The sequence below is a fragment of the Amycolatopsis acidicola genome, from assembly GCF_007713735.2.
Lineage (GTDB): Bacteria > Actinomycetota > Actinomycetes > Mycobacteriales > Pseudonocardiaceae > Amycolatopsis_E > Amycolatopsis_E acidicola.
On record NZ_VMNW02000077.1, the window covers coordinates 1 to 45,793 of the forward strand.

At 70.1% G+C, this 45,793-nt stretch carries 47 protein-coding genes; 27 read left to right on the forward strand and 20 right to left on the reverse strand.

Translation table 11 applies throughout. From position 1 onward, the window contains the following. Positions 1-400 precede the first annotated feature (400 nt). Positions 401-580 carry a DUF7455 domain-containing protein gene (locus FPZ12_RS34650; protein WP_144757814.1) on the reverse strand — a complete coding sequence of 60 codons (180 nt, stop codon included), beginning with the start codon at positions 578-580 and terminating at the stop codon, positions 401-403. A 419-nt stretch (positions 581-999) separates the two neighbouring features. Between FPZ12_RS34650 and FPZ12_RS34655 the strand changes: the two genes are divergently transcribed. Next, complete coding sequence (locus tag FPZ12_RS34655) at positions 1,000-2,346, forward strand: type I glutamate--ammonia ligase (RefSeq protein WP_144757813.1); 1,347 nt, start codon at positions 1,000-1,002, stop codon at positions 2,344-2,346. Beyond that, positions 2,347-3,102 (forward strand): DUF6885 family protein, encoded by a 756-nt coding sequence (locus FPZ12_RS34660; protein ID WP_144757812.1) that lies wholly within the window; start codon positions 2,347-2,349, stop codon positions 3,100-3,102. Here the strand turns inward: FPZ12_RS34660 and FPZ12_RS34665 are convergent. From FPZ12_RS34665 to ppgK, 3 genes are all read right to left on the reverse strand, one after another. After that, positions 3,068-4,531 carry an amino acid permease gene (locus FPZ12_RS34665; RefSeq protein ID WP_208026122.1) on the reverse strand — a complete coding sequence of 488 codons (1,464 nt, stop codon included), beginning with the start codon at positions 4,529-4,531 and terminating at the stop codon, positions 3,068-3,070. The two genes, FPZ12_RS34660 and FPZ12_RS34665, sit on opposite strands and share 35 nt — an antisense overlap. A gap of 100 nt (positions 4,532-4,631) precedes the next feature. Next, on the reverse strand, positions 4,632-6,080 hold the full coding sequence (locus FPZ12_RS34670) for an RNA polymerase sigma factor (RefSeq protein WP_424923670.1): 1,449 nt from the start codon (positions 6,078-6,080) through the stop codon (positions 4,632-4,634). 161 nt (positions 6,081-6,241) lie between these two features. Beyond that, complete coding sequence (ppgK, locus tag FPZ12_RS34675; RefSeq protein ID WP_144757810.1) at positions 6,242-7,003, reverse strand: polyphosphate--glucose phosphotransferase; 762 nt, start codon at positions 7,001-7,003, stop codon at positions 6,242-6,244. A 138-nt stretch (positions 7,004-7,141) separates the two neighbouring features. Between ppgK and FPZ12_RS34680 the strand changes: the two genes are divergently transcribed. Further along, positions 7,142-7,984, forward strand: coding sequence for an inositol monophosphatase family protein (locus FPZ12_RS34680; RefSeq protein WP_144757809.1), 843 nt, complete (start codon positions 7,142-7,144; stop codon positions 7,982-7,984). Between the two features lie 7 nt (positions 7,985-7,991). On the opposite strand, the gene cei is transcribed toward FPZ12_RS34680, so the two are convergent. After that, positions 7,992-8,669, reverse strand: a complete 678-nt coding sequence (cei, locus tag FPZ12_RS34685) for an envelope integrity protein Cei (protein ID WP_144757808.1) — start codon at positions 8,667-8,669, stop codon at positions 7,992-7,994. 390 nt (positions 8,670-9,059) lie between these two features. Here cei and FPZ12_RS34690 point away from each other — a divergent pair, with 390 nt between their 5' ends. Continuing rightward, the gene (locus FPZ12_RS34690) at positions 9,060-9,368 is read left to right on the forward strand and encodes a DUF4193 domain-containing protein (protein ID WP_113692766.1); all 309 of its coding nucleotides are present in this window, start codon (positions 9,060-9,062) and stop codon (positions 9,366-9,368) included. A gap of 21 nt (positions 9,369-9,389) precedes the next feature. Here FPZ12_RS34690 and FPZ12_RS34695 read toward each other — a convergent pair whose 3' ends face one another. Further along, positions 9,390-9,872 carry a DUF3093 domain-containing protein gene (locus FPZ12_RS34695; RefSeq protein WP_243770192.1) on the reverse strand — a complete coding sequence of 161 codons (483 nt, stop codon included), beginning with the start codon at positions 9,870-9,872 and terminating at the stop codon, positions 9,390-9,392. A gap of 24 nt (positions 9,873-9,896) precedes the next feature. Here FPZ12_RS34695 and dut point away from each other — a divergent pair, with 24 nt between their 5' ends. The 3 genes from dut to FPZ12_RS34710 are packed head-to-tail and all read left to right on the forward strand — an operon-like array spanning position 9,897 to position 11,669. After that, complete coding sequence (gene dut, locus FPZ12_RS34700; RefSeq protein WP_144757807.1) at positions 9,897-10,382, forward strand: dUTP diphosphatase; 486 nt, start codon at positions 9,897-9,899, stop codon at positions 10,380-10,382. Then, entirely contained in the window at positions 10,382-11,047 is a 666-nt protein-coding gene (locus tag FPZ12_RS34705; RefSeq protein ID WP_144757806.1) for a DUF3710 domain-containing protein, read from the forward strand. Before dut ends, FPZ12_RS34705 begins: the two co-directional genes overlap by 1 nt. A 4-nt stretch (positions 11,048-11,051) precedes the next feature. Continuing rightward, entirely contained in the window at positions 11,052-11,669 is a 618-nt protein-coding gene (locus FPZ12_RS34710; protein ID WP_144757805.1) for a LysE family translocator, read from the forward strand. Here the strand turns inward: FPZ12_RS34710 and FPZ12_RS45815 are convergent. Continuing rightward, positions 11,656-12,360 (reverse strand): alpha/beta fold hydrolase, encoded by a 705-nt coding sequence (locus tag FPZ12_RS45815; RefSeq protein WP_166463005.1) that lies wholly within the window; start codon positions 12,358-12,360, stop codon positions 11,656-11,658. The two genes, FPZ12_RS34710 and FPZ12_RS45815, sit on opposite strands and share 14 nt — an antisense overlap. Positions 12,361-12,476: 116 nt before the next feature. On the opposite strand from FPZ12_RS45815, the gene FPZ12_RS34715 reads away from it, so the two are divergent. After that, positions 12,477-12,857, forward strand: a complete 381-nt coding sequence (locus FPZ12_RS34715; protein WP_144757804.1) for an OB-fold nucleic acid binding domain-containing protein — start codon at positions 12,477-12,479, stop codon at positions 12,855-12,857. Between the two features lie 15 nt (positions 12,858-12,872). Then, positions 12,873-13,592 carry a DUF3159 domain-containing protein gene (locus FPZ12_RS34720; RefSeq protein ID WP_144757803.1) on the forward strand — a complete coding sequence of 240 codons (720 nt, stop codon included), beginning with the start codon at positions 12,873-12,875 and terminating at the stop codon, positions 13,590-13,592. A gap of 4 nt (positions 13,593-13,596) precedes the next feature. Here FPZ12_RS34720 and FPZ12_RS34725 read toward each other — a convergent pair whose 3' ends face one another. Beyond that, positions 13,597-14,055, reverse strand: coding sequence for a cupin domain-containing protein (locus tag FPZ12_RS34725; protein WP_144757802.1), 459 nt, complete (start codon positions 14,053-14,055; stop codon positions 13,597-13,599). 62 nt (positions 14,056-14,117) lie between these two features. Between FPZ12_RS34725 and FPZ12_RS34730 the strand changes: the two genes are divergently transcribed. Then, the gene (locus FPZ12_RS34730; RefSeq protein WP_243770193.1) at positions 14,118-14,675 is read left to right on the forward strand and encodes a TetR/AcrR family transcriptional regulator; all 558 of its coding nucleotides are present in this window, start codon (positions 14,118-14,120) and stop codon (positions 14,673-14,675) included. Here the strand turns inward: FPZ12_RS34730 and FPZ12_RS34735 are convergent. Both FPZ12_RS34735 and FPZ12_RS34740 read right to left on the reverse strand, forming a co-directional pair. After that, positions 14,669-15,325 carry a potassium channel family protein gene (locus tag FPZ12_RS34735; protein ID WP_144757801.1) on the reverse strand — a complete coding sequence of 219 codons (657 nt, stop codon included), beginning with the start codon at positions 15,323-15,325 and terminating at the stop codon, positions 14,669-14,671. The two genes, FPZ12_RS34730 and FPZ12_RS34735, sit on opposite strands and share 7 nt — an antisense overlap. After that, positions 15,325-15,990, reverse strand: coding sequence for a potassium channel family protein (locus tag FPZ12_RS34740; protein WP_144757800.1), 666 nt, complete (start codon positions 15,988-15,990; stop codon positions 15,325-15,327). Before FPZ12_RS34740 ends, FPZ12_RS34735 begins: the two co-directional genes overlap by 1 nt. A gap of 159 nt (positions 15,991-16,149) precedes the next feature. Here FPZ12_RS34740 and FPZ12_RS34745 point away from each other — a divergent pair, with 159 nt between their 5' ends. The 4 genes from FPZ12_RS34745 to FPZ12_RS34760 are packed head-to-tail and all read left to right on the forward strand — an operon-like array spanning position 16,150 to position 21,112. Then, on the forward strand, positions 16,150-18,165 hold the full coding sequence (locus tag FPZ12_RS34745; protein ID WP_144757799.1) for an APC family permease: 2,016 nt from the start codon (positions 16,150-16,152) through the stop codon (positions 18,163-18,165). Beyond that, positions 18,162-19,406, forward strand: a complete 1,245-nt coding sequence (locus FPZ12_RS34750) for a class I SAM-dependent RNA methyltransferase (RefSeq protein ID WP_144757798.1) — start codon at positions 18,162-18,164, stop codon at positions 19,404-19,406. Before FPZ12_RS34745 ends, FPZ12_RS34750 begins: the two co-directional genes overlap by 4 nt. Beyond that, entirely contained in the window at positions 19,390-19,953 is a 564-nt protein-coding gene (locus FPZ12_RS34755) for a TIGR03086 family metal-binding protein (protein WP_144757797.1), read from the forward strand. Before FPZ12_RS34750 ends, FPZ12_RS34755 begins: the two co-directional genes overlap by 17 nt. A 4-nt stretch (positions 19,954-19,957) precedes the next feature. Then, the gene (locus tag FPZ12_RS34760; protein WP_144757796.1) at positions 19,958-21,112 is read left to right on the forward strand and encodes a DUF2786 domain-containing protein; all 1,155 of its coding nucleotides are present in this window, start codon (positions 19,958-19,960) and stop codon (positions 21,110-21,112) included. A gap of 647 nt (positions 21,113-21,759) precedes the next feature. Here FPZ12_RS34760 and FPZ12_RS34765 read toward each other — a convergent pair. Further along, positions 21,760-23,229: an aldehyde dehydrogenase family protein gene (locus FPZ12_RS34765; RefSeq protein ID WP_144757041.1), complete on the reverse strand. Its 1,470-nt coding sequence runs from the start codon at positions 23,227-23,229 to the stop codon at positions 21,760-21,762. Between the two features lie 272 nt (positions 23,230-23,501). Here FPZ12_RS34765 and dxs point away from each other — a divergent pair, with 272 nt between their 5' ends. Genes dxs through FPZ12_RS34780 form a run of 3 tightly spaced genes read left to right on the forward strand, consistent with a single transcriptional unit; the run spans position 23,502 to position 27,683 of the window. Continuing rightward, entirely contained in the window at positions 23,502-25,412 is a 1,911-nt protein-coding gene (gene dxs, locus FPZ12_RS34770; protein WP_144757043.1) for a 1-deoxy-D-xylulose-5-phosphate synthase, read from the forward strand. Positions 25,413-25,419: 7 nt separating this feature from the next. Further along, positions 25,420-26,583, forward strand: coding sequence for an ATP-binding protein (locus tag FPZ12_RS34775; protein WP_144757045.1), 1,164 nt, complete (start codon positions 25,420-25,422; stop codon positions 26,581-26,583). After that, positions 26,580-27,683, forward strand: a complete 1,104-nt coding sequence (locus tag FPZ12_RS34780; protein WP_144757047.1) for a tetratricopeptide repeat protein — start codon at positions 26,580-26,582, stop codon at positions 27,681-27,683. The genes FPZ12_RS34775 and FPZ12_RS34780 overlap by 4 nt, the downstream gene beginning before the upstream one ends. 46 nt (positions 27,684-27,729) lie before the next feature. Here the strand turns inward: FPZ12_RS34780 and FPZ12_RS34785 are convergent, their stop codons facing one another. The 6 genes from FPZ12_RS34785 to FPZ12_RS34810 are packed head-to-tail and all read right to left on the reverse strand — an operon-like array spanning position 27,730 to position 31,343. After that, positions 27,730-28,005 carry a helix-turn-helix domain-containing protein gene (locus FPZ12_RS34785; RefSeq protein WP_144757049.1) on the reverse strand — a complete coding sequence of 92 codons (276 nt, stop codon included), beginning with the start codon at positions 28,003-28,005 and terminating at the stop codon, positions 27,730-27,732. Positions 28,006-28,024: 19 nt separating this feature from the next. Continuing rightward, entirely contained in the window at positions 28,025-29,281 is a 1,257-nt protein-coding gene (locus FPZ12_RS34790; RefSeq protein ID WP_144757051.1) for an NAD(P)/FAD-dependent oxidoreductase, read from the reverse strand. Continuing rightward, positions 29,274-29,513 (reverse strand): ferredoxin, encoded by a 240-nt coding sequence (locus FPZ12_RS34795; RefSeq protein WP_144757053.1) that lies wholly within the window; start codon positions 29,511-29,513, stop codon positions 29,274-29,276. Before FPZ12_RS34795 ends, FPZ12_RS34790 begins: the two co-directional genes overlap by 8 nt. Further along, the gene (locus tag FPZ12_RS34800; protein ID WP_144757055.1) at positions 29,510-30,106 is read right to left on the reverse strand and encodes a ferric reductase-like transmembrane domain-containing protein; all 597 of its coding nucleotides are present in this window, start codon (positions 30,104-30,106) and stop codon (positions 29,510-29,512) included. Before FPZ12_RS34800 ends, FPZ12_RS34795 begins: the two co-directional genes overlap by 4 nt. Before the next feature lie 30 nt (positions 30,107-30,136). After that, the gene (locus FPZ12_RS34805) at positions 30,137-30,901 is read right to left on the reverse strand and encodes a DUF4142 domain-containing protein (protein ID WP_243770194.1); all 765 of its coding nucleotides are present in this window, start codon (positions 30,899-30,901) and stop codon (positions 30,137-30,139) included. Continuing rightward, positions 30,885-31,343, reverse strand: coding sequence for a hypothetical protein (locus FPZ12_RS34810; RefSeq protein WP_144757057.1), 459 nt, complete (start codon positions 31,341-31,343; stop codon positions 30,885-30,887). Before FPZ12_RS34810 ends, FPZ12_RS34805 begins: the two co-directional genes overlap by 17 nt. A gap of 317 nt (positions 31,344-31,660) precedes the next feature. On the opposite strand from FPZ12_RS34810, the gene FPZ12_RS34815 reads away from it, so the two are divergent. The 10 genes from FPZ12_RS34815 to FPZ12_RS34860 all read left to right on the forward strand — a co-directional run bounded on the left by FPZ12_RS34815 (position 31,661) and on the right by FPZ12_RS34860 (position 41,483). Beyond that, positions 31,661-32,209, forward strand: coding sequence for a sigma-70 family RNA polymerase sigma factor (locus tag FPZ12_RS34815; RefSeq protein WP_144757059.1), 549 nt, complete (start codon positions 31,661-31,663; stop codon positions 32,207-32,209). A gap of 6 nt (positions 32,210-32,215) precedes the next feature. Further along, positions 32,216-32,914, forward strand: a complete 699-nt coding sequence (locus tag FPZ12_RS34820; RefSeq protein WP_144757061.1) for an anti-sigma factor family protein — start codon at positions 32,216-32,218, stop codon at positions 32,912-32,914. 180 nt (positions 32,915-33,094) lie between these two features. Continuing rightward, on the forward strand, positions 33,095-34,729 hold the full coding sequence (locus FPZ12_RS46710) for a DUF1996 domain-containing protein (RefSeq protein WP_243770195.1): 1,635 nt from the start codon (positions 33,095-33,097) through the stop codon (positions 34,727-34,729). 187 nt (positions 34,730-34,916) lie between these two features. Continuing rightward, positions 34,917-35,831 carry an SCO0930 family lipoprotein gene (locus FPZ12_RS34830; protein ID WP_144757063.1) on the forward strand — a complete coding sequence of 305 codons (915 nt, stop codon included), beginning with the start codon at positions 34,917-34,919 and terminating at the stop codon, positions 35,829-35,831. Positions 35,832-35,854: 23 nt separating this feature from the next. Further along, a complete protein-coding gene (locus tag FPZ12_RS34835) occupies positions 35,855-36,409 on the forward strand; it encodes a sigma-70 family RNA polymerase sigma factor (RefSeq protein ID WP_144757065.1) in 555 nt (184 codons plus the stop codon). After that, a complete protein-coding gene (locus FPZ12_RS34840) occupies positions 36,406-37,089 on the forward strand; it encodes an anti-sigma factor (RefSeq protein WP_144757067.1) in 684 nt (227 codons plus the stop codon). Before FPZ12_RS34835 ends, FPZ12_RS34840 begins: the two co-directional genes overlap by 4 nt. 46 nt (positions 37,090-37,135) lie before the next feature. Beyond that, entirely contained in the window at positions 37,136-37,813 is a 678-nt protein-coding gene (locus tag FPZ12_RS34845; RefSeq protein ID WP_166463006.1) for a response regulator transcription factor, read from the forward strand. After that, entirely contained in the window at positions 37,810-38,943 is a 1,134-nt protein-coding gene (locus FPZ12_RS34850; protein ID WP_243770196.1) for a sensor histidine kinase, read from the forward strand. The genes FPZ12_RS34845 and FPZ12_RS34850 overlap by 4 nt, the downstream gene beginning before the upstream one ends. Positions 38,944-39,042: 99 nt before the next feature. Further along, positions 39,043-40,671, forward strand: a complete 1,629-nt coding sequence (locus FPZ12_RS34855) for a peroxidase family protein (protein ID WP_144757069.1) — start codon at positions 39,043-39,045, stop codon at positions 40,669-40,671. Between the two features lie 26 nt (positions 40,672-40,697). Next, on the forward strand, positions 40,698-41,483 hold the full coding sequence (locus FPZ12_RS34860; protein WP_144757071.1) for an aldo/keto reductase: 786 nt from the start codon (positions 40,698-40,700) through the stop codon (positions 41,481-41,483). Positions 41,484-41,572: 89 nt separating this feature from the next. Here FPZ12_RS34860 and FPZ12_RS34865 read toward each other — a convergent pair whose 3' ends face one another. From FPZ12_RS34865 to FPZ12_RS34875, 3 genes are read right to left on the reverse strand one after another with little or no spacing between them, the layout of a single operon-like run. Continuing rightward, complete coding sequence (locus FPZ12_RS34865; protein ID WP_144757073.1) at positions 41,573-41,896, reverse strand: hypothetical protein; 324 nt, start codon at positions 41,894-41,896, stop codon at positions 41,573-41,575. A 45-nt stretch (positions 41,897-41,941) separates the two neighbouring features. Further along, complete coding sequence (locus FPZ12_RS34870; RefSeq protein ID WP_144757074.1) at positions 41,942-44,050, reverse strand: 3-hydroxyacyl-CoA dehydrogenase NAD-binding domain-containing protein; 2,109 nt, start codon at positions 44,048-44,050, stop codon at positions 41,942-41,944. Next, the gene (locus FPZ12_RS34875) at positions 44,047-45,240 is read right to left on the reverse strand and encodes a thiolase family protein (RefSeq protein WP_144757084.1); all 1,194 of its coding nucleotides are present in this window, start codon (positions 45,238-45,240) and stop codon (positions 44,047-44,049) included. The genes FPZ12_RS34870 and FPZ12_RS34875 overlap by 4 nt, the downstream gene beginning before the upstream one ends. Positions 45,241-45,793 lie beyond the last annotated feature (553 nt).

Genomic DNA, 45,793 nt, shown 5'->3' on the forward strand with positions numbered 1-45,793 from the left:
CCCCGCCCCCAGAAAACACAACGAAGCAAAAGAGGAGGCGAGCGCCCTCCGCGAGCACTCGTCCTTCTTGCGAAGTCAGCCCCGCCCCCCGGGTGACCGGCTCGCACCTGCCGACCACGGCGGGGTTCCGGGGGCGTGCCCCCGGGGTGTTTTCTGGGGGCATGCCCCCAGAAAGCACAACGAAGCAAAAAGGAAGGCGAGCTCCCTCCGCGAGCACTCGTCCTTCTTACGAAGTCAGCCCCGCCTCGCGGTGAGCGAGTCGCTCACGGTGACCACGGCGGGGTTCCGGGGGCGTGCCCCCGGGGCGGGGTCTGGGGGCCCCGCCCCCAGAAAACACAACGAAGCAAAAAGAGAGGCGAGCGCCCTCCGCGAGCACTCGCCTCCCATTTTGCGAAGTCCGTTAGCGCTGGATCTCCGCCGCCATCTCCTTGAGCTTCGGTTCGTACTCGCGGGCGTGGTGGTTGCAGAAGAGCAGCTCGCCGCCGGAGGAGAGAAGTGCTCGTACCTGTGCTGCGGCTCCACACCGGTCGCAACGGTCGGCTGCGGTCAGTTCGGGGCGGGTGAGCGTCGGCGATGTCATGGGAGTTCTCCCTCCGTCCCGGCACCGGTTGCCCAGTGCCATCGATCCAGCACGATCACTTCGGAACTGACGCCGGGACGGGGATCGTCGCCGGCTCCGCTGTGTTCGTAGCTTCCACTCTTGCAGACGCTGAGCATGTCGCAAGTGTTCCCGCCGCGGTGGGACTTGTGTCACGCCGAATTACCCCGGATGCCGTAGAACCGATCCCGCCATTCAAGACAGCGAAACCTCGCCGCAACAGCCACGACCTGCTGTTCCCGTGGTCAGGGCCGTTTTCCGGGGCCTGGAGATGATCACCGAGGGTGATGCGGGGCCGTGTTCCGCCCGCCCGGTGTTCGTTCAGGGCGAAACCCCGGAGGGGGCCGAAAGTCCCTCCGCGAGGCCCGTCGGGGCACTCTCGCCGTGAGACACTTCACGTCATGACGAAGGCGGCATCGGCGGCGGCCAAGGATCTGGCGGTCGCCGGCGTGAGCGGGGTGGAGCTCGCCTGGGCCGACAACAACGGCATCCCGCGGGCGCGGATCGTGCCGATCAAGGGGCTCGCCACGGCGGCGAGTCAGGGCGTCGGCGTCACTTCGTTGTTCGCGGTCTTCGACAGCCACGACCAGATCACGTACCGCCACGCCGGCCTGTCCACGCCTTCCGGCGACGTCCGGCTGGTCCCCGTGATCGAGCGCCTCCGCCGGCTCGCGGGCCAGCGAGCGCTCGCGTGGGCGCCCGTGCGGCAGGTCGCCGCCGATGGCTCTCCGTGGCCCTATTGCCAGCGCAGCGTGCTCGAGCGCCAGGTGGCCGAAGCGGCGCAGCAGGGCTACGAGCTGCGCGCCGGGTACGAGCTGGAATTCGCTGTGGCGCCCGCGGGCAGCCCGGACGTCGTGTCGGCGCCTGGACACCCTGGCCCCGCGTACAGCCCGCACGCGCTCATCGAGCTGGACGGCTTCGTCGCGGCGCTGCTGCACGACTTCGAGGCGAACGGGCTGGCGCTCAACCAGTTGCACGCCGAGTACGGCCCGGCGCAGGTCGAGCTGTCCCTGCGAGCCACGGACCCGGTGTCGGCTGCCGACGACCAGTTGCTCGCCCGCCAGACGATCCACGCCGCCGCGCACGCGCACGGGCTGCGGGTCAGCTTCGCGCCGGTCGTCAGCGCCGAGGCCGTCGGCAACGGCTGGCACCTGCACACGTCGTTGTGGCACAAGGGCCGCAACGTCCTCGCCGGCCTGCCGGAGTCGAGCGGCGCCGGGTACGTCGCCGGGCTGCTGCGCGATCTACCCGCGCTCACGGCGATCACCGCGCCGAGCGTGCCGTCCACGATGCGGCTGCGGCCCGGCTACTTCGCCAGCGCGTATACGTTCTGGGGCGTGGAGAACCGTGAGGCGCCGTTGCGTTACGTGCCGGACAGCGAGCTGCTGGGGCCCGAGCACGCCAACGTCGAGCTGAAGCCGTCCGACGCGTCAGCGAACCCGTACCTCGCGCTCGCCGCCGTGCTGGCATCCGGGGTCGCGGGGATGGCGGACGGGCTGACGCTGCCCGACCCGATCGCCGAAGACCCCGGCACTTGGACGGAGGAACGCCGCGCCGAGGCCGGGGTGCGGCGGCTGCCGGCCACGCCGGCGGAGCAGGACGCGGCACTGGTCGCGTCGCCGCGGATTTCCGCTGTACTGGGCGAAGAACTACTCGGCGCGTTCCGCGCGGCCCGCGAGTCCGACGCGGAATGGGCGGCCGAACGCAGCGCCGGGGAAGTCATCGCCGCGCACCTGTGGCGGTACTGAGTGCTGTCCGGAGTGCGCTGGTTCCCCGGGGCGGGGGAGCTGATCACGGCCGCGCGGGCCGAAATGCCGCAGAAGAACGATCTCTGCGGCGCGTTCGTCACGCTGGTCGCCTTGCGCGCCAACGGAATCCCGGTGCTGGACCAGGACGAGGCCGCGCTCGCGGCCGGTGTCCGGCTCTCGCCGGTCGACACCCCGAGCTGGCCGCCGGGGGAGAAGGGCCGGGAGGACTACCGGATCTCCTTGCCGCGAGCGGAAAGCGCGGCGGACGCGGGGGCTTCGGCGGCGGGAATCGCCGACGCGGTAAGGGAGTTGTCGCACGGGCGGCTGGCTGCAGTGCCCGCGTCGGGGCAGTGGACGCCGGAAAACCTGAGCGTCTTGCTCGACGGGGTCGGCGAGCTGGCGCCGGCCGCCGTGGTGGCCAATGTGGACACTGCCGAGTTCGGCGCGCACGACACGCCCGAGCGCGCGCTGCTGGACTACGTCGAAGGCGGTCTGCCGCCGATGTGGAACTCCCGCTGGCGGACCGGCCATTTCGTCGTGCTGGCCGGAACGCTCACCGGCCCCGGCGGCACCATCGTGTCCATAGTGGACAGCTATCCCTCGCTCGGTGACCACGGGGTGCACTTCCAGCTGCTCGGCAGGCTCGCCGACGCGCTGGACACCGGCCGCGGCCTGCTGCTCGTCGTCGACGCCGGTGACGAGCAGCAGGCCGGGGAACTGGTCAGGAACTCGGGTCTGCGGCCGGTTCCTTGGTGACGGCCAGCCGCGAATGCCTGCGGCCGTAGGCGAAGTAGATGACCAGCCCGAGCGCGAGCCAGACCGCGAACCGGATCCAGGTGAGCACGTCCAGGTTCAGCATCAGGTAGAAGCACGCGAGCGCCGCGATGATCGGGACCACCGGCGAGAACGGCACCGTGAACGGTCGCTTGAGCTCCGGCCGCTTCTTCCGCAGCACCGGGACGGCCACCGCCACGATGATCATCGCGGACAGCGCGCCGATGCTGACCATGTCCGACAGCTCGCTGATCGGGACGAACGCCGCCAGCAGCGCGATCACCACCGCGCCCCCGATCGTCATCAGGTGCGGGGTGCCCCAGCGCGGGTGCGCGGTGCCCAAAGCCTTGGGCAGCAAGCCATCCCGGCCCATCGCGAACCCGATCCGGCCGATCGTCACCAGCTCCACCATCATCACCGACGTCAGCCCGGTGACCGCGCCGATGGAGATCAGCGCGCCGACCCAGTGCATGCCGACCGAGTCGAACGCCGACGCCAGCGGGGCGCCGGTGTCGATGTCGGTGAACGGGATCATCCCGGTGAGCACGATGGAAACCGCGACGTAGAGCACCGCGCAGATGCCGAGCGCGCCGAGAATCCCGACCCGCAGGTCCTTGCGCGGGTTGCGGGTCTCCTCACCGAGGTTGGCCAGCGCCTCGAACCCGGTGTAGGCGAAGAACACGATCGCCGCCGCGCTCACCACGCCCGCGAAACCGTACACCGACTGTTCGAGCCCGAGTCCCGCTTGCACCACGGGTTGCTTGAGCACGCTGCCTTCGCCACCCGAGGACTGCGCGGGTGGGATGAACGGGGTCAGGTTGGCGCCCTTGATGAAGAACACGCCGACCGCGACGATCAGCACGCACACCGCGACCTTCACGACCACCAGCACGTTGGTCAGCCAGGCCGATTCCTTGATCCCGGTCACCGCCACCACGGTCAGCACCGCGATGATCACCACGGCGCCGACGTTGACCGTCGCGTCCTCGCCGAACCACTGCGACGGCAGGCCGAACAGGTTCGCCAGATATCCCGACCAGCCACGGGAAACCACGGCCGCGCCGAGCGCGAACTCGAGCAGCAGGTCCCAGCCGATGATCCACGCGAACACCTCGCCGAGCGTCGCGAAGGCGTACGTGTAAGCGCTTCCAGCCGTCGGCACGCTCGACGCGAGTTCGGCGTAGCACAAGGCCGCGAGCGCGGCGACGACCGCGCCGATCACGAAGGACAGGGTGACCGCGGGACCGGCGTGGGTTTTCGCTTCGACCCCGGCGAGCGTGAAGATCCCGGTGCCGATGATGATGCCGACGCCGAATCCGATCAGGTCGCGGCCCCGCAGCCTGCGTTTGAGGGTGCCGTTTTCCCCTCTGGCCAGGATGTCGTCCACGTCGATCGTGCGCGTGATTCCCATCCGACGAGGTTAGAAGATCACGAGGCGCCGCGCAGGGTAATGCAAAAGCAAGAGGGCCGCCACGCGATTCGCGTAGCGGCCCTCCGGCGTGAAAGCGCTGTCAGTCGAGGTAGTCCCGCAGGACCTGCGACCGCGACGGGTGCCGCAGCTTCGACATCGTCTTCGACTCGATCTGCCGGATCCGCTCGCGGGTGACCCCGTAGACCTGGCCGATCTCGTCCAGCGTGCGCGGCTGGCCGTCGGTGAGGCCGAACCGCAGCCGCACCACGCCCGCCTCGCGCTCGGACAGCGTCTGCAGCACCGACTGGAGCTGGTCCTGCAGCAGCGTGAACGACACCGCGTCCACCGCGACGACGGCTTCCGAGTCCTCGATGAAGTCACCGAGCTGCGAGTCGCCCTCGTCACCGATGGTCTGGTCCAGCGAAATGGGCTCGCGGGCGTACTGCTGGATCTCCAGTACCTTCTCCGGCGAGATGTCCATCTCCTTGGCCAGCTCCTCCGGGGTGGGCTCGCGCCCGAGGTCCTGGAGCAGCTCGCGCTGGATGCGGCCGAGCTTGTTGATGACCTCGACCATGTGCACCGGGATCCGGATGGTGCGGGCCTGGTCGGCCATCGCGCGGGTGATCGCCTGGCGGATCCACCACGTCGCGTACGTGGAGAACTTGTAGCCCTTGGTGTAGTCGAACTTCTCGACCGCGCGGATCAGGCCGAGGTTGCCCTCCTGGATCAGGTCCAGGAACGCCATGCCGCGGCCGGTGTAGCGCTTGGCGAGCGAGACGACCAGCCGGAGGTTGGCCTCCAGCAGGTGGTTCTTGGCGCGCTCGCCGTCACGCACGATCCACTTGAGATCGCGGCGCATCTGGGTGGCGAGCTTCTCGCCCTCCTCCTCGGCGACGCGGACGCGCTCGGCGGCGTAGAGCCCGGCCTCGATCCGCTTGGCGAGCTCCACCTCCTCCTCGGCGTTCAGCAGCGCGACCTTGCCGATCTGCTTGAGGTAGGCGCGGACCGAGTCGGCCGAAGCGGTGAGCTCGGCGTCCTTGCGGGCCTGGCGCAGTGCCTCCGACTCCTCCTCGTCCCAGACGAAGTCCGGGTCGTTCGAGGACTTGGCGGCCGTGCTCGAGGCGGTGGCGGACTTGCCGCGCTCGGCCCGCGGGGCGGGCTGCTCCTCCTCGTCGGAGTCGTCGTTCTCCTCGGTCACCGACGCGTCGACGACGTCGACCTCGACCTCTTCCTCCAGGTCGGCGAGGTCGGCGTCGAGATCGACGTCCTCCAGCTCCTCGCCGCCGGGGCCGTCGGGCTCGCCCGACTCGTCGCCCTTGCCCTTGCGGGCGCCCTTCTTCGCCGGGCCCTTCTTGGCCGCGGCCGGCTTGCGGGCCGGCTTCTTGGCGGTGTCCGCGTCCGTCCGCGTGGCGGCGGCCTCCTCAGCGCCCGCGTCGGGTTCCGCGCTCGCGTCGGCCGACGAAGCCTGGGCGGCGCTCGATGTCTTCGTGCCGCTTCGGGTAGCGGTTTTTGCGGCTGCCACGTACGCCCTTTCGCAGCGGTCGATCAGGGCTAGCCGAGTCGGTGGGTCCCGGCTGCCTCAAATTCGGGGAACGTCCCGCGGCCTGCGGTTTTCGTCTCCGCGACCGTGGGCCGTGTTCCATTGTAACGACGATACGCCGGTGCGTTGCGGGCGATCATGTCCCTACCCGGCCCGCGGCCCGCGGATGCTCAGTGCTCGATGCCCTCGACCGCGGCCGCCGCCGCCCCGACGATCCCCGCGTTGTTCTGCAACGATGCGACGATGATCTTGGTCCGGATGTCCAGGTGCGGAACCCACTTCTCGGACTTCTTGCTGACCCCGCCGCCGACGATGAACAGATCCGGCCAGATCAGGTTCTCGAGCACAGTCAGGTAACGGTTGACCCGCTTGGCCCACTGGTGGTAGCTCAGCTCCTCGTTGTCCTTGACCGAGGCCGCCGCCTTCTTCTCCGCGTCGTGCCCGTCCACCTCGAGGTGGCCGAACTCGGTGTTGGGCACGAGCTTCCCGTCCTGGAAAACTGCGCTGCCGATCCCCGTGCCGAACGTGAGGAGCGTGGTGACGCCGTGGCGGGCCTCGGGGTCACCGAAGCGGATCTCGGCCATGCCCGCCGCGTCGGCGTCGTTCAGCATCGCGACGTCGGCGACGTCGCGGCCGATGCGCTCGGCGAACAGCGCGTCCGCGTCCGTGCCGATCCAGGCCGGGTCGATGTTCGCGGCCGTGTGCGCGACACCCTTCTTGACGACCGCGGGCAGCGTGATCCCGACCGGGCCGTCCCAGCCGAAGTGCCGGACCACCTTGGCCACCACGTCGGCGACGGCTTCGGGGGTGGACGGGCGGGGCGTGTCGATCCGCAGGCGGTCGCCAATGAGCGCGCCCTTTTCCAGGTCGACAAGGGCGCCCTTGATACCGCTGCCGCCGATGTCGATACCGAAACCACGGGTCGCCGTCATTGGCGTGATCCCTTCCTACTCGATTCAGAAGCCTGACCCGGTCACTTTACTGATTCGGCCGGAGGCAGGCGGAGACGGTCGGGCGCCGACCGTCTCACCGGAACCCGTTCCGTCGTGACCGTGGCCGGATCAGTAACGATGGCACAGCGCCCGGTGTGGTCACATGGTTGTGTGGGAGCCTTCGAGTCCGAACTCAAGAACGTTGCCGTCCAGGTGGCCGGGGAGGCCGCGAGTCTCGTGCGCCAGGCCCGTGAGGCCATGTTGACAGGCCGGCCCGTGCGGGTCGACACCAAGTCCACCGACACGGATGTGGTCACCGCGGTGGACCGCGCCTCCGAACGGCTGGTGCGCGAAAGGCTCGCCGAGCTGCGGCCCGGTGAGCACGTGCTCGGCGAGGAGGAGGGTGGCAGCGCGGGCGACGGGGTCACCTGGGTGGTCGACCCGATCGACGGGACGGTCAATTTCCTTTACGGCTCACCGGTTTTCTCGGTTTCGCTGGCCGCGCAGGTGGACGGCGTCTCGCTCGCGGGCGTGGTCGTGGAGCCGGTCGACGGCCGGGTGTGGACGGCCGTGCGCGGCGAAGGCGCGTGGCTCGACGGGCGCCGGCTCGGCACCTCCTCGCCGGAGCGGCTGGAGCTGACCCTGGTCGCCACGGGCTTCGCGTACGCCGCCGAGCGGCGCGAGCGGCAGGCCCGCGCCGTCGCCGATCTGCTCGGGCGCGTGCGCGACATCCGGCGTCCCGGCTCGGCGTCGCTGGACCTGTGCGCGGTGGCCGCCGGCTGGACGGACGCGTACATCGAGCACGGGCTCAAGCGCTGGGACTGGGCCGCGGGCGCGCTCATCGCCGCCGAAGCGGGAGCCGTGGTGTCGTTGCCGGGAGAGGACGAAGAACTGGGCGTGGATGCGACTTTCGCCGCCGCGCCGAGCATCGCCGAACCGCTGCACGCCGCGCTCGTCGAATGCGGCTTCAAAGGCGCCTGAACGGCGTCTAGCAGGCCGCGTCCCGCGCCGCCGACAGCAGTGCCGGGTCGATGACCGCGGACGAGCCGGTGGACTGCTCGTTGCCGCTGTCGGGGTGCTGCGCGGACCACGCCTGCAGCTGCTGCAGCACCTGACGCGCCTGCTGAGTGGGCCGCACGTCGCCGAAGCCGCTGCCGATGGACAGGTCCACCGAGGCGTCGGCGCGGGTGTCCTTCACCAGCTCCACGCACGGCAGCACGATGCTCAGCGTGCGGGCCGCGGACACCCCGTTGTCGCCGAAGCGGAGCTGGCCGTGGCACTTGGCCTCGGTGTCCGGGTACGCCGGGTCGTTCTCCGGCGCGCCGATCTGGGAGAACCCGAGGTCGCGGAGGCTTTCGGTGGTGATCGCGGCCTGCCCGCGCGACGAGCTCGCGTTGAGCACCTTGACCGCGACCTTGTCCGGGGCGATCGGGGCGGTGTCGTCGAGCGCCGAATGGCTCAGCGAGGTGTAGGTCATACCCTGCACCGGAATGGGCGCGGGATCACAGCGCAGGACCTCGTCGATGTCCGAGCGGCTGGTGATGGCGCGCACCCAGACCACCATCGCGACCAGGCAGAGCACCGCGATGAAGATGAGTGCGGGAAGCGGCTTGCGTCTGCGGTAGCCACGTTTTCTGCGGTTGCCGAAACCGATCCCCGACGCCACCTGCCCGTTCCTTCCCCTGGTCCCACCACCGACTACAGCTATCCGGACCGTCGTCCCCGGCCAGCCTAAGCGTTACAGTGCACCCATGCCGTAGCCGCCATCCGGGTGGGTCCGTGAAACTGTTGTGTGACCGGCGATTCCCCCTCCCGGGTGACGTATCGACGCCATCGACTAACCCGTTGCGGCCTGGGGTATGCCGTGAGCTACCCTCTGCGGGCTCCGGCCGTAGATCAGGTCCCCTGACCAGTTCGCCAAGAGAGACCTGCCTCACTACGGCGCCGGGCACAAACAGGGGCGCTGGAACGTTGTCCAGCGGCACGAAGGGTATGCGAAGCGCATCGTGAACCCTTCGGGAATCAACATCGAAGCTGATCGCAGGGGTGAGGGACAATGGCGACCGACTACGACGCTCCGCGCCGCAGCGAAGCCGACGAGCTGGCCGAAGACTCGTTGGAGGAGCTGAAGGCCCGGCGTAACGAAAACCAGTCCGGCGTCGTGGACGTGGACGAGGACGCGACCGCGGAGAACTTCGAGCTCCCCGGCGCGGACCTGTCCGGGCTCTCGGGGGAGGATCTGACCGTCAAGGTGGTGCCGAAGCAGGCGGACGAGTTCACCTGTTCGGTGTGCTTCCTGGTGCACCACCGCAGCAGGCTGGCCGAGGAATCGGGTGGCCGGATGATCTGCCGGGACTGCGCGTAGGTGCGGGGGCACCGGGTCGGGCTACTGGCGCAGTAGCTCGGCCAGCGCCTCCGGCCTGCGAGAACTGAGGACCCAGTAGGGCGTGGGGTCCCGCGGATCGGTCAGGTGTACCCGCAGCAGCGGGCCGACCCAGCCGCGGTGCGCCACGAACGCCGCCGGATCGAGCTCGGGGCCCAGCGCCTTGCGCTTGCGGTCCTGGGCGATCACCTCGACCTCGCCGACGTACTCGAGCGGCAGCCGGGCCTTGCCGGCCCGCAGCTCGCCGTCGGCCACCGCGATCCTGGTCCACCCGAGTGAAATCAGGAAGGCCACCATCAGCGGCACGAGGATCAGGTACGGCAGCCAGGCCCGCACACCGGGATATCCCATGTGGATCTCGGCGGCGAGCAGTACCGCGGCCAGCAACGGCAGCGGCCAGCCCCACCAGGGCACGTAAAGCCGTTCGGAATGCTGTGTCCCGGCCCTGCTCACCGGCGTACCGGCCGCGCTTGCGCTCTCACCCACGCCCTCAGGGTAGTCTCGCCGCCCGTGTCCACCGTGCAGGTCCTGCTCACCCGGGTCGATCCGGGTGTGCCACTTCCCCGTTACGCGCGTCCCGGCGATGCCGGGGCCGATCTCGTGACCACCTCCGACGTCGTGCTCGCGCCCGGCGAACGGGCGGTGGTCGGCACCGGGATCGCGATCTCGCTGCCCGTCGGCTACGCCGGATTCGTGCATCCGCGGTCGGGGCTGGCGGCGCGCGTGGGGCTGTCCGTGGTCAACACCCCGGGCACGATCGACGCGGGGTATCGCGGTGAGATCAAGGTGTGCCTGATCAACCATGACCTGGCCGGGCCGGTGAAGCTGGCCCGCGGGGACCGGATCGCGCAGCTGGTGGTGCAGCGGGTGGAGACCGCCGAGTTCGTGGAGGTCGCCGAACTCGAGGCGTCCGAGCGCGGAGACGGCGGTTACGGATCCACCGGTGGACATGCCACGCTTGAAGGCGTGTCTGGGGACGAAGGAGCGAAGGGCTAGTGGGCATTTTCGGACGCAAGCGGCGCCCGGCCACCGAGGAACGGCGCGGCAGGCACGCCGCGCCGGAGCCGGACGAAGACCTCGTCGAGGACGACGACTACGAGCAGCCGCTGCCGATCGTCACGGACGGTCCGTTCGACGTGGCCGACGCCGAGGACGACGGGCTGGCGCGGATCGACCTCGGTTCGGTGCGCGTGCCCGTGCCGGACGGGGCCCAGGTACAGGTCGAAATGGACCCGGAGGCGGGCGGCGTGCGCGCGGTGCACGTCGTGACCGCGCAGGGCCAGGTCACGGTCAGCGCCTACGCCGCCCCGAAGTCGGGCGGGCTGTGGGCGGAGGTCGCGGCCGAGCTGAAGGAGCAGCTGCGCAACGACGGCGCGAAGACCACCTCCGGCGAGGGCAAATGGGGCGTGGAGCTGTCCGCGGTGATCGGCGACGTGGCGCTGCGGTTCGTCGGGGTCGACGGGCCGCGCTGGATGCTGCGCGGGGTCATCGCGGGCCCGCAGTCGCAGGCCGCGGAGGCGCCGGGCGTGCTGCGGGACATCGTGCGTGACACGATCGTCGATCGCGGGGACTCGCCGATGCCGGTGCGCACCCCGCTGCCCATCACGCTGCCCGACGCGGTCGCCGCGCACATCGCCGAACAGCAGGGCCAGCAGGCCTGAGCCCATGCCCACGTCCGACGAGTGGCTGATCTTCCTCTTCACCGCCACGATCTTCGCGATCACGCCAGGGCCCGGCATGTTGTACGTGCTGGCCCGCTCGTTGCGCGGCGGCAGGCCGGAGGGCCTCCGCTCGGTGGTGGGCAACTGCCTCGGCGCCACGGCGCACGTCGTCGCCGCCGCGCTGGGGCTGTCCGCGGTGCTCGCCGCGTCGACGGTCGCGTTCACGGTGGTCAAGTACGCGGGCGCGCTGTACCTCGTCTACCTCGGGGTGCAGGCGATCCGGCAGCGTCGTGACGACGGGAACGAGGGCGCGAAGAACCTGGCGCGCTCGCCGCTCGTGCAGGGAATCCTCACCGAGCTGCTGAACCCGAAGACGGCGCTGTACTTCATGGCACTGCTGCCGCATTTCGTCCACCCAGACCAGGCGCCGGCGCCGCTGGTGTTCCTGGTGCTGGGGATGATCGCGCTGGTGATGGCCACGCTGGCCGACCTGGTCGTGGCCCTGTTCGCCGGGCAGCTCGGCAAACGGCTGCTGGACCACCCCCGCTGGCGGATCCGGCAGCGGGTGGCCAGCGGCGCGGTGATGATCGGGCTCGGCGCCTTCGTCGCTACCGCCGACTGACCTGCCAGGCCGCCACGGCCGCGCGCCCGAGCGACTCACGATCCTCACCCAGCGCGGCCAGCGTCGTCTCCCGGATCGTCGCGCGGGGGAAGGCGGCGGCCCACTCGTGCGCCACCTCCGCGGGGTGCACGGGATCGTCCACACAGGCCGCTATCCCGACCGGGATGTCCAAGCCCGCCAACGCTTCCAGCGTCGGCGCCGGGTGGCCGGCGGCCACCCGCAGGCTTGCCGGAAGCCCGTCTCCGTGGCGCCGCCACGCGCGGCCCAGTTCCTCGGCGAGCCAGGGGGCCACACCGTCGACGGAGAACTTCAGCGCTCGCTCCATGCCCTCGCGCTCGACGAGGTCCGCCGAGGCCTTCGCGGCCATCGACGCGGGGGCGTCACCGGGCTCGCCGTGCCAGGCGGGCAGGGCCAGCAGCAGACCCGCGCAGCGGTCCGGATTGCGTACGGCCCACTCGGCCGCCAGGTGGGCGCCGAAGGAGATGCCGCCCACGAGCAGCGGCTCTTCGGCCAGCGAGTCCAGCAAAGTGAGGAATCCCACGGCCAGCCTGGCGCCCGGCGCGGGCCGCGGGGTAAGCGCTCTCACGCCGGCCGCGGCCAGCGGACCTGCGAAAACGGCGCGGACGAAGATCTCGTCCGAACCCGTACCCGGCATCAGCACGGCGGTGACCGTGGACATAGCAGACGTCACGTTGCGATCTTGCGGCAAACCCGTTTCCCTTGCGTGGAACGAAAGCCACGAGGTTACCGTTGTTCACGTACGGGCCGTTTCAAGTCGGGGGCCCCGGAGTAGTAGGAGCACCGCCTATGTCCGCCAAAGATGGCGGCTACTTCAGCCGGTTGGTGAAGAAGCTGACCAGCGACGTCGACGAACTCGACGCCGACGATCTCTCGGAAGAATCCGAGGCGGTCGGGGCGCAGCGCGCCTGTGACTGCCGGTCGGGTGAAGAAGTGACCGTTCTCGGCAGACTGCGCAGCGTCAACCTGTGCCCCACGAACGAGGCCGCCACACTACAGGCTGAGTTGTTCGACGGGACCGAAGGCGTGACGCTAGTCTGGCTCGGACGGCGCCGGATCCCGGGTATCGAACCGGGGCGAACGGTCAAGGTGCGCGGCAGACTCGCCGAGCGCGACGGTCAGAAGGTGCTGTACAACCCCTTCTACGAGCTGCAGACGACGACATCCTGAGTTGGTATCGAAAACGTGACTGACCCCGCCTCCGACGGCGACGAAAAGGCCGAGGACAAGAACGAGGCCACCCTCCTGGAACAGATGGGCGGCGTGTCGGGCCTGCTGTACTCGTCGCTGCCGGTGGTGGTGTTCGTCCTGGCCAACGCCTTCTTCGGGCTGCAGGCCGGGATCTGGAGCTCACTGGCCAGCGCGGTGGCGATCGCCGTGCTGCGCCTGGTGCGCAAGGAGCCGCTGCAGCCGGCCATCTCGGGTTTCTTCGGGGTGGCCATCGCGGCGTTCATCGCCTACCGCACCGGCTCCGCCAAGGGCTTCTTCCTGTTCGGCATCTGGGCCAGCCTCGTCTACTGCGGGGTGTTCCTCGGCTCGGTGCTGGTGCGCTGGCCGCTGGCCGGGGTGATCTGGAACTTCCTCAACGGCACCGGCAGCGCCTGGCACAAGGACAAGCCTTCCCGGTTCGGCTACGACATCGCCACGCTGACGCTCGCCGCCGTGTTCGCCGCGCGGTTCGTGGTGCAGCGCTGGCTCTACAACGCCGACCACACCGGCTGGCTGGCCTTCGCGAAGATCGCCATGGGCTACCCGCTGTACGCACTGGCGCTGCTGGTGGTCGTCTGGGCGGTGCGCCGGTCCGACAAGCGGCTCAAGGCGCTGGAAGAGGCGCGCGAAGCCGAGGAGACGGAAACGGAAGCGGCGTTGCGCGTGAAGTACAGCCAGCGCCCGAACGAAGCCTGAGCGCTCAGCCCTCCTCGTACGTGATGCCGTGCGGCGCGGCGACCCGGTTGATCTTCACCGGGTCCAGCGCGCCGTCGGTGAACACCGCCGGTCCGGCCGCGAAGAGGTCCTCCACGTAGTGCTCCCAGCCGCCGGGTGAGGAGATCTGCAGTACCCGTGGCGGCGGCGTGGAGCCGCGGCGCAGGGCGTGCGGAATCCCGTGTGGCAGCAGCACGAAAGTGCCCGCGCCCGCGCGGTGGGTGTGCCCGTCGTAGTCCACGAGCAGTTCGCCCGAGAGCACGTACACGGCCTCGTCGGGCTCGTGGTGCACGTGCCGCGGGATGTCCTGGCCGAGGGTGACTTCGAGCAGCGAGAACCGGCCCTCGGTGTCCTCGGTGGTGGCCTTGACGGCGAACGCGGGCGGCAGCGGGGCGCGGCCGGGCCGGGCCTGCCCCGGTTCGAGGAACAGGAATCGATCAGCCATGGCGGGAGCCCTCTCTGGTAGCGTAGCGGAATCGGAGTCCGTTTCCAGATAACCGTGCCGAGGTGAACTTGTCAACAGAGCAGAAAAAGGGCCGAGCCGACGCCGAGCGCAACCGCGGCCGCGTGCTCGATGCCGCGCGCACGCTGTTCGCGGAGCGTGGCGGAGACGTGCAGATGCCGGAGATAGCGCGCGCCGCGGGAGTCGGTGTGGGCACCGTGTACCGGCATTTCCCCACGCGGCAGGCGCTCGTGGAAGCGGCGGCCGATCAGCGCTTCGCGGAGATCGCCGAGTACGCGCGTGCCAGATGCCTGTCCCCGCTCGGATTGGCGAGGTACCTCAAGCACGTCGGCGAGGTGCTCGCCGCCGATCCTGGACTGTCCGAGGCGATCCAGGCCGCCCGCGGCACACCGGGCACCCCGCCTACGGGCGCCGCGCGCGCCGGGCTGGAGGAGGCCGTACAGGAGATGATCCAGCGCGGTGTGCGAGCGGGCGCGCTACGCGAAGACCTGACGACGGGCGACGTTTTCATGGTCGTGTGCGGGCTGTCCGCGGTGATCCGCACCGGAAGCGGCGACTGGCGCCGCTTCGTCGAACTGGCCGTCGCCGGCCTGGGTCAGTAGCCCAGCGCCTTGCGGACGTCGGCCTCCACGTCCGGCGAAGCCACGAACAACAGCTCGTCGCCGGGCTCCAGCGGATCCTCCGGCTGCGGCACGATCACCCGCTCCCCGCGCAGGATCGTCACCAGCGCGGCATCCCGCGGCAGCGCGATCTCGCTGACCGGGCGGCCCGCGAGCGGGGTCTCGGCCGGCAGCGTCAGCTCCACCAGGTTCGCCTGCCCCTGCCGGAAAGTCATCAGCCGCACCAGATCGCCGACGCTGACGGCCTCTTCGACCATCGCGGCCAGCATCCGCGGCGTCGACACCGCGACGTCCACGCCCCAGGCGTCGGTGAACAGCCACTCGTTGTCCGGGTTGTTCACCCTCGCCACGACGCGGCGCACCGCGAACTCCGTCTTGGCCAGCAAGGAAACCACGACGTTGACCTTGTCGTCCCCGGTCGCCGCGATCACCACGTCACAGCGCTCCACACCGGACTCCTCCAGCGTGGAAACCTCGCAGGCGTCGCCGAGCACCCAGTCCGCCTGGTCGACCGTCTCCGGCTCGAACTGCTCCGACTGCCGCTCGATCAGCATGACCTGGTGCCCGCCGTCGATCAGCTCCGCCGCGATCGAACGTCCCACGGCGCCCGCGCCGGCGATCGCCACCCGCATCAGTTCTCCTCCTCGGGTGCCTTCGCGGCGATGCTGCTCACGTCGCCGACGGTGCCGGAGCGCGCCGCCACGTAGACCAGATCATCGGCCTGCAGCGCGGTTTTCGAGTCCGGCAGCACGGGCGTGCCGAACCGCATGATGAACGCGACCCGCGCGCCGGTCGCCGTCTGCAGCTCCTGCACGTTGCGGCCGACCCAGGCCTCGTGGAAGGGCAGCTGCAGCACCGCCATGTTGCCCGTGGGGTCCCGCCACGCGGAGGCGACGCCGTCCGGCAGCAGGGTGCGCAGGAAGCGGTCGGTGGTCCACGGCACGGTGGCCACGGTCGGGATGCCGAGCCGTTCGTAGACCGCCGCGCGCTTGGGGTCGTAGATGCGCGCGACGACGTGCTCCACGCCGAAGGTCTCGCGCGCGACCCTCGCGGAGATGATGTTGGAGTTGTCACCGCTGGACACGGCGGCGAAGGCGCCCGCTCTTTCGATGCCCGCGTCGACGAGCACCTGGCGGTCGAACCCGATGCCGAGGACCTGCCTGCCCTGGAAGTCGCTGCCGAGACGGCGGAACGCCTCCCGCGCCTTGTCGATCACCGCGACCTCATGACCCAGGCGCTCCAGCGCCGCGGCCAGGGACGCGCCGACCCGGCCACATCCCATGATCACCACGTGCACCCGCTTGCCTCCTGTTAGTCACCCGAACGGCGGTTACCCGCGTTGTGTCCGCGCAGAACCTACCTTGTCCGGCCGGGGGTGACACCCCGCACGGTCATCACAGTTTTGAGTAGCCACGCCGCCACTGGCTCCTTCCGATCGCGCAGTTAGGCTTCCGGGGTGCCGAAGTTCGCGACCGTGGCCAAGAGGCTCGTCCTTGGCCGCCCGTTCCGCAGTGACCGGTTGTCGCACACCTTGCTGCCCAAGCGCATCGCGCTGCCCATCTTCGCCTCCGACGCCCTCTCCAGTGTCGCTTACGCGCCCGAGGAAATCTTCCTCACGCTGAGCGTCGCCGGGCTCTCCGCGTACTCGCTGGCTCCCTGGATCGGGGTCGCGGTCGCGGTGGTCATGCTCGTCGTCGTCGCGTCGTACCGGCAGAACGTGCACGCGTATCCCAGCGGCGGCGGGGACTACGAGGTGGCCACCACCAACCTCGGCGGCAGATTCGGGCTCACCGTGGCCAGCGCGCTGCTCGTGGACTACGTGCTCACCGTCGCGGTGTCCACGTCCTCCGGCGTGGCGAACATCGGCTCCGCGATCCCCTTCGTCTCCCAGCACAAGGTGCTTTTCGCGGTCCTCATCGTCGCGACGCTGAGCGCGCTGAACCTCCGTGGCGTCCGCGAATCCGGGAAAGCCTTCGCGATTCCGACATACGGGTTCATCGCGGGCATCCTGATCATGGTGGTGTGGGGGCTGATCGAGGCCGCGACCGGCACCCCGATGCACGCCGAGAGCGCGGGTTTCCAGCTGCACGAGGAGAATTCGCTCGTCGGCTTCGCCTTCGTGTTCCTGATTCTCCGCTCGTTCTCCTCCGGCGCGGCGGCGCTGACCGGGGTCGAGGCGATCAGCAACGGCGTCCCCGCGTTCCGCAAACCCAAGTCCAAGAACGCGGCCACCACGCTGCTGATGATGGGCGTGCTCGCGGTCACCATGCTGATCGGCATCATCGCGCTGGCGATCATCACCGACGTGAAGTTCGCCGAGGACCCCGCCGTGCAGCTGCAGGGCGCGCCGGCGGGCTACGAGCAGAAGACCATCGTCACCCAGATCGCGCACGCGGTGTTCCAGCACTTCCCGCCCGGCTTCTACTACGTCTCCTTCGCCACCGGCATCATCCTGTTGCTCGCGGCGAACACCGCGTTCAACGGGTTCCCGGTGCTGGGCTCGATCCTGGCGCAGGACCGCTACCTGCCGCGGCAGCTGCACACCCGCGGCGACCGGCTCGCGTTCTCCAACGGAATCCTGTTCCTCGCCGTGTTCGCGCTCGTGCTGATCATCGCCTTCGACGCCGAGGTGACCCGGCTGATCCAGCTCTACATCGTGGGCGTGTTCGTGTCGTTCACGGTCAGCCAGGCCGGCATGATCCGGCACTGGAACCGGTTGCTGTCGAGGGAAACCGATCCGGCGGCGCGGCGGCGGATGCGGCGCTCGCAGACGGTCAACGCGATCGGGCTGACCATGACCGGCACCGTGCTGGTGATCGTGCTGATCACCAAGTTCCTGCTCGGCGCGTGGATCGCGATCGCCGCGATGGTGGCGATCTTCCTGCTGATGACGGCGATCCGGAAGCACTACGACCGGGTGTCCGAGGAACTGGCCGAAGTGGACGGTGAGGCGCCGAGCGTGCTGCCCTCCCGCAACCACGCCGTGGTGCTGGTGTCCAAACTGCACCGTCCGACGCTGCGGGCTTTGGCCTACGCCAAGGCTTTCCGGCCGGACGTGCTGGAGGCGGTCACGGTCAACGTCGACGACGACGAGACGAGGCAGCTCACCGCGGAATGGGAGAAGCACGGGTTCAAGGTGCCGCTGAAGGTGCTCGAATCGCCCTACCGCGAGATCACCAAACCCGTCGTGGACTACGTGAAGCGCGTCCGCGGCGACAATCCGCGCAACGTCGTGACGGTGTTCATCCCCGAGTACGTCGTCGGGCGCTGGTGGGAACAGTTGCTGCACAACCAAAGCGCGTTGCGGCTCAAGGGTCGTCTGCTGTTCCAGCCGGGTGTGATCGTGGCGAGCGTGCCGTGGCAGCTGGCTTCTTCGGAGGCCGCGGTGCGCCGCGCGCAGCGGGCCCGGCCCGCGGCCGGCGACGTGCGGCGTGGGCTCTATGACCACGCCGGCAAGGAAAGCGGGCGGTGACCACGGCGAGCTGGGCCGGACGCAGTTTCGAGGCCGAGGTCGGCGCGGTCGCCCACGGCGGGCACTGCGTCGCGCGGGTCGAGGGCCGCGTGGTGTTCGTGCGGCACGCACTGCCGGGCGAGCGGGTGCGCGTCGAGGTCACCGAGGACAAGGGCGGCTCGTTCTGCCGCGCGGACGCGGTCGAGGTGCTCGAGCCCGCGCCGGAACGCGTCGAGCCGCCGTGCCCCGTGGCCGGTCCTGGGTTGTGTGGCGGCTGCGACTGGCAGCACGCCACGCCCGAGTTTCAGCGTGAGCTCAAGGCGCGGGTAGTTGCCGAGCAGCTGCAGCGACTGGCCGGACTCGACATTCCCGTTGTGGTGGAAGCACTTCCGGGCGGTCCGCTGGACTGGCGCACCCGCGCCCGGCTGGTCGTCGGCAAGGCCGGGCGCGCCGGGTTCCGCGCGCACCACAGCCATCGCGTGATCGAAATCGACGACTGCCCGATCTCCGTGCCCGCCGCGCTGGAGCCGGTGCTGTCGCGGCGCTGGCGGCCGGGTTCGGAGCTGGAGGTCACCAGCGACGGCGACGGGCAGATCCACGTTCGCGAGCTCGGCATGGTGCGCGGGAAACGGCGCGCGCGGCAGATCCAGGGCGGGCTCGCGGTGCAGCACGCGGCGGGCCGGGACTGGAAGCTCGACGCGCACGGCTTCTGGCAGGTGCATCCCGCGGCGGCGGACACGTTCGCGGAGGTCGCGGGGGACTGGGCGGAAGCGCCGGAAGGCGGTCTGGTCTGGGATCTCTACGCGGGGGTCGGGTTGTTCGCCTCGGTGCTGGCCGGGCAGGTCGGGCCGGACGGCGAAGTGGTGGCCGTCGAGTCCGGGCGCCGCGCGGTGTCCGACGGCGAACGGGCTTTGAGCGATCTGCCGCAGGTGCGCTGGCGGTCCGGGCGGGTGGAGCACGTGATCAGGGAACTGCCCGGCAGCCCTTCGGTCGTGGTGCTCGACCCGCCGCGCGCCGGCGCCGGGCGCGCGGTCGTCGAGTCCATTGTGGAGCGTGCGCCGGCGCGGGTCGTGTACGTGGCGTGCGACCCGGCGGCGCTGGCGCGCGACCTGGCCACGTTCGGCGCGCACGGGTACCGGCTGGAGCGGCTGCGGGCCTTCGACGCCTTCCCGATGACACATCACGTCGAGTGCGTGGCTCTCGTGGTTCCGAAAACTGTCGGTGGTCCGGGGCATGATGGCCCCCGTGAACCCACTGGATGATTTCGACCGCTCCGCCACCACGGCCACCGGGCTCGTTCGCGCGCTCGCGCCGTCGCAGTTCGAGCTGCCCACCGCCTGCACGGACTGGTCCGTGCAGGCGGTGGTCAACCACCTGACGCAGGGCAACCACAAGTTCGCCGCCTGGGCGCGCGGCGCGCAGGCGCCACCGGACGGGGATTTCCTCGGTGACGACCCGGCGGGCGCCTTCGAAAGGTCGGTCGCGCTGGTGCGTGCCGCGTTGAGTGAGCCGGGGCTGCTCGAGCGCACGGTGGAAACGCCGTTCGGGCCGGTACCCGGGGCAACGCTGGTGCATATGCGGGTCAACGAGTTTCTCGCGCACGGCTGGGATATCGCGGATGCCACCGGCCAACCCACCGACTTCCTGCCGGACTTGGCCGAGGGCGCGCTGCGGCAGTGGCGGGATCGGCTCGGCGGGAAACCGCGCCCGGACGGTGGTCCGTTCGCGGCCGAGCGGGCGGCGCCGGAAGGGGCGAGCGCGGCCGACAGGCTCGCGGCGTTCCTCGGGCGTGAGCCGGTGCGGAAGTAGGCGTATGCGAGAGCTGGAGGAGATCACCGGGCTTTTGCTGCACGCCGCCGCGCAGCCGGGTTCGCGCGCTGCCGTCGTGCAGGAGCTGAGTGCGCGGCCCGGCCGGGCGCGGCTCGTGGCCACCGGGGCGGATCTGGTGTTGCTGGAGGTCGTTTCCCGGTTGCTGCGGCGCGGGTGGCAGCCGTACGACGTGCACCGGATCGCCTTGCGCCGCACAGGTTCCGACGGTGCGTCCCTCGCGGGGGACGCGGTGGTGGCGGAGGTCGAACGCACCCCGGCGGTGAAGGTGCCGCGGGCGTGGCGCGCGCAGCTGGCGCGCATCGGCGCCGACGTGTGGTGGGACGCGGACGAGCCACGGCTGAGCCAGTGGGCGCGGCGGCACGGCTGCGCGGCGGACCACGCGCTTTCCTGTGCTGTCAAGGCTTTGGCGGGGCTGGCCACGCTGCCGCCGTTGCCGGATCTGCCGCTGCCCGCGGACGAGGGCGTGGACGAGAAGATGCTCGCGAAGGTGCGGGCGTTGCTGGCGAAGGCGGAGTCCACGCCGTATCCGGAGGAAGCGGAGGCGTTGTCGGCCAAGGCGCAGGAGCTGATGAGCCGCTACTCGTTCGAGCAGGCGCTGGTGGATTCGCGGGAAGCGGGCTCGGCGCGGCGGTTCTGGCTGGACGAGCCGTACCTGGCCGCGAAGTCCTCGCTCGTTTCGGCGGTGGCCTCGGCGAACCGCTGCCGTGCCGTGTCGTACGAGAAGCTGGGTTTCCTTGCCGTGGTGGGGCATGAGGTGGATCTGGACATCGTCGACGTGCTCGCCACTTCGTTGCTGGTGCAGGCGACGGAGGCGATGCTCGCGGCGGGCAGGCACGTGTCGCTGGGCGGGCGTTCGCGCACGCGCTCGTTCCGGCACGCTTTCCTGCTGTCGTACGCCGCGCGCATCGGGGAACGGCTCGCGGAGGCGGATGAGGCCGTCGGAGCGCAGGTGGTGGACGAACGTCTGCTGCCGGTGCTGGCCCGCCGCCGGGCGGAGGTGGATGCCTTGTTCGGGCGGCTGTTCCCGGACGTAGCGCGGCGAACGCACTCGATCAGCAACGGTGCCGGCTGGCATGCCGGCCGCGCGGCCGCGGACCAGGCGAAGCTGACCCCGGAACGGAGGCGCCTCACGGGCTGATTCGCGGGCAGGTGGCGTGGTTGCCAGCCCCGCTGGGGGCGGCTGACTGGTGTCGCGGGCTGGCGCGCTGGGGCGGCCAGCTCGCCGAGGTGGCGGGCTGGCGTGGCGGGCTGGCTGGTGTGGCGCGCTGGCGGGGTGGCGCGCGGGAGGGGCCGATCCGCGCGGGGTGCGGCCAACTCGTGCGCGGGTGCCGCCACGCACGCGTGAGTGCGCGAGGGGCGGCAGGGCTGCGCGTGGGTGCGGCCGCCGACGCGGGTGCGCGGGGTGCGGCCCGGGCGGCGTGCGGGTGCGGCCAAGGCACGCGAGGCAGCCAACCCACGTGCGGGCGCGGCAGGGCGGCTCGCGGGGATGGCGAACCTGGGCGGCGGGAGCGGCCAGCACGCAAACGGGCGCGGCTGGCCGCCTGCGGGTGAGATCACCATGCCGGCTCGGTCAGCCAGCGCGTTGGCCATCGCGCCGTCGGGGATCGCGGGGCCGGGGTGTGAAGGGCGTGCCCGACCGGCGGCCTTCTCCGCGACTGTCCCGCCCCGCCACCGGATTTCACCGCGGCTGCCGTGCCCTCACGCGACTACTCCGCCTCGCCACCAGACTTCAGCTCGGTCAGCCAGCGCGCGAACGTGAACCTGCGCCCAACCGCCACCCGCGGCTCAGGCGCGGAACCAACCCGACGGGCCCGGCCGCAGGTTCTGGTACACGTGCTTGGCCTCCTGGTACTCCGCCAGCCCCGTCGGCCCCAGCTCGCGGCCGAAGCCGGATTGTTTGAAGCCGCCCCATTCCGCCTGGGGCAGGTACGGGTGGAAGTCGTTGATCCACACCGTGCCGTGCCGCAAGCGGTTGGCCACGCGCTGGGCGCGCGAGGCGTCGTTGGTGAACACGCCACCGGCCAGGCCGTAATGGGTGTCGTTCGCGATGCGGATCGCGTCGTCTTCGTCGGTGAAAGTCTCGACGGTCAGCACGGGGCCGAAGGACTCCTCAACGACGGCGAAGCTGCCCTGGCGCACGTTGTCCAACACGGTCGGCAGGTAGAAGTACCCGTCGGCGAGCCGCGCGTCGTCCGCGCGGCGGCCGCCGGTGCGGAGAACGGCGCCTTCGCCCAGGGCGGTCTCGACGTACTTCTCCACCTTCGCCAGGTGGTCGGCCGAGATCAGCGGACCCGTCTCGGCCGAGGGGTCGAACGGGCCGCCGAGCCGGATCCGCTCCGCGCGCCGCACCACCTCGTCCACGAGCCTGTCGTGCAGTTCCTCCTGCACGATCAGCCGCGCGCCCGCCGAGCAGACCTGGCCCGAATGCAGGAACACCGCGGTGAGCACGTAGTCCACGGCGGTCTCGAAGTCGGTGTCGGCGAAGACGACGTTCGGGTTCTTGCCGCCCAGCTCCAGCGCCACCTTCTTCACCGTCGCCGCCGCGGCCGCCGCGATCCGCTTGCCGGTGGCGAGCCCGCCGGTGAACGACACCATGTCCACGCCGGGATGCTCGGACAGCGGCGCGCCCGCCTCGGCCCCGGCGCCGAGCACCAGGTTCGCGACACCCGCGGGCAACCCGGCCTCGGTGAGCGTGCGCATCAGCAGGATCGCGGTGTTCGGCGTCAGCTCGCTGGGCTTGAGCACGAACGTGTTCCCCGCCGCCAGCGCGGGCGCCACCTTCCACGCGACCTGCAGCAATGGATAGTTCCACGGCGTGATCAGCCCGCACACGCCCACGGGCTCGTACACGACGCGGCTGAACGCGTCCGGGTTGCCGGTTTCGACGACCCGGCCCGCGTCGTTCCCGGCTAGCTTGCCGAAATAACGGAAGCACGCCGCGACGTCGGCCAGGTCGTACTCGCTCTCCACCAGGCGTTTGCCGGTGTCCAGCGATTCCGCCCTGGCGTAGGCGTCCTTGTCGCGCTCGAGCAACTCCGCCACGCGCAGCAGCAGATCACCCCGCTGGGGCGCCGGTGTGGCGGGCCAGGGCCCGGAGTCGAAGGCCGAGCGCGCCGCCGCGATGGCCGCTTCGGTGTCCTCCCTTGTGCCCTCACCGACGACGCCGACCAGCGAACCATCGGCGGGACAGCGGATCTCGCGCCGGCCGCCCCGCCGCGGCGCCACCCACTCCCCGCCGACGAAAAAGTCCGACACCGGCCCCTCCCTCACACACCGTTTGCTGCCAGGAGGAAAATCCTACGTGGCGGATCACCCTGGGCCGGTCGGCTGGTAATCCCGGCCACGTTCGGGCGATCGAGCCACCGCAGGTGATGGCGCCGCTCTGAACGGTGACGGGCGGGGGAATGCGTCCGGGGGAGGTTTCGGGCGTCCGGACCACGTGAGGAACGCCGCGTGGGGCGGCGCGGGGTTCCGGCCCTCCGTAGACTGGCCGGACGGTCTGCGGATCTACGGGATGAGGTGGAGAGTTGACTTTGCTGGAGTCCGTGCACGGGCCTGCCGACCTCAAGCGCATGGATCAGGGCCAGCTCGAGCAGCTGGCGGGGGAGATCCGGGACTTCCTGATCGACCGGGTGCGCCGCTCCGGCGGGCATCTGGGCCCCAACCTCGGCGTGGTGGAGCTGACGATGGCGCTGCACCGCGTCTTCGACTCCCCGCGGGACGCGATCGTCTTCGACGTCGGGCACCAGAGCTACGTGCACAAGATCGTCACCGGCAGGCAGGACGGGTTCGATCTGCTGCGCCAGACCGGCGGGGTCGCGGGCTACCCGATCCGAGCCGAGAGCGAGCACGACTTCGTGGAGAACAGCCACGCCTCCACCGCGCTGTCCTATGTGGACGGTCTGTCGAAGGCGTTCGAGCTGGCGGGAGGCGGCAGGCACACCGTGGCCGTGGTCGGTGACGGCGCGCTCACCGGCGGCATGTGCTGGGAGGCGCTGAACAACATCGCCGCCGAGCCCGGCCGCCCCGTGGTGATCGTGGTCAACGACAACGGCCGCTCCTACTCGCCGACCATCGGCGGGTTCGCCGACCACCTTTCCTCGCTGCGGCTGCAGCCGGGTTACGAGCGGATGCTCGACGGCGGGCGCGAGCTGCTGATGCACACGCCGGTCGTGGGCAAGCCGATCTATGCCGCGTTGCACGCCGCGAAGGCGGGCATCAAGGACGCGCTGAGCCCGCAGATGATGTTCTCCGACCTGGGGATCAAGTACCTCGGCCCGGTCGACGGGCACGACCTCGTGGCGCTGGAGAAGGCGCTGCACGCGGCGAAGGCCTTCGGGGGCCCGGTGATCGTGCACGCGGTCACCGAGAAGGGCCACGGCTACCCGCCGGCGGTCAACCACGAGGCCGACCAGATGCACCAGACCGACCCGATCGACCCGGAGACCGGCAAGCCGAAGCCCAAGGGCCGCAGCTGGACCTCGGTGTTCGCGAGCGAATTGGCGAGTATCGGCGCGGAGCGGGAGGACATCGTCGCGATCACCGCGGCGATGCTGCGCTCCACCGGGCTGCACGAGTTCGCCGAGCGGTTCCCCGAGCGCTGGTTCGACGTCGGGATCGCCGAGCAGCACGCGGTCACGTCGGCCGCGGGCCTGGCCATGGGCGGGATGCACCCGGTCGTCGCGGTGTACTCCACGTTCCTGAACCGCGCCTTCGACCAGCTGCTGATGGACGTGGCGCTGCACCGGCAGCCGGTCACCCTGGTGCTCGACAGGGCCGGGATCACGGGCCCGGACGGGCCGAGCCACCACGGCATGTGGGACCTGTCGCTGCTGGGGCTGGTGCCGGGCATGAAGGTCGCCGCCCCGCGTGACGCCGCGACGTTGTGCGAAGAACTGCGCGAGGCGGTCGCGGTGTCCGACGGGCCGACTGCGCTGCGGTTCTCCAAGGGCAGCGTGCCGGACTCGATCCCGGCCGTGGAACGCACCGGCGTGGTGGACGTGCTGCGCAAGCCGGCTGAGGGCGGCGACGTGCTGCTGGTCGCGGTCGGCGCGTTCGCGCAGCTCGGGCTGGCGGCCGCGGAAAGGCTGGCGGACCAGGGAATCGCGGTCACGGTCGTCGATCCGCGCTGGGTGGTGCCGGTGCCGGCGGAGCTGGTCGAACTGGCGCAGCAGCACCGGCTTGTCGTGACGGTCGAGGACAGTGGGCGCCACGGCGGGTTCGGTTCCGCGCTGGCCGCCGTGCTGCGGGACGCGGAATGCGACGTGCCGCTGCGGGATCTCGCTGTCCCGCAACAGTTCCACGAACTCGGCTCGCGGGACGAGGTGCTCGCCAGGGTCGGCTTGACCGCGCAGGACGTGGCCCGCCGGGTGACCGGGTGGGCGTCGAACCTCCTGCTGGAGGCCCAGACGGAAGCGGCGGACTCGCCGGGGAAATAATCATGGCGTGACCGATGCGGTGCTCGACAGTCTGCGCGCGGCGGTGGAGTCGGCGCCGTTCGATGTCCCCTTGCGGCTCCATCTCGCCGGTTTGCTGGTCGAGCGGGGGTTGCGTGCGGAGGCGATCAGGCACGTGGCGAGCGCGCTCGCGCTCGAACCGGACAACGCCGACGCCGCGGAGCTGATGGCCCGCGCGCCCGAACCGGAGCGGAAACCCGCGAACGTGATCCCGCTGCGGTTCGTCGAGGACGAGCGGGCCGCGGTGCCCGACGACTACGCGGGCGGGGATCTCGCGCTCGAGATCGAGCGGTCCGAGGTGTCGCTGGCCGATGTCGGCGGGATGACCGAAGTCAAAAAACGGCTCAACGCGGCATTTCTCGCACCGATGCGCAATCCGGAACTGCGGGCGATGTACGGCAAGAGCATGCGCGGGGGCCTGTTGCTCTACGGCCCGCCCGGCTGTGGCAAGACCTTCCTCGCCAAGGCGGTGGCGGGCGAACTGGGCGCGCGGTTCCTGTCGGTAGGGCTCAACGACGTACTGGACATGTGGCTCGGCAACTCCGAGCGCAACCTGCACGAGGTGTTCGTCCGTGCCCGCGCGCACGCGCCCTGCGTGCTCTTCGTCGACGAACTCGACGGGATCGGGCAGAAGCGGTCACGCCTGACGACCAGTGCCGGCCGCAACGTGGTGAACCAGCTTCTGGCCGAACTGGACGGCGTCGCCAGCTCGAACGAGGGTCTGTTCGTGCTGGCCGCGACGAACGCGCCGTGGGACGTGGACCTCGCGCTGCGCCGGCCCGGCCGGTTCGATCGCACGGTGCTGGTGCTGCCGCCGGACGAGCCAGCCCGGCAGGCGATCCTGGAACTGAACCTGCGGGACCGGCCGGTCGAAGGCGTCAACCTCAAGGCGCTGGCCCGGCAGACCGACGGCTTCTCCGGCGCGGATCTGGCGCACGTCTGCGAAACCGCGGCGGAACAGGCGCTGCTGGAATCGGTGGACAGCGGGCAGCCGCGGCCCATCGGGATGGCGGAGTTGAGCACCGCGGTGCGCCAGGTCCGGCCGTCCACGGCCGGCTGGTTCGCCACCGCGAAGAACGTGGCGCTGTACGGAAACACGGACGGTACCTATGACGATCTGCTGGCATACCTCAAGAAACGCAGGCTGCTGTGAAGCGTGTCCAAGCACTGATGGACCTCCGGCGCTGGGACGAGGCACGCGCCGAGCTCGCGTCGATCATCGGCGGTGAACCGGGGAACGGGCAGCTGTGGCTGGTGATGTCGAGCCTGGAGCTGCTGGCCGGGGACCCGGTCCGCGCGCTGGAAGCGGCCGACCGAGCGATCGGGCTCGGTGTGGTGACCGCGCATTCCTTGCTGCTGCGGGCTTCCGCGTTGTCCGCGGCGAGCCGGGACGCCGAAGCGCTGGACGCGACGCGGCAGGCACTCGCGCTCGCCCCGGACAACGTGGACGCGCACGTGAGGATGGCGCGCCTGCTCGCTCGTCGGCGAAACCACAGCGCTGAGGCCGAAAAGCACGCGCGGCGGGCTCTCGAGCTGGCTCCGGACAACGCGTCGGCTCACCTGGCGCTGGGGCTCGCCTACGTCAGCGCGGGCGGGAAAGCGTCGGCGCGGCGAGCTCGTGAGCCATTGGCCGTCGCGGCGAGCCTCGCGCCGGACGACCCGGATGTGCTGAGCACGATGGCGTCGGTCGACCTGCGGCTGGGCAAGGCCGGCCGGGCTGTCCGGCGGTTCGCGTCGGTGCTGCGGAATGTCCCCGGCCACGCGACTTCCTTGTACAACCTGCCGATCGCGGTGTGGGCGTACCTGGTGCGCTCCAGGTTCGTGGTGCTGGGGCTCGGGCTCGCGGCGTTGCTCGGCTCCGCCTTCGGGGCGGTGGCGGAGGGTTCCGCGGCAGTCGTGGTGACGCACGTGGTGGCGACGGCCGTGCTGGCCGGTCTGGCCTGGCTGCTGCTGATCAGGCGCACGGTGCGGATCTTCCCGCCCGGGATGCGCACCGCCGCGGTCACTGTGCTGGGTCGCGACCGCCTTTCCCGGCCGATTGTGCTCGGCGTGGCCTGGGCCGTGTGCTGCTGGCTGGCGCTGACCGCCGTGCCGTGGCCCCGGCTGGCCTTTTACTTACTGGTGGCGGGAAATCTCGGGTACGCGCTCGGCCTGCTGGTGGCCCGCCGACGGCTGGCCGCGCTCAGCAGGCACGCGGACGAGGTCCGTCGCGCGGCGTGGGCCGTTGTGGTGACAGGGAAAAACCCAGGGTGACGCTCTCGGGGGGTGAAGCGTCACCCTGGGCCGGCCCCCGCCGCCCTTACTCGACGACCGAAATGTCGCCGTCGTCGAAGTGGATCGTCTGGCGCAGGCGGCCACCGAGCGCCATCGCGTAGTGCGCGAGGGCTTCCCGTTCCGCGATGGACCCCCTTTCGATTTCGTAGACGTGACTTTGCGAAACGCCCATCTTCTCGGCGAGGTGGTGCTGGGTCAGGCCGCGGCTGCGCCGGATTTCGGCCAGCCGGTGCCCGCGCACCGCGTCGAGCAGCTCCTCCGTGCCCGCCGGCGGGAGAGTGTCCTTCCAGCGTCCGGACATCGCGGTCTCCTTTCCGGGTTCAGCCACCGACGGTGAGCCATTCCTCTTCGGAGAAGACCGCGTCTTCCAGTGACGGCAGGGCTTCGGTGTCCATCGGGGCAGGCACCGGCTCCGGGATCGGGAGGCGCCGTTCGAGCTCGGCCGTCCAGTGCAGCATCGCGCGGGGCCGGTCCCAGCCGCAGGCGCCGATCAGCTGCCCGCCGCGCACGAACCCGGTGACCCCGTCGGCCAGCTGCACGGTGTCTTCGCCGAGCGCGGGCATTCCGGCCATCTGCAGCCGGTGCTCGTAGATGCTCGACCACGCCCGCGGCAGCGGGGTGAACGGTTTCGCGAGCCGCCGCCCGACCATCAGGTTCTCGGCGGCCGCGCGCGCGGACTCCACGGCGTTGAGCCAATGCTCCACCCGCCTCGGTGTTTCGTCGAAGCGCAGATTCGGCCATTTCGCCACGTCACCGGCGACGACGACGTCCTCGCCGCCGACGGCGAACAGCGTGGACTCGCACAGCACGCCGTCGTCGAGCGTCAGCCCGGAGCCACGCAGCCAGTCCGTCGCCGGCACGCTGCCGATGGCGAGCACCACGCAGCTGGCGACGACGAGCTTGTTGTTGGTCAGGTGCAGGCCGAACGCCTCCTTGGTGCTGATCCAGTGCCGCACCTCGGAGTTCATCGCCAGCCCGGCGCGGTGCTTGCGGTGCGTTTCCGCCACCGCCTCCGAAACCCGCGGCCCGAACCGGTAGAGCGGCGCCTTCGCGTGCCCGACGAGCGTCACGTCGCGGCCGAGCGTGCGCATGCTCGCGGCGAACTCGCAGCCGATCAGCCCGCTGCCGATCACCACCGCGGGTTTGCTGCTCTTCACCAGCGCCCGGCGCAACGAGATCGCGTCCTCGACCGTGCGCAGCACGCGCACCCTCGGGTCGTGCCGCGGCGAGCCGGGCAGGTGGCGCGGCACCACGCCGGTCGCGATGATCAGCCCGTCGTACCAGAGTTCCTCCTTGCCGGGCAGGTGCACGACGCGCTGGTCGGTGTCCAGGTGGGTCGCCCTGGTGCCGAGCCGCCAATGCGCGTCGAGCTCGGTGTAGGACTTGAGCTCCACGTCGAGCGCGCGGACCTGGCCGGTCACCAGCTGTTTGGACACCATCGGCCGGTGGTAGGGGCGGCGGCGCTCGTCGCCGACGATGATGATCTCGCCGTCGAACTTCAGCTCGCGCAAGCGTTCCGCGGCGCGCAGCCCGGCGACCCCGCCGCCGACGATGACGATCCTGTCCCCGTCACTCATCGGCGCTCACCTCCGAGAGACCGCGCAGCATGATCGCCTGCATCGGGCACGAGCGGGCGGCCGCGGCGGCCTGGGCGAAATCGGTTTCGGTCAGCTGACGGCGGTAGCGGAGCCTGCCGTCACGGTCGAGCTGGAACAGCCGGGGTGCTTCCCAGACGCAGATTCCGTAGACCTCGCAGCGATCGTTGTCCACGCTGACGCGCGGACCTCGCAGACGGTTGAGTGTTTTCATACCAGTTCCTCGACAAGGCCGATTCGTTCGAGCACACGGGAGGGGAGGAAACGCAGGACGGACAGGGTCAGCGTCGGCACCAGCAGGGTGAGCCCGGCCAGCCACAGCACCGCGAGGTGCCCGTTGGCGATCGCCCCGAAGAACGAGTGGATCGCCAGGATCGGGATGGCCAGATACGCCAGCCGGTGCAGCCAAAGCCACCGCCGGTAGGCGATGAACCGGTGCATGCCCGCGGTGAGCGCGATGGCGATCATCAGCTCCAGCCCGATGATGCCGAGGCTGTGCCTTGCCAGCCCGCTGGGCAGGAACGGCACGGTCAGCCTGGCGACGGAGAACGCGCCGACCGACAGGAAGTAGAACGCGCCGGCGTGCACGATGCCGAACGCCAGTGTCAGCGTGGCGAGCACCATGTGCCCGCCACGCAAGGCTTTCCGGCCGGTGATGTTGCGGACCCAGCCCGTCGCGGTCAGCACGCCCCAGCAGAGCGTGAGGCACATGAACACGTACGCGATGCGGGCCGAGATCTGCGCGACGCCGCGCAGGCCGGTGTCGGCGGACTGCTGTGCCAGCGGCGTGAGGGCGACGGTCAGCACCGTGACCGCCTCCCGGAAAGCGCTTTCTGGCTAACGGGCCGGTACGTCTTCCGGCTCGAGGTCAGCGGCATCGTGGTCTCCTGATCGAGTTCTTCTTCTCGCGGAATTGCGGATCAGCCACAGCAGGAGCAGCGTCGCCCCGCACAGCAGCGCCCCGAGTACGACGGTGGTGACGATGCCCATCGCGGACATGTCCAGCGCCGAGGACGCGGAGGTGGCGGCGGTGGTGTTCACCGTGGGCTGGGGGAGTTTGGTGTAGTCGACGAGCCCGGTGCTCTCCAGCAACGTGATGTGCCGCAGCACCACCTGGTTCGCGGTGTCGGCGAACGCGCGCATCTCGTCGTTGCGGGTGCCTGCGCGCACGCCGGCGATCACGCTGAAGATGACGCCGTGCGCCGCGCGCAGCCGGTTGGCGAACACCCGCTCGAACTCCGAGGAGGTCGGCGCCGCGCGTTCTTCGGCCAGCCAGCTCTGCTGGTCGGCGTTCGGCTGGTCGGGCAGGGCCACGTTGTACTTCGCGGCCAGGTCCCGCACCGCGACGTCGAGCCTGCCGTGGTCGACCATCAGCGTCATCCCGACCTGCCGCACGAGCGGGTTGTCCGCGCGGCTGCGGGCCAGATCGCCCGAAGGCATCTCCCACAGCCCGGCCTGGCGCACCCGGACCAGCAGGTCCTGGTCCGCCGCGGTCAGCGTCGCGGTCTGTGCCGAGGCGAGCGCGGGTGCCAGCATTTGGCTCAGCACCAGCAAGATCGTCAGCAGCAGGACCCGGGCGGCCCGGTCACAGCCCGAACGCATCGGACTGCCCCGGGTCGGCCTTGGCCAGAACCTTGCCGCCGGCCGGGGTGATCGGGTACCAGGTTCCGCCGACACCCTGCCCCGCGGTTTCGCCGGGCATCTCGTCCTTGGCGTACCGGTAGAGCGGCCAGCCGGAAAGTGTGGCCTGGTCGGTGCCGTCGGCCCTGGTCAGCGAGCCGACCTTGGTCTTGTCGATGCCCTCCAGCAGCTGGGTCGCCGCCGCGGGCACCGGCTTCCACAGCTGCGCGCAGGTTCCCTCGCACGCGGATTTCGGGGGTTTGGTGCCGTCGCGGTCATAGCGGTAGACGGTGTATCCCTGCCCGTCCACCACGATCTGGCCGAGATCGAAGGCGCGCACCGCGTTCAGCGCGGGCTGCACCTGGTCCATCGGCATCGAGGCGGCGGAGGTGGCGGAGCCGGAAGAAGAATAGGTACCCGACATGTCACAACCTGTGCAGGCCGCGACTACCGAGAATCCCGCCGCGCACAGCGGGATCATGGACCGGGGTTTCCGAGACATCGTGAATCCTTCCCTGTCGGGGGCCAGGGCGTGTGCCATTGCGGGAATAGTCCCTGCAAGAGGGCGTGTTTGACCCACTGTGGACAGAACTGTCCATAATGGATTTGAGGCGTTGTCGGGGGTCAACGCCGTGCGGGGCCTTCGCCGGGGGATACGGCGGGCGGTTGTCGCCGGTTCAATGATTTTTTGTGGTTTTTTGGTACTGGACTCACAACCGGTTCGCGGCCAGGATATCCGCCGTGGGACGCCACAGCAGAACGCTGCGAGCCGTCGTCGAGCCGGAGCCCGATGACGGCCATGACGATCTGGCCGCCGCTCTCTACCAGGAGTTCGGCAGGCCACTACTGGCGTTCGTGCTGACCCTCACGGCAGGTGACCGGTTGTGGGCCGAGGATGTGGTTCAGGAGACCCTGATCCGCGCGTGGCGCAACGCCGACAAACTCGACCGCGAACCGGAAATGCTGCGCGCGTGGCTCTACACCGTCGCCCGCCGGATTGTCATCGACGGCTGGCGCAGCAGGCAGGCGCGCCCGCAGGAGGTCGAAGAGGCGGCGCCGGATTCGGTCGGCGTGCCCGACGAATCCGACCGCACGCTCGCCGCCATGGTGGTTTACGAAGCACTGGGCAACCTTTCGCCTGAGCAAAGAGAAGCCGTTCTCCAGACGTACATCCGTGACCGAACCGTGAACGAGGTCGCGGCGACGCTGGGGATTCCTCCCGGTACGGTCAAGTCCCGCATCTACCACGCGGTACGCGCGCTACGGCGGGCCTTACGAGATCGGGGGTGACGTGAGGTGGGAGGGGCCGCGCACACCGATATCGCCGCCTACGTTCTCGGCGTCCTCGACGAGGCCGAGAACGCGGTCTTCGAGGCGCATCTGCTCGACTGCCCGCACTGCCAGCTCGATCTGCTGGAGATGTACGAACTTCCCGAGATACTGGCGGAAGTGCGTAAATACTGGCCGGATCCGCCGATCCCGCAGCCGCGCGCGCTGGGTGGGCTGCTCGACGAAGTGGCACTCGCGCGCCGCAGGCGCAAGACGATACTGAGGATCGGTTCCGCGGCTGCCGGGTTGCTCATCGTGGCCGGGCCGCTGGTGACCGTGGCCCTCGACTCGGATGACGATTCCTACGCCGAGTCCGCGCCCGTCGCCGCCAGCGCGCCCGCGTCGACGGCGCCCAGCACCAGTCTTTTCGACGGCGGTGAGTCCGGAAAGGGCTTACAGGCCCAGGTGATCGTGCAGCAGACGACGTGGGGCTCGGCGATCCAGCTCGTGCTGAACGGTGTTTCCGGCCCGCAGCGGTGCCAGCTGGTCGCCGTGCCATGGGCTGGTCCCGAGGTGACGGTGGCGGGCTGGACGGTGCCCCAGGGAACCACCGCGGAAATGCTGCCGTTGCGCGTCTCCGGCGGCACCGGGCTCGCCCCGGCCGACATCTCGCGCTTCGAAATCCGCGACGACGGCGGAACGGTGCTCGCCAGCATTCCCCGCTGACCAGCTTCTATCTCGGCCAGATCACGCGCAGATCGCGTTTTGAACTACGTGGGCGTTATCTCCGTATTACCCAGTGACGGGCCTCGGGGGCCTTCTCCGTCACCAACCCATCCGTAGCTGTTGCCCCCGCGGCCGTTCTTTCCGCCGGACGCGGGGCGAGAAAACCCAACGAGGTGAGTAATGGCCCGCACAGAAGGCCGGCACCGCATCACCCGGAGAACGAAGATCGCCACGGCCCTTTCCGGGTTCGCGCTCGCGGCCGGTGGCGTGGTTTTCGCGACGACCGCGACCGACACCGGCAGCGCCAGTGCCGACGCCGTGGACAAGTCGTTCTTCGTCGACATCACCACGGTCGCGCCGAACGTGAACACCCCCGCGAACCAGCGGAACGGCTCCACCGGCACGTTCACCGTGAACTGTGGCAAGAACGAGGAACAGCATTTCAACCCGGACAACTTCATCGCGCAGCCCGGGATCCACAACGGTGCCCAGCATCTGCACGACTACGTCGGCAACCTGACCACGAACGCCGACTCCACCAACGAAAGCCTGCTGGCCGGCGGGACCACCTGCAAGAACGGCGACCAGTCCGCCTACTTCTGGCCTGTCGTGCGGATCGACCGCGGCGACGAGGAAGAGACCAACGCCGCCCAGTCGCCGGAAGAAACCCAGGTGACCGCGGAACGCGCGCAGGCGCAGGCGACCACGCAGACCGCGCAGGTGAGCTGTCCGGACGTCGCCAGCCAGATCGACGACATGAGCGACGCCGCGGCGGCCACCGTCGAGACCGAGTTGAAGGCGATGGACCAGCAAGTCACCGACGCGCAGGCGCAGCTGGCCACCGCGACCGACGCCGCCGCGCAGGATCAGGTGGCGCGCACGCTGAGCGACAAGCGGCGCGGCAGCATCGACCGGATCAACCGGGCCACCGGGCAGCGGATCGGGCACGGCCGTGACCTTTCCGGCTGCGGGGTGAAGAACCGCGGGCGGCACCGGGGCGGCAAGAACACCTCGTCCAGCCCCGCCGCGACGACCACCACCACGGCCGCGGAAACCACGACGGACACGACCACCTCCGACCCGACCACGACCACGACCACGACCACGACGGACACGAGCAGCGAGGACACCACCACAACGGACACCACCACGACCGACACCACCACGACGGACACCACGACGACGGAGGAGCCGACGACCGACTCCTCGACCTCCTCGGCGGCCGCCACCACGACCACATCGGAGCTCCCCGGCCCGGACGAGAACAACGAACTTTCTGGCAATGACGGGGAAATCCAGCAACCCGCCACGGTTTCGCTCACGTTCCGCGGCAGCCCGGTGACGCGTGTGCGCGCCATGCCGCAGTTCCTGCGTGTGCTTTCCGGCGACGCGAAGGAAGGCGCCAACGGCCCGACGAACGCCCGCGCCGCCTGGACGTGCACCGGCTTCGAGGACCGGCTGATCGACAAGTACCCGATCTGCCCCGAGGGCAGCCAGGTGGAGCGCATCCACGACTTCCCGAGCTGCTGGGACGGGCAGAACATCGACAGCGCCAACCACCGCACGCACATCGTGTTCCCCGACTCGAGCGGCCGCTGCGGCAACGGTTTCGTCGCCGTCCCGCAACTGCGCGTCACGCTGACCTACGACATCCCCCATGACGTCCAGGTCGCCGGACAGTACAAAGTGGACTCTTTCCCCGAGGAACACCACAACCCGTTGTCGGACCACGACGACTTCGCCAACGTCATGTCGCAGTGCATCATGTGGCGCCTCGTGACCTGTGTGAACGGAGGCCGCACCTGTAAGGAATGACCGGCCGTGCCGGCTCCCCGTGGTCCGTCCGGACGCGGGGAACCGGCCGTTCGGCCGTGTGGTGTCCCGGACAGGGGCGCGGAGAATTCGGTCGGAAACGACTGAACCGGGCCCGTGCGGGACACGTGTGCTGGGTGCCGGCCGCCCGGATCGTGGCGGCCGCCCCAGCCGAAGAAGGAGACTCCCCATGTCCGCGCGTCTCATCGTGTCGGCGAGCGCCGCCGTCCTCGGTCTCGGCCTGCTCGGCGCCTGCACCTCCGGCGCCACCGGTACCCCGGCTCCGGCCACCACCTCGCCGAACCCGGTGGTGATCCAGAAGCAGGCGGCGTCGTCGCAGGGCACGGTGAAACTGACCGCGGCCGTGGTCGGCGACCTCGGCCAGGTGCTCACCGAGCAGAACGGGATGACGCTGTACCGGTTCGACAAGGACACCGGCAACCCGTCGAAGTCCACTTGCGACGGTGCGTGCGCCACGACTTGGCCGCCGTTGCTCGCCACGGGTTCGGTGGACGTGCAGGGCGTGGACGCTGACCTCGTGAGCACAGTGACCCGCTCCGACGGCACCCAGCAGGTCACCGTCGCCGGCTGGCCGGTTTACCGCTACGCCAAGGACACCCAGGCCGGGCAGGCGAACGGCCAGGGCGTCGGCGGCACCTGGGCCGCGGTCACCCCCACCGGCGCGAAGGCCGCCGCGCCCGCGCCCGTCAACGACACCGAGATCCGAACGACCACGATTCCCGGGCTGGACACGGTACTCACCGACCAGAACGGGATGACGCTCTACCTGTTCACCAAGGACAGCAAGAAACCTTCGAAGTCCACTTGCGACGGTGCCTGCGCCACGACGTGGCCGCCGCTGCTCGCGGTCGGCGAGGTCCGGATCAACGGCGTCGACCCGAAGCTGGTCGGCAAGGTGACCCGAGCTGACGGCTCCGAGCAGGTCACGGTCGGCGGCTGGCCGATGTACCGCTACAGCAAGGACACCGCGCCCGGGCAGGCGAACGGGCACGCCGTCGGCGGCACCTGGTTCGAGGTCGAACCCGCCGGCTGCAAGGTCGCCGAGGGCAAGAAACCCACCGCCGCCGGTACCGGCGGCTACTGACCCACCGACGAAGGAGTGACCGGATGCCGGCTCCCTGGGCCCGCAAACGAGCGGCGGTCGCCGACGAGGCACTGATCCGATCGCTCTACGAGGAGCACGGGCGGGCGCTGCTCGCCTACGCGACGAGGCTGACGAACGACAGGGCCGCCGCCGAGGACGTGGTGCAGGAGACCCTGGTCCGGGCATGGCGGCATCCGGACGCGCTCGTCAACGGCAAGGGTTCGGTCCGCGGCTGGCTGCTGACGGTGACCCGCAACATCATCACCGACCGGTACCGCGCGAAGGCCGCCCGGCCGGCCGAGGTCGCCGAAACCCCGGCAGTCACGGCGGTGCAGGCCGATCACGCCGACACGGTCGTCAATTCCATGGTCGTACTCGACGCGCTGGAACAGCTGTCCCCGGAACACCGGGACGTGCTGACCGAGATCTACTTCCGCGGCCGCAGCGTCGCGGAAGCGGCGCAGACACTCGGCGTGCCGCCCGGCACGGTGAAGTCGAGGTCGTACTACGCGCTGCGCGCGATGCGGCAGACTTTCGGCGGAAGCCGGCAGGTCGCGATCCCGGAGGTGACCGGATGACCGCCCCCCACGATTCGGCGTCGCTCGGTGCCTACGTGCTCGGAGCATTGGACCGGCAGGAGATGCGTGCGATGGAGCAGCACCTGGCTTCGTGCCGGCGCTGCCAGGCCGAGCTGGCGGAGTTGCGGATGACTCGCGCCGCGCTGGACGAGCTGCCACCCGAGGCGATGCTGGACGGGCCCCCGGAAGGCGGGGACCTGGTGCTGCAGCGCACTTTGCGGCAGATCCGGCAGGAGACACAGGACCGGGCCACGCGGCGCCGGACGGTGCTCGGCGTGGCCGCCGCGGCGGTGGCGATCGCGTTCGTCGGCGGCGGGGTGATCGTGGGCCGTACCACCGCGCCCGAGAACGTCGTGGCCGAACAGGCGCCGGCGGGCACGAGGACGGCATCGGCCACCGACGCCTCGACGGGCGCGAAGATGACCGTCTCCGTGCAGCCCGCCGCGGGCTGGGTGCGGCTGGACGCGTCGGTGGCCGGGATCCCCAAGGGGGAGAAGTGCCGCATCTTCGTGGTCGCGCGCGACGGCAGCCGGGAGGAGGCCGGGAGCTGGCTCGTGTCGGAGGCGGGCGAGCGCGACGGCACCAAGCTCGAAGGCGCCGCGCTGGTGGCCCCCGCCGAGGTCCAGGCCGTCGAGGTCGAGAACTTCGCCGGGAAGAAGTTCGTTTCGGTGAACGTCTGAAACTCTCATAAGGTGGTTCTCAGGATCGTGTGGCACGGTGGTTGACGTGCGGATTCTGGTAGTCGAGGACGAAGAACCACTCGCCGACGCGATCGCGCGCGGGCTGCGCCGGGAAGGCATGGCCGTGGACATCGCGCTCAACGGCGACGACGGGCACGAGAAGGCGAGCATCACCCGCTACGACGTGGTGCTGCTCGACCGTGACCTGCCCGGCATGTCCGGTGACGACCTGTGCAAGGAGATCGTCGCCTCCGGCGAGCTGACCAGGGTCCTGATGCTGACCGCGAGCGGCACGGTGTCCGACCGCGTGGAGGGGCTCTCCCTCGGCGCGGACGACTACCTGTCCAAGCCGTTCGCCTTCCCCGAGCTGGTCGCCCGTGTGCGCGCGCTCGGCCGCCGGGCCACTCCGGCCGCGCCGCCGCTGCTCATCGCGGGTGACGTCGAGCTCGATCCGGCCCGGCGCACCGTGCGCCGCGCCGGCGGGCCCGTCGAGCTCACCCGCAAGGAGTTCGGCGTGCTGGAGGTGCTGCTGTCGGCGAAGGGCGCCGTGGTCAGCAGCGAGGAGCTGCTCGAGCGGGTGTGGGACGAGAACGCCGACCCCTTCACCACCACGGTGCGGGTCACGGTGATGACCCTGCGCAAGAAGCTGGGCGAGCCTGGGATCATCGAGACCGTGGTGGGATCGGGATACCGGGTACGCGACGCCGGTACCAAGACGGAGTGAGGCCGGGCGCGCTGCGTCCCAGCAGCCTGCGCGCGCGCATCACCCTGCTCTCGACCGGCCTCGCCGCCGGCGTGAGCCTGGTGCTGCTGTGGCTGGCGTGGGTGCTGGTCGGCGACGCGGTGGCGGCCGTCCCGCAGATGCCGCCGGGCACCCTGGTGCGGGTGGACGGCATCGACGTGGACGCCTCCGCGCTCGCCGCCCACATGCGCGAGCACGCGCGCGACAAGGTGCTGCTGTTCGGGTCCATCGCGTTCTGCTGCGTGGTCCTCGCCACCGCGATCCTCGCCTGGACGTTCACCTCGCGCGTACTGCGGCCGCTGCGCGAGGTCACCAGCACGGCGCAGCGGCTGTCGATCGAGTCGATCGGCGAGCGCATCGGTGAGGTTGACACCAAGGGCGAGCTGGCGGAGCTGGCGTACACCTTCGACGCGATGCTGGACAGGCTGCAGGAGGCTTTCGAGGCGCAGCGCCATTTCGTCGCCAACGCCAGCCACGAACTGCGCACTCCGCTGTCCGTGATCCGCACCGAGCTCGACGTCACGCTGTCGGATCCCGACGCCGACGCGGCCGAACTCCGTCGCATGGGCAATGTGGTCCGGGACGCGACGGAGCGCGCGGGCCAGCTCGTGGGCTCGCTGCTGCTGCTGGCCCGCACCGACGGAGCGGGCCTGGCGGTGCGCGAGCCGACGGATCTGGAGCAGCTCGTCTCCCGCGCCTGGCGCGCCGTGCGCGGGGAGGCCGACCAGCGCGGTATCCACGCGACGTTCCACACCGAATCCGCGCCCGTGCAAGGAGATCCGGCGCTGCTGGAACGGATCGCGGGCAACCTCCTGGAAAACGCCGTGCGGCACAACGTGGAGCGGGGCTGGATCGAGGTCGTGACGCAGGCGGGCCAGCGGCGGCAGATGCTGCGTGTGCGATCTTCGGGCGGTCTGGTCGATCCGCAGACGGTGGCCGAGTTGTTCGAACCATTCCGGCGCGCGGGGGTCGCGCGCACCGCGAAGACCGGTGCCGGGCTCGGGCTTTCGATCGTGCGCGCCGCGGTGGAAGCGCACGACGGAGCGGTCACCGCGGAGCCGGTGGTCGGTGGAGGACTGTCGGTCACGGTGCTGCTCCCGGTGGGGACTTAGGGCTCTTTTCCGCGTCAGACAAGGGCTTTCGTCCTTTTGGTGGTGCCAGGGGCGAACCGCACGGGTGGACTGTCGTGCGCATCCGCTGGAGGAGGAGCGATGAAACGACACGTCCAAGAGACCTATTACGTCGTCAACGAAGGGGAACTGGGGTTCGGCAAGGACGGGAAGCCCGCGCGCTGGTGGCCCTCGGCCACCGCGGAGCCGCGGCGCTTCCGGTTCTCGCGGCTGGGGGACAAGGGGCCGCAGGCTACCAACGCGTTGCTGCAGGAACTGGCCAGAGCCATGACGGCGCGCACCGATTCGCCGGACGGGCAGGTCCCCGCCGGGTTCACCTACCTCGGCCAGTTCGTCGACCACGACCTGACCCTCGACCGCACCGCGGTGGCGCTCGGCGAGGACGTCACGGTGGACGAACTGGTGCAGGGCCGGTCGCCGGCGCTGGACCTGGACGCGCTCTACGGCCGCGGTCCGGAGGCGGACAAGCGGTTCTACGCGCCGGACGGGATCAAGCTCAAGATCGGCACCACCGTCGCGATCGCCGGTGACGCCGGGACCAACGTCAACCGCACCGGGTTCGACCTGCCGCGCGTGGGCACCGGGCCGAACAAACGCGCCGAACGGCAGGCGCTGATCCCGGACGGGCGCAACGACGAAAACCTTGCCGTGGCACAGACTCACGTCGCGTTCATCAACTTCCACAACCGCGTGGTGGACCGGCTCATCGCCCAGTCCGTGCCGAGCGCGTTCCTGTTCGAGCGGGCGCGCGGCGAGGTCGTCCGGCACTACCAGTGGATGCTGCGCGAGGACTTCCTGCCGCGCATCGTCAACCCGGTGATCGTGTCCGACGTGTTCGCCAACGGGCGCAAGTTCTTCGACCCCGACGTGCACGCGGGCCCGGCGACGATGCCCATCGAGTTCTCCGTCGCCTCCTATCGGCTGGGGCACAGCATGGTGCGCGACACGTACTCGTGGAACCGGATCTTCGAACCGGGCGGGATCACCCCGGCGACGTTGTTCCTGCTGTTCACCTTCACCGGCACGGCCGGCATCCTGACCGCCACGAACAACCTCGCCGACCTCGAGAACCCGAACGCGGGCACCAACCTGCGGCTGCCCACGAACTGGATCGTGGACTGGCGGCGGCTGCACGACTTCCAGCCCTCGGGCCAGCAGGACCTCGTCGGCCCCGGGCTGAACCTGGCCCGCCGGATCGACACCCTGCTCGCCGGCGGCCTCGGCGATCTGCCGGCGGGCACTTTCGGCGGCACCGAACAGGGCCTGGCGCTCGACGACATGCAGCGGAACCTGGCCTTCCGCAACCTGGCGCGCGCGAACATGGTCGAACTGGCCACCGGGCAGCAGATGGCGAAGTTCCTCGGTGTCACGCCGCTCACCCGCGACGAGCTGATCACCGGCAACGGCGGGGCGGACCTGTCGCGGCTGGACTCCGCGCTGGTGGAGGAGCTGGTCTCGGACACGCCGCTGTGGTTCTACATCCTGCGCGAGGCCGAACTGCAGGACGGGCACCTGAACGGCGTCGGCGGCCGGATCGTGGCGGAGGTGTTCCACCGCGCGATGGAGGCGGGCTACTACTCGATCCTGCGTGAGCCCGAATGGCGGCCGACGCTGGGTGAGCGTGAGGGCAGTTTCACGATGATGGACCTGCTGCTCGTGGCGGCGGACGGCAAGGTCGAAAACCTCAACCCCCTCGGCGACAAGCCGTGAGCTAGAAAGGCGGTTATCGTGCGGGAATGGTTCCTGCTCTCCGCCTGAACAACGACGTCGAAATACCCAGCCTCGGCCTCGGGGTGTACAAGATCCCGGACGACGAGGTCGAACAGGTGGTGCACACCGCTGTCGAGGCTGGGTACCGCAGCATCGACACCGCCACGCTGTACCGCAACGAGCGCGGCGTCGGCGCCGCCGTGCGCTCGAGCGGGCTGCCGCGCGAGGAACTGTTCGTCACCACCAAGCTGTGGAACACCGAGCACGGGTACGAAAAAGCACTGCGCGCGTTCGACGCCAGCCTGGGGAAGCTCGGGCTCGACTACGTGGACCTGTACCTGATCCACTGGCCGGAACCGGACCAGGACCTGTACGTGGAGACCTGGCGGGCGCTGGAGAAGATCGCTTCGGACGGGCGGGCCAGGGCGATCGGCGTGTCCAACTTCGGCACGGCCGAACTCGAGCGGCTGATCAAGGAGTCCGACGTGGTGCCCGCCGTCAACCAGGTGGAACTGCACCCGGCGAGGCAGCAGGCCGCGCTGCGCGCCTTCGACACCGAACACGGCATCGTCACCGAATCCTGGAGCCCGCTGGCCCGCGGCAGGCAGCTCTCGCACGAGATCATCACCACGATCGCCGGCAAGCACAACAAGTCGCCCGCGCAGGTCGTACTGCGCTGGCACCTCGAGATGGGCCTCGTGGCGATCCCGAAGTCCGTGTCTCCCAAGCGGATCAGGGAGAACATCGACATCTTCGACTTCGAGCTCGACCCCCAGGACATCGCCGCCATAGCGACACTGGAGCACGGCTAGGTTCTGTTTTGTAAGCGGCGGAGCCGGTTGCGGTGGGCCGTCACAGGTTCCCTACCCGCACCGCCACGCAAACCACATCTGAACACTCCCTAACCCTCGAAGACGAGGGCGGCCGCCACCGCGGGGATCAGCACGAGAGCGGTGGCGGCCAGCCAGTAACGTCCGCGAGGGGCGCCGAGTTTGGGGCGCAGCCAGGCGTTCGGGCCCGCGACGCAGACGGCGAGCACCGCCCAGAGCGGGATCGTGATCATCAGCGCGGGCGTGACCCCGTCGTCCCCGGCGCGGTCCCGCAGCGCCCAGCCGAGCGCGATCGCGATCTCGTGCCCGAGCAGGCCCGCGAACAGCACGGGGTAGTAGGCGAGCACGCTCAACGCGAGGTTCAGCACGGCCCAGCAGGCCCATCGCCAGCGCATGCCCGGTGCCACCCCCGAATCATGCCGGGGGCGGCACCGGGTCCGTCACGCGGGGACCGAAGCCACCCCGGGAGCCAGGAACGGCTTCCCGTTGACCTTCGCCGAAATGCCCTCGCGGTCGAGGTACGGCGTGATACCACCGAGCCAGAACGGCCAGCCCGCACCGAGGATCAGGCACAGGTCGATGTCCTGCGCCTCGGCGACCACACCTTCGTCGAGCATGATCCGGATCTCCTCGGCGATCGCGGCGAGCGCGCGCTCACGCACCTCTTCCGCCGTCGAGACCTTGTCGCCCTGCTGCCACAGCTCGGCGACCTCCGGGTCCACCTGCTGGTTGCCGGCGGAGTCCCACTGCCACACCCCGGTCTTGCCCGCGTCGACGAACCGCTTGAGGTTGTCGCTCACGCGGAACCGGCCGGGGAAGGCGCCGTGCAGCGTCTCGCCGACGTGCAGCGCGATCGCCGGGCCGACCAGCTGCGTCAGCACCAGCGGCGACATCGGCAGGCCCAGCGGGTCCAGCGCGTGATCGGCCACATCGAACGGGGTGCCCTCGTCGATCGCGGTCAGCACCTCGCCGAGGAACCGCAGCAGCAGCCTGTTCACCACGAACGCGGGCGCGTCCTTGACCAGCACGCTGGACTTCTTCAGCTGCTTGCCCACGGCGAACGCGGTGGCCAGCGAAGCGTCGTCCGTGCGCTCGCCGCGCACGATCTCCAGCAGCGGCAGCACGGCGACCGGGTTGAAGAAGTGGAACCCGACCACGCGCTCCGGGTGCCGCAGCTTCGCCGCCATTTCGCTGACCGACAGCGAGGACGTGTTCGTCGCGAGGATCGCTTCGGGCGAGACGTACTGCTCCAGCTCCCCGAACACCTGCTGCTTGACGCCCATCTCCTCGAACACGGCCTCGATCACGAAGTCCGCGTCGGCGAAGGCCGCCTTGTCCAGCGAGCCGGAGACGAGTGCCTTCAGCCGGTTCGCCTCGTCCGGCGAAATCCGCTTCTTGCCCAGCAGCTTGTCGATCTCACCGTGCACATAGGACACACCCTTGTCGATGCGCGCCTGGTCCACGTCGGTGAGCACCACCGGCACCTTGAGCCGCCGCACGAACAACAGCGCCAGCTGCGAGGCCATCAGCCCCGCGCCCACCACGCCGACCTTGTTCACCTTGCGTGCCAACGACTTGTCCGGCGCGCCGGCCGGACGCTTGGCGCGCCTGTTGACCAGGTTGAACGAGTACAGCCCGGCGCGCAGCGTGTCGCTCATCAGCAGTTCGGCGAGGCCGTCGGTCTCCGCCGCGAAGCCGGAGTCGAGGTCGTTGTCCTTCGCCAGCGCCAGCAGCTCCACGGCCTTGGTCGCGCCGGGCGACGCGCCGTGCGTCTTGCCGTCCACAATGGACTTCGCGCGGGCGATCGCGTTGTCCCAGCCCGCGCCGCGGTCGATCTCGGGGCGTGCCGGGGTGAGCTCGCCGTTGACGACCTTCGCCAGCCACAGCAGCGACTGCTCCAGGTAGTCGGCCGAGTCGAACACCTCGTCCACGATGCCCAGCTTCGCGGCCTTGGCCACGTTCAGCATCTTGTTCTGGTTCAAGGCGTTCTCGATGATCACCGTGACCGCGGCGTCCGGCCCGATCAGGTTCGGCAGCAGCTGCGTGCCGCCCCAGCCGGGGAACAGGCCGAGGAACACCTCGGGGAACGCGATCGCCGCGGTGTTTTCCGACAGCGTGCGGTAGTGGCAGGACAGCGCCAGCTCGAGCCCGCCGCCCATCACCGCGCCGTTGACGAAGGCGAAGGTGGGGATCTTGGAGTCGAGCAGCCGGCGGAACACGGTGTGCCCGGTCTCCGCGATTTCCCTTGCCAGCGCCGGATCCGACACCGCCTCGACGCCGGAGAGGTCGGCCCCGACGGCGAAGACGAACGGCTTGCCGGTGACCGCGATGGCGGCCGGGTCCGCCGCGAACGCCTCGTCGATCGCGGCGTTCAGGCTGACCAGCCCCTGCGGCCCGAAGGTGGACGGGCGGGTGTGGTCGTGCCCGTTGTCGAGCGTGATCAGGGCGACCTGCTTGTCCAGGCCGGGTACGTTCACCAGCCGGGTGACCGCGGTGGTCACTACCTCGTCTCCGAACGCGGCTTTCGCTTGCTCGGCGGTGAAAGTCACTTGTCACTCCCGTCGTAGGCCGGGTTCTCCCAGAGCACGGAGCCGCCCATGCCGATCCCGATGCACATCGTGGTGAGGCCGTAGCGGACCTCGGGGTGTTCGGCGAACTGGCGTGAGAGCTGGGTCATCAGCCGGACGCCGGACGAGGCCAGCGGATGGCCGCAGGCGATCGCGCCGCCCCACGGGTTCACGCGCTCGTCGGTGGCGTCGAGGCCGAAGTGATCGAGGAAGGCGAGCACCTGCACGGCGAACGCCTCGTTGATCTCGAACAGCCCGATGTCCGAAATGGACAGACCGGTGCGGGCGAGCAGCTTTTCGGTGGCAGGCACCGGGCCGATGCCCATCACCTCGGGCTCGACCCCGGCGAACGAGTAGCCGACCAGCCGCATCCCGACCGGCAGGCCCAGCTCGCGGGCGGTGTCCTCGTCCGCGAGGATCGCGCCGGTGGCCCCGTCGTTCAGGCCCGCCGCGTTGCCTGCGGTGACCCGGCCGTGCGGGCGGAAGGGCGTCTTGAGTCCGGCCAGCTGCTCGACGGTGGTGCCGGGGCGCGGCGGCTCGTCCTCGGTGGCCAGGCCCCAGCCCAACTCGGCGTTGCGGATGGCGACGGGCACCAGCTCGGGCCCGATCTTGCCTGCCTTCACCGCGTCCGCGTAGCGTTCCTGGCTCTGCGCCGCGTATTCGTCGGTGCGCTGCTTGGTGATCTCGGGGAAGCGGTCGTGCACGTTCTCGGCGGTCTGGCCCATCACGAGTGCCGTCGGGTCGACGAGCTTGTCGGCCACGATGCGCGGGTTCGGGTCGACGCCCTCGCCCATCGGATGGCGGCCCATGTGCTCGACGCCGCCCGCGATCGCGATGTCGTAGGCGCCGAACCCGATGCCGCCGGCGATCGACGTGACCGCCGTCATCGCGCCCGCGCACATCCTGTCGATCGCGAAGCCCGGTACGGACTTCGGCAGCCCGGCCAGCAGCGCGGCCGTGCGGCCGATCGTCAGGCCCTGGTCGCCGGTCTGGGTCGTGGCGGCGATCGCCACGTCGTCCACCCGCTCCGGTGGCAGCTCGGGGTGACGGCGCATCAGTTCGCGGATCACCTTGACCACCAGGTCATCGGCGCGGGTGCCGGCGTAGATGCCCTTGTCGCCCACCTTGCCGAACGGGGTGCGAACCCCTTCGACGAAGGCCACGTTGCGCACCGCGCGGGGCGTGGACGCCGCCATGGGTGTTGCGGCCACGGTGTCTCCTCACGGGAAATTTCGGGGGTTGTACTCCCGCACCATAGCCCTTGTTACCCGTCGGTAACCAGTCAGCTCCCCCTGTCGAGTGCGTCACTCCGGAACAGTTCACTCCAGGGGCCGGTGATGGTTTGTGCACAGGGTGGAAGGGGGTTGGCGGATGGTGCGCGCGACGCACGGCGAACCCGCTCTGCACGGCGAAGCCCGCTCTGCACGGCGAAGCCCGCTCCGCAGAGCGAAGCCGCTCCGCACAGCGAAGCCGCGAAGCGCTCGCGGCGATCCCGGCCCGCGAAGCAGCGAAGCGGATGCCACGATCCCGCCCGCGAAGCGCCTTCGCACCCCCAGCTAGCGAAGCCGAAGCCCCGAAGCCACTCCCCACTCAACCTGCGTGAAGCAGCGAAGGGCCCGAAGCGCTCCTCGCCGGCGAAGCGCCTACGCAGCTCACCCCAGCGAAAGCCGCCGCCCGGCGGCGCAGCCCACCGCAGCAAAGGCCCGCCCCAGCGAAGCCGCCGCC

Coding starts and splice junctions, on each gene's coding strand:
- FPZ12_RS34650 (WP_144757814.1), bottom strand. CDS start 580: ATGACATCGCCGACGCTCACCCGCCCCGAACTGACCGCAGCCGACCGT.
- FPZ12_RS34655 (WP_144757813.1), top strand. CDS start 1,000: ATGACGAAGGCGGCATCGGCGGCGGCCAAGGATCTGGCGGTCGCCGGC.
- FPZ12_RS34665 (WP_208026122.1), bottom strand. CDS start 4,531: ATGGGAATCACGCGCACGATCGACGTGGACGACATCCTGGCCAGAGGG.
- ppgK (WP_144757810.1), bottom strand. CDS start 7,003: ATGACGGCGACCCGTGGTTTCGGTATCGACATCGGCGGCAGCGGTATC.
- FPZ12_RS34680 (WP_144757809.1), top strand. CDS start 7,142: ATGGCACAGCGCCCGGTGTGGTCACATGGTTGTGTGGGAGCCTTCGAG.
- FPZ12_RS34690 (WP_113692766.1), top strand. CDS start 9,060: ATGGCGACCGACTACGACGCTCCGCGCCGCAGCGAAGCCGACGAGCTG.
- FPZ12_RS34710 (WP_144757805.1), top strand. CDS start 11,052: ATGCCCACGTCCGACGAGTGGCTGATCTTCCTCTTCACCGCCACGATC.
- FPZ12_RS34715 (WP_144757804.1), top strand. CDS start 12,477: ATGTCCGCCAAAGATGGCGGCTACTTCAGCCGGTTGGTGAAGAAGCTG.
- FPZ12_RS34725 (WP_144757802.1), bottom strand. CDS start 14,055: ATGGCTGATCGATTCCTGTTCCTCGAACCGGGGCAGGCCCGGCCCGGC.
- FPZ12_RS34735 (WP_144757801.1), bottom strand. CDS start 15,325: ATGCGGGTGGCGATCGCCGGCGCGGGCGCCGTGGGACGTTCGATCGCG.
- FPZ12_RS34760 (WP_144757796.1), top strand. CDS start 19,958: ATGCGAGAGCTGGAGGAGATCACCGGGCTTTTGCTGCACGCCGCCGCG.
- FPZ12_RS34785 (WP_144757049.1), bottom strand. CDS start 28,005: ATGTCCGGACGCTGGAAGGACACTCTCCCGCCGGCGGGCACGGAGGAG.
- FPZ12_RS34790 (WP_144757051.1), bottom strand. CDS start 29,281: ATGAGTGACGGGGACAGGATCGTCATCGTCGGCGGCGGGGTCGCCGGG.
- FPZ12_RS34795 (WP_144757053.1), bottom strand. CDS start 29,513: ATGAAAACACTCAACCGTCTGCGAGGTCCGCGCGTCAGCGTGGACAAC.
- FPZ12_RS34805 (WP_243770194.1), bottom strand. CDS start 30,901: ATGCGTTCGGGCTGTGACCGGGCCGCCCGGGTCCTGCTGCTGACGATC.
- FPZ12_RS34810 (WP_144757057.1), bottom strand. CDS start 31,343: ATGTCGGGTACCTATTCTTCTTCCGGCTCCGCCACCTCCGCCGCCTCG.
- FPZ12_RS46710 (WP_243770195.1), top strand. CDS start 33,095: ATGGCCCGCACAGAAGGCCGGCACCGCATCACCCGGAGAACGAAGATC.
- FPZ12_RS34830 (WP_144757063.1), top strand. CDS start 34,917: ATGTCCGCGCGTCTCATCGTGTCGGCGAGCGCCGCCGTCCTCGGTCTC.
- FPZ12_RS34835 (WP_144757065.1), top strand. CDS start 35,855: ATGCCGGCTCCCTGGGCCCGCAAACGAGCGGCGGTCGCCGACGAGGCA.
- FPZ12_RS34840 (WP_144757067.1), top strand. CDS start 36,406: ATGACCGCCCCCCACGATTCGGCGTCGCTCGGTGCCTACGTGCTCGGA.
- FPZ12_RS34855 (WP_144757069.1), top strand. CDS start 39,043: ATGAAACGACACGTCCAAGAGACCTATTACGTCGTCAACGAAGGGGAA.
- FPZ12_RS34860 (WP_144757071.1), top strand. CDS start 40,698: ATGGTTCCTGCTCTCCGCCTGAACAACGACGTCGAAATACCCAGCCTC.
- FPZ12_RS34865 (WP_144757073.1), bottom strand. CDS start 41,896: ATGCGCTGGCGATGGGCCTGCTGGGCCGTGCTGAACCTCGCGTTGAGC.